61 protein-coding genes and 1 riboswitch (1 of these 62 only partly in view) are annotated in these 57,671 nt (G+C 31.9%); of the genes, 19 read left to right on the top strand and 42 right to left on the bottom strand.

Features of this window, described 5'->3' with window-relative positions; translation table 11 throughout:
- The 4 genes from CD111_RS11915 to CD111_RS11900 form a co-directional block, all read right to left on the bottom strand.
- Positions 1 to 17 carry the 5' end (the start) of an alpha/beta fold hydrolase gene (locus CD111_RS11915; protein WP_095089371.1) on the bottom strand. It extends 772 nt beyond the left edge of the window, so the window shows 17 of its 789 coding nt (coding positions 1-17); its start codon is at positions 15 to 17; its stop codon lies beyond the left edge, outside the window.
- A gap of 239 nt (positions 18 to 256) precedes the next feature.
- Positions 257 to 2,188 (bottom strand): PTS fructose transporter subunit IIABC, encoded by a 1,932-nt coding sequence (locus CD111_RS11910; RefSeq protein WP_095089375.1) that lies wholly within the window; start codon positions 2,186 to 2,188, stop codon positions 257 to 259.
- An 18-nt stretch (positions 2,189 to 2,206) separates the two neighbouring features.
- The gene (gene pfkB, locus CD111_RS11905; protein WP_095089379.1) at positions 2,207 to 3,118 is read right to left on the bottom strand and encodes a 1-phosphofructokinase; all 912 of its coding nucleotides are present in this window, start codon (positions 3,116 to 3,118) and stop codon (positions 2,207 to 2,209) included.
- Positions 3,115 to 3,876, bottom strand: coding sequence for a DeoR/GlpR family DNA-binding transcription regulator (locus CD111_RS11900; RefSeq protein ID WP_095089383.1), 762 nt, complete (start codon positions 3,874 to 3,876; stop codon positions 3,115 to 3,117). Before CD111_RS11900 ends, pfkB begins: the two co-directional genes overlap by 4 nt.
- 173 nt (positions 3,877 to 4,049) lie before the next feature.
- Here CD111_RS11900 and CD111_RS11895 point away from each other — a divergent pair, with 173 nt between their 5' ends.
- A complete protein-coding gene (locus CD111_RS11895; RefSeq protein WP_095089386.1) occupies positions 4,050 to 5,252 on the top strand; it encodes a M20 metallopeptidase family protein in 1,203 nt (400 codons plus the stop codon).
- A gap of 162 nt (positions 5,253 to 5,414) precedes the next feature.
- Here CD111_RS11895 and CD111_RS11890 read toward each other — a convergent pair whose 3' ends face one another.
- Both CD111_RS11890 and CD111_RS11885 read right to left on the bottom strand, forming a co-directional pair.
- Positions 5,415 to 6,323, bottom strand: coding sequence for an aldo/keto reductase (locus CD111_RS11890; RefSeq protein WP_095089387.1), 909 nt, complete (start codon positions 6,321 to 6,323; stop codon positions 5,415 to 5,417).
- A 12-nt stretch (positions 6,324 to 6,335) separates the two neighbouring features.
- Positions 6,336 to 7,259, bottom strand: a complete 924-nt coding sequence (locus tag CD111_RS11885; protein WP_095089389.1) for a CobW family GTP-binding protein — start codon at positions 7,257 to 7,259, stop codon at positions 6,336 to 6,338.
- A 203-nt stretch (positions 7,260 to 7,462) separates the two neighbouring features.
- Between CD111_RS11885 and CD111_RS11880 the strand changes: the two genes are divergently transcribed.
- Positions 7,463 to 7,909: a MarR family winged helix-turn-helix transcriptional regulator gene (locus tag CD111_RS11880; protein WP_095089391.1), complete on the top strand. Its 447-nt coding sequence runs from the start codon at positions 7,463 to 7,465 to the stop codon at positions 7,907 to 7,909.
- An 81-nt stretch (positions 7,910 to 7,990) separates the two neighbouring features.
- On the opposite strand, the gene cydC is transcribed toward CD111_RS11880, so the two are convergent.
- The gene (cydC, locus tag CD111_RS11875) at positions 7,991 to 9,667 is read right to left on the bottom strand and encodes a thiol reductant ABC exporter subunit CydC (RefSeq protein WP_095089393.1); all 1,677 of its coding nucleotides are present in this window, start codon (positions 9,665 to 9,667) and stop codon (positions 7,991 to 7,993) included.
- On the bottom strand, positions 9,664 to 11,277 hold the full coding sequence (locus CD111_RS11870; RefSeq protein ID WP_095089395.1) for an ABC transporter ATP-binding protein/permease: 1,614 nt from the start codon (positions 11,275 to 11,277) through the stop codon (positions 9,664 to 9,666). The genes cydC and CD111_RS11870 overlap by 4 nt, the downstream gene beginning before the upstream one ends.
- Before the next feature lie 161 nt (positions 11,278 to 11,438).
- Here CD111_RS11870 and CD111_RS11865 point away from each other — a divergent pair, with 161 nt between their 5' ends.
- The 3 genes from CD111_RS11865 to CD111_RS11855 all read left to right on the top strand — a co-directional run bounded on the left by CD111_RS11865 (position 11,439) and on the right by CD111_RS11855 (position 13,671).
- A complete protein-coding gene (locus tag CD111_RS11865; protein ID WP_095089398.1) occupies positions 11,439 to 12,284 on the top strand; it encodes an undecaprenyl-diphosphate phosphatase in 846 nt (281 codons plus the stop codon).
- Between the two features lie 77 nt (positions 12,285 to 12,361).
- Positions 12,362 to 13,219 (top strand): hypothetical protein, encoded by an 858-nt coding sequence (locus CD111_RS11860; RefSeq protein WP_229726465.1) that lies wholly within the window; start codon positions 12,362 to 12,364, stop codon positions 13,217 to 13,219.
- Entirely contained in the window at positions 13,219 to 13,671 is a 453-nt protein-coding gene (locus CD111_RS11855; protein WP_095090174.1) for a YaiI/YqxD family protein, read from the top strand. Before CD111_RS11860 ends, CD111_RS11855 begins: the two co-directional genes overlap by 1 nt.
- Before the next feature lie 7 nt (positions 13,672 to 13,678).
- On the opposite strand, the gene CD111_RS11850 is transcribed toward CD111_RS11855, so the two are convergent.
- The gene (locus tag CD111_RS11850; RefSeq protein ID WP_095089402.1) at positions 13,679 to 13,930 is read right to left on the bottom strand and encodes a hypothetical protein; all 252 of its coding nucleotides are present in this window, start codon (positions 13,928 to 13,930) and stop codon (positions 13,679 to 13,681) included.
- Positions 13,931 to 14,005: 75 nt separating this feature from the next.
- Here CD111_RS11850 and CD111_RS11845 point away from each other — a divergent pair, with 75 nt between their 5' ends.
- Positions 14,006 to 14,575 carry an LOG family protein gene (locus CD111_RS11845; RefSeq protein ID WP_095089406.1) on the top strand — a complete coding sequence of 190 codons (570 nt, stop codon included), beginning with the start codon at positions 14,006 to 14,008 and terminating at the stop codon, positions 14,573 to 14,575.
- Here CD111_RS11845 and CD111_RS11840 read toward each other — a convergent pair.
- From CD111_RS11840 to CD111_RS11795, 10 genes are all read right to left on the bottom strand, one after another.
- Entirely contained in the window at positions 14,550 to 15,020 is a 471-nt protein-coding gene (locus tag CD111_RS11840) for a 2-thiouracil desulfurase family protein (RefSeq protein ID WP_095089410.1), read from the bottom strand. The two genes, CD111_RS11845 and CD111_RS11840, sit on opposite strands and share 26 nt — an antisense overlap.
- Before the next feature lie 12 nt (positions 15,021 to 15,032).
- Positions 15,033 to 15,572, bottom strand: a complete 540-nt coding sequence (locus CD111_RS11835; RefSeq protein WP_095089413.1) for a GNAT family N-acetyltransferase — start codon at positions 15,570 to 15,572, stop codon at positions 15,033 to 15,035.
- A gap of 68 nt (positions 15,573 to 15,640) precedes the next feature.
- Positions 15,641 to 15,973, bottom strand: a complete 333-nt coding sequence (locus tag CD111_RS11830; RefSeq protein WP_095089416.1) for a DUF779 domain-containing protein — start codon at positions 15,971 to 15,973, stop codon at positions 15,641 to 15,643.
- Entirely contained in the window at positions 15,974 to 17,494 is a 1,521-nt protein-coding gene (exaC, locus tag CD111_RS11825; protein ID WP_095089418.1) for an acetaldehyde dehydrogenase ExaC, read from the bottom strand.
- Positions 17,495 to 17,637: 143 nt separating this feature from the next.
- Positions 17,638 to 19,212 (bottom strand): DNA-binding protein, encoded by a 1,575-nt coding sequence (locus tag CD111_RS11820; RefSeq protein WP_095089421.1) that lies wholly within the window; start codon positions 19,210 to 19,212, stop codon positions 17,638 to 17,640.
- Between the two features lie 84 nt (positions 19,213 to 19,296).
- The gene (locus CD111_RS11815; RefSeq protein ID WP_095089424.1) at positions 19,297 to 19,590 is read right to left on the bottom strand and encodes a hypothetical protein; all 294 of its coding nucleotides are present in this window, start codon (positions 19,588 to 19,590) and stop codon (positions 19,297 to 19,299) included.
- A 67-nt stretch (positions 19,591 to 19,657) separates the two neighbouring features.
- Positions 19,658 to 20,506, bottom strand: coding sequence for an SA0632 family lipoprotein (locus tag CD111_RS11810; RefSeq protein ID WP_095089426.1), 849 nt, complete (start codon positions 20,504 to 20,506; stop codon positions 19,658 to 19,660).
- A gap of 71 nt (positions 20,507 to 20,577) precedes the next feature.
- The gene (locus tag CD111_RS11805) at positions 20,578 to 22,620 is read right to left on the bottom strand and encodes a Na+/H+ antiporter (protein ID WP_095089428.1); all 2,043 of its coding nucleotides are present in this window, start codon (positions 22,618 to 22,620) and stop codon (positions 20,578 to 20,580) included.
- Positions 22,621 to 22,636: 16 nt separating this feature from the next.
- Complete coding sequence (locus tag CD111_RS11800) at positions 22,637 to 23,077, bottom strand: GNAT family N-acetyltransferase (protein WP_095089430.1); 441 nt, start codon at positions 23,075 to 23,077, stop codon at positions 22,637 to 22,639.
- Between the two features lie 12 nt (positions 23,078 to 23,089).
- On the bottom strand, positions 23,090 to 23,851 hold the full coding sequence (locus tag CD111_RS11795; RefSeq protein WP_158245708.1) for a sulfite exporter TauE/SafE family protein: 762 nt from the start codon (positions 23,849 to 23,851) through the stop codon (positions 23,090 to 23,092).
- A 134-nt stretch (positions 23,852 to 23,985) separates the two neighbouring features.
- Between CD111_RS11795 and CD111_RS11790 the strand changes: the two genes are divergently transcribed.
- Entirely contained in the window at positions 23,986 to 24,669 is a 684-nt protein-coding gene (locus CD111_RS11790) for a DUF1129 family protein (protein ID WP_095089434.1), read from the top strand.
- 70 nt (positions 24,670 to 24,739) lie between these two features.
- Here CD111_RS11790 and CD111_RS11785 read toward each other — a convergent pair whose 3' ends face one another.
- Positions 24,740 to 25,267 (bottom strand): GNAT family N-acetyltransferase, encoded by a 528-nt coding sequence (locus CD111_RS11785; protein ID WP_095089436.1) that lies wholly within the window; start codon positions 25,265 to 25,267, stop codon positions 24,740 to 24,742.
- 142 nt (positions 25,268 to 25,409) lie between these two features.
- On the opposite strand from CD111_RS11785, the gene nfsA reads away from it, so the two are divergent.
- Positions 25,410 to 26,165 carry an oxygen-insensitive NADPH nitroreductase gene (gene nfsA, locus CD111_RS11780; RefSeq protein WP_095089438.1) on the top strand — a complete coding sequence of 252 codons (756 nt, stop codon included), beginning with the start codon at positions 25,410 to 25,412 and terminating at the stop codon, positions 26,163 to 26,165.
- Positions 26,166 to 26,257: 92 nt separating this feature from the next.
- Here nfsA and CD111_RS11775 read toward each other — a convergent pair whose 3' ends face one another.
- Together CD111_RS11775 and CD111_RS11770 are read right to left on the bottom strand one after the other, a co-directional pair.
- The gene (locus CD111_RS11775) at positions 26,258 to 26,935 is read right to left on the bottom strand and encodes an ABC transporter ATP-binding protein (RefSeq protein WP_095089440.1); all 678 of its coding nucleotides are present in this window, start codon (positions 26,933 to 26,935) and stop codon (positions 26,258 to 26,260) included.
- A 2-nt stretch (positions 26,936 to 26,937) separates the two neighbouring features.
- Positions 26,938 to 27,990: an ABC transporter permease gene (locus tag CD111_RS11770; RefSeq protein WP_095089442.1), complete on the bottom strand. Its 1,053-nt coding sequence runs from the start codon at positions 27,988 to 27,990 to the stop codon at positions 26,938 to 26,940.
- A gap of 191 nt (positions 27,991 to 28,181) precedes the next feature.
- Between CD111_RS11770 and CD111_RS11765 the strand changes: the two genes are divergently transcribed.
- Positions 28,182 to 28,598, top strand: coding sequence for an OsmC family protein (locus tag CD111_RS11765; protein ID WP_095089444.1), 417 nt, complete (start codon positions 28,182 to 28,184; stop codon positions 28,596 to 28,598).
- 577 nt (positions 28,599 to 29,175) lie between these two features.
- The gene (locus CD111_RS11760; RefSeq protein WP_095089446.1) at positions 29,176 to 30,075 is read left to right on the top strand and encodes an ABC transporter substrate-binding protein; all 900 of its coding nucleotides are present in this window, start codon (positions 29,176 to 29,178) and stop codon (positions 30,073 to 30,075) included.
- 89 nt (positions 30,076 to 30,164) lie between these two features.
- Here the strand turns inward: CD111_RS11760 and CD111_RS11755 are convergent, their stop codons facing one another.
- Complete coding sequence (locus CD111_RS11755; protein WP_095089448.1) at positions 30,165 to 30,491, bottom strand: hypothetical protein; 327 nt, start codon at positions 30,489 to 30,491, stop codon at positions 30,165 to 30,167.
- Between the two features lie 68 nt (positions 30,492 to 30,559).
- Positions 30,560 to 31,177: a hypothetical protein gene (locus tag CD111_RS11750; protein ID WP_142380965.1), complete on the bottom strand. Its 618-nt coding sequence runs from the start codon at positions 31,175 to 31,177 to the stop codon at positions 30,560 to 30,562.
- A gap of 371 nt (positions 31,178 to 31,548) precedes the next feature.
- On the opposite strand from CD111_RS11750, the gene CD111_RS11745 reads away from it, so the two are divergent.
- Genes CD111_RS11745 through CD111_RS11735 form a run of 3 tightly spaced genes read left to right on the top strand, consistent with a single transcriptional unit; the run spans position 31,549 to position 34,233 of the window.
- Positions 31,549 to 32,490 carry an agmatinase family protein gene (locus CD111_RS11745; RefSeq protein WP_095089452.1) on the top strand — a complete coding sequence of 314 codons (942 nt, stop codon included), beginning with the start codon at positions 31,549 to 31,551 and terminating at the stop codon, positions 32,488 to 32,490.
- A gap of 28 nt (positions 32,491 to 32,518) precedes the next feature.
- On the top strand, positions 32,519 to 33,739 hold the full coding sequence (locus tag CD111_RS11740; protein ID WP_095089454.1) for an Nramp family divalent metal transporter: 1,221 nt from the start codon (positions 32,519 to 32,521) through the stop codon (positions 33,737 to 33,739).
- Between the two features lie 50 nt (positions 33,740 to 33,789).
- Complete coding sequence (locus CD111_RS11735; RefSeq protein WP_095089456.1) at positions 33,790 to 34,233, top strand: YtoQ family protein; 444 nt, start codon at positions 33,790 to 33,792, stop codon at positions 34,231 to 34,233.
- Between the two features lie 46 nt (positions 34,234 to 34,279).
- On the opposite strand, the gene CD111_RS11730 is transcribed toward CD111_RS11735, so the two are convergent.
- Both CD111_RS11730 and CD111_RS11725 read right to left on the bottom strand, forming a co-directional pair.
- Positions 34,280 to 34,738 (bottom strand): threonine/serine exporter family protein, encoded by a 459-nt coding sequence (locus tag CD111_RS11730; RefSeq protein ID WP_095089457.1) that lies wholly within the window; start codon positions 34,736 to 34,738, stop codon positions 34,280 to 34,282.
- A 13-nt stretch (positions 34,739 to 34,751) separates the two neighbouring features.
- Positions 34,752 to 35,507 (bottom strand): threonine/serine exporter family protein, encoded by a 756-nt coding sequence (locus tag CD111_RS11725; RefSeq protein WP_095089458.1) that lies wholly within the window; start codon positions 35,505 to 35,507, stop codon positions 34,752 to 34,754.
- 225 nt (positions 35,508 to 35,732) lie between these two features.
- On the opposite strand from CD111_RS11725, the gene CD111_RS11720 reads away from it, so the two are divergent.
- Entirely contained in the window at positions 35,733 to 36,167 is a 435-nt protein-coding gene (locus tag CD111_RS11720; RefSeq protein ID WP_095089460.1) for a MarR family winged helix-turn-helix transcriptional regulator, read from the top strand.
- A gap of 184 nt (positions 36,168 to 36,351) precedes the next feature.
- Here CD111_RS11720 and CD111_RS11715 read toward each other — a convergent pair whose 3' ends face one another.
- From CD111_RS11715 to CD111_RS11705, 3 genes are all read right to left on the bottom strand, one after another.
- A complete protein-coding gene (locus CD111_RS11715) occupies positions 36,352 to 36,909 on the bottom strand; it encodes a DNA-3-methyladenine glycosylase I (RefSeq protein ID WP_095089462.1) in 558 nt (185 codons plus the stop codon).
- A gap of 20 nt (positions 36,910 to 36,929) precedes the next feature.
- A complete protein-coding gene (locus CD111_RS11710; protein WP_095089464.1) occupies positions 36,930 to 37,409 on the bottom strand; it encodes a DUF1648 domain-containing protein in 480 nt (159 codons plus the stop codon).
- Positions 37,410 to 37,491: 82 nt separating this feature from the next.
- Positions 37,492 to 38,706, bottom strand: a complete 1,215-nt coding sequence (locus CD111_RS11705) for a NupC/NupG family nucleoside CNT transporter (RefSeq protein WP_095089466.1) — start codon at positions 38,704 to 38,706, stop codon at positions 37,492 to 37,494.
- 171 nt (positions 38,707 to 38,877) lie between these two features.
- Between CD111_RS11705 and CD111_RS11700 the strand changes: the two genes are divergently transcribed.
- Positions 38,878 to 39,924 carry an NAD(P)/FAD-dependent oxidoreductase gene (locus CD111_RS11700; RefSeq protein ID WP_095089468.1) on the top strand — a complete coding sequence of 349 codons (1,047 nt, stop codon included), beginning with the start codon at positions 38,878 to 38,880 and terminating at the stop codon, positions 39,922 to 39,924.
- Between the two features lie 76 nt (positions 39,925 to 40,000).
- Here the strand turns inward: CD111_RS11700 and CD111_RS11695 are convergent, their stop codons facing one another.
- Positions 40,001 to 40,903 (bottom strand): helix-turn-helix domain-containing protein, encoded by a 903-nt coding sequence (locus CD111_RS11695; RefSeq protein ID WP_095089470.1) that lies wholly within the window; start codon positions 40,901 to 40,903, stop codon positions 40,001 to 40,003.
- A 152-nt stretch (positions 40,904 to 41,055) separates the two neighbouring features.
- On the bottom strand, positions 41,056 to 42,414 hold the full coding sequence (gene glpT, locus CD111_RS11690) for a glycerol-3-phosphate transporter (protein ID WP_095089472.1): 1,359 nt from the start codon (positions 42,412 to 42,414) through the stop codon (positions 41,056 to 41,058).
- Positions 42,415 to 42,665: 251 nt separating this feature from the next.
- On the opposite strand from glpT, the gene CD111_RS11685 reads away from it, so the two are divergent.
- Entirely contained in the window at positions 42,666 to 43,313 is a 648-nt protein-coding gene (locus CD111_RS11685) for a FusB/FusC family EF-G-binding protein (RefSeq protein WP_095089474.1), read from the top strand.
- Positions 43,314 to 43,652: 339 nt separating this feature from the next.
- Here CD111_RS11685 and CD111_RS11680 read toward each other — a convergent pair whose 3' ends face one another.
- The 8 genes from CD111_RS11680 to CD111_RS11645 form a co-directional block, all read right to left on the bottom strand.
- On the bottom strand, positions 43,653 to 44,255 hold the full coding sequence (locus CD111_RS11680; RefSeq protein ID WP_095089476.1) for a response regulator transcription factor: 603 nt from the start codon (positions 44,253 to 44,255) through the stop codon (positions 43,653 to 43,655).
- Entirely contained in the window at positions 44,252 to 45,358 is a 1,107-nt protein-coding gene (locus CD111_RS11675; RefSeq protein ID WP_095089478.1) for a sensor histidine kinase, read from the bottom strand. The genes CD111_RS11680 and CD111_RS11675 overlap by 4 nt, the downstream gene beginning before the upstream one ends.
- The gene (locus CD111_RS11670) at positions 45,358 to 46,089 is read right to left on the bottom strand and encodes an ABC transporter permease (RefSeq protein WP_095089480.1); all 732 of its coding nucleotides are present in this window, start codon (positions 46,087 to 46,089) and stop codon (positions 45,358 to 45,360) included. The genes CD111_RS11675 and CD111_RS11670 overlap by 1 nt, the downstream gene beginning before the upstream one ends.
- Before the next feature lie 6 nt (positions 46,090 to 46,095).
- Positions 46,096 to 46,956, bottom strand: a complete 861-nt coding sequence (locus CD111_RS11665) for an ABC transporter ATP-binding protein (RefSeq protein WP_095089482.1) — start codon at positions 46,954 to 46,956, stop codon at positions 46,096 to 46,098.
- Between the two features lie 160 nt (positions 46,957 to 47,116).
- Positions 47,117 to 48,823 carry an FTR1 family iron permease gene (locus CD111_RS11660; RefSeq protein ID WP_095089484.1) on the bottom strand — a complete coding sequence of 569 codons (1,707 nt, stop codon included), beginning with the start codon at positions 48,821 to 48,823 and terminating at the stop codon, positions 47,117 to 47,119.
- Positions 48,798 to 50,036 (bottom strand): iron uptake transporter deferrochelatase/peroxidase subunit, encoded by a 1,239-nt coding sequence (efeB, locus tag CD111_RS11655; RefSeq protein ID WP_095089485.1) that lies wholly within the window; start codon positions 50,034 to 50,036, stop codon positions 48,798 to 48,800. The genes CD111_RS11660 and efeB overlap by 26 nt, the downstream gene beginning before the upstream one ends.
- Positions 50,037 to 50,042: 6 nt before the next feature.
- Positions 50,043 to 50,885 (bottom strand): iron uptake system protein EfeO, encoded by an 843-nt coding sequence (efeO, locus tag CD111_RS11650; protein WP_095089487.1) that lies wholly within the window; start codon positions 50,883 to 50,885, stop codon positions 50,043 to 50,045.
- Positions 50,886 to 51,121: 236 nt separating this feature from the next.
- Positions 51,122 to 51,709 (bottom strand): PepSY domain-containing protein, encoded by a 588-nt coding sequence (locus CD111_RS11645; protein ID WP_095089489.1) that lies wholly within the window; start codon positions 51,707 to 51,709, stop codon positions 51,122 to 51,124.
- A 127-nt stretch (positions 51,710 to 51,836) separates the two neighbouring features.
- Positions 51,837 to 51,936, top strand: a riboswitch (SAM riboswitch).
- A 71-nt stretch (positions 51,937 to 52,007) separates the two neighbouring features.
- On the opposite strand from CD111_RS11645, the gene CD111_RS11640 reads away from it, so the two are divergent.
- Positions 52,008 to 52,211 (top strand): hypothetical protein, encoded by a 204-nt coding sequence (locus tag CD111_RS11640; RefSeq protein ID WP_095089491.1) that lies wholly within the window; start codon positions 52,008 to 52,010, stop codon positions 52,209 to 52,211.
- A gap of 422 nt (positions 52,212 to 52,633) precedes the next feature.
- Here the strand turns inward: CD111_RS11640 and adcA are convergent, their stop codons facing one another.
- Positions 52,634 to 54,172, bottom strand: a complete 1,539-nt coding sequence (adcA, locus tag CD111_RS11635) for a zinc ABC transporter substrate-binding lipoprotein AdcA (RefSeq protein ID WP_095089493.1) — start codon at positions 54,170 to 54,172, stop codon at positions 52,634 to 52,636.
- Between the two features lie 176 nt (positions 54,173 to 54,348).
- On the opposite strand from adcA, the gene CD111_RS11630 reads away from it, so the two are divergent.
- Positions 54,349 to 55,290: a nucleoside hydrolase gene (locus tag CD111_RS11630; protein ID WP_095089495.1), complete on the top strand. Its 942-nt coding sequence runs from the start codon at positions 54,349 to 54,351 to the stop codon at positions 55,288 to 55,290.
- Positions 55,291 to 55,399: 109 nt separating this feature from the next.
- Here CD111_RS11630 and CD111_RS11625 read toward each other — a convergent pair whose 3' ends face one another.
- Together CD111_RS11625 and CD111_RS11620 are read right to left on the bottom strand one after the other, a co-directional pair.
- On the bottom strand, positions 55,400 to 55,969 hold the full coding sequence (locus tag CD111_RS11625) for a TetR/AcrR family transcriptional regulator (RefSeq protein WP_095089498.1): 570 nt from the start codon (positions 55,967 to 55,969) through the stop codon (positions 55,400 to 55,402).
- On the bottom strand, positions 55,970 to 56,536 hold the full coding sequence (locus tag CD111_RS11620) for a TetR/AcrR family transcriptional regulator (RefSeq protein ID WP_095089500.1): 567 nt from the start codon (positions 56,534 to 56,536) through the stop codon (positions 55,970 to 55,972).
- A gap of 167 nt (positions 56,537 to 56,703) precedes the next feature.
- Between CD111_RS11620 and pgaC the strand changes: the two genes are divergently transcribed.
- A partial coding sequence (gene pgaC, locus CD111_RS11615; protein ID WP_240610513.1) for a poly-beta-1,6-N-acetyl-D-glucosamine synthase occupies positions 56,704 to 57,671 on the top strand: 968 nt, incomplete at its 3' end.

Genomic DNA, 57,671 nt, shown 5'->3' with positions numbered 1-57,671 from the left:
GTTTTGTAATATAACATAATTTCCACATTCCTTATATTCACCATATTCTATCAAAACTGAATATTTTAAGTTAATAATATAAAATTATCATTATGATTTCAATTTTAAACATGCAAGTTTTAGTCATACTTTTGACTGAGGTTTAGTTTTTTTACGGTAGTACATCATTTTCTTCATAAGAAAAAACAGTCATTTCATAAGAAAAACTTACAAAATAACTGTTTTTTCGGATAACAAATAGTATGAATTGGGTATGTTAATTCAATTCTTCTGCTATTTCTAATTGTTCTTTAGTTAATTTAGGTTTCAGAACGCCATAAATTATTGCTGAAATCAGGGAACCAATAATAATGCCTAAGAAAGTTTGCAATACGTGTCCAGAGTCTGTAGCTAATATAACAATTACACCACCATGTGGCGCATGAATGCTCGAGCCTAAACCTAATGCAATTGCACCACCGATACCAGAACCAATCATCATAGACGGAATAACACGTAATGGGTCAGCTGCAGCAAATGGTATAGCGCCTTCAGTTATAAAGGAAAGACCCATGACATAGTTTGGCACGATTGACCCTTTCTGAGCTTTAGTAAATTTCTTTCTAAACAGTAGCATTGATGTTGCAATAGCAATTGGTGGAATCATACCACCTACCATTGCGGCTGTAATAGCTGCGGCATTTCCTTCTGTTAATGCTGCAGTAGCAAATACATATGCTGCTTTATTAAATGGGCCACCCATATCAATTGCCATCATAGCACCAATAACTAATCCTAATAATACAATGTTAGAACCTGATAAATTATTTAAGCCATCTAATAATAAATGATTTAACCACGCTGTTGGTGGATTCACAATATAAACCATTAACAGACCTGTTATCGTTACAGTTAATAACGGGTAAATTAATGTTGGTTTTAGTCCTTCAAACATTTGTGGCAAGTTTTTAAATACATATTTAATACCTTCAGTTAAGTAACCTGCTAGAAATCCTGCAATAATACCACCTAAAAATCCTGAATCTCCAGATACAGCTAACATACCACCTACTAAACCAGCAGCAAAACCTGGTTTATCAGCAATACTTCTAGCAATAAAACCTGCTAAAATCGGTACAATTAGCTTAAATGCACTTTCACTACCTATTTGCCAAAGATTTGCAGCAAATTTATTATATTGACTACTATCTGGTTTGAAAGAATTTTCTCCAAATAAGAATACAATTGCCATTAAAATACCACCTGCAATTACGAGTGGTAACATATTTGAAACACCATTCATAAGATGTTTATAAATAGTATTTGAAATACTTTGCTTTTCATTTGAAGATGAAGCTTGTTGCTTTCCGCCTTTAGCAACGAATGGTTGGCGATTTTGATCGAGTGCCATGTTTATTAATGATTCAGGTTTTTTGATGCCATCTGAAACTGGTACTTGAATCACATTCTTACCGTCAAATCTATTTGTATCAACATGTACATCTGCTGCAACAATGATACCCGCAGCTTTATTAATGTCTTCATCTGTTAAGTGATTTTTAATACCACCAGAGCCATTTGTTTCGACTTTAATCGGTATGCCCATTTTTTTAGCTTGGTTCTTCAAAGAATCTGCTGCCATGTAAGTATGTGCAATGCCAGTTGGACACGCTGTAACTGCAAGTACTAGATTTCCTTCATCATAATCGGTACTTATATTTGTTGTTTGTGCGTCTGCATTATTTTGACTTACTTCATCATCATTTTCATTTATAATATGAAGTACTTCTTCTTTTGTTGTTGCATGTATTAATGCGTCACGAACCGTTTCATCCATTAATATACCGGACAATTTAGCTAATGCATCTAAATGTGTTTGAGCGCCTCCAGAAGGTGCTGCTATCATAAAGAATAACTGTGCAGGTTGTGCATCTAATGATTGATAGTCGATTCCTTCTTTAGATTTACCGAAGGCAATAGCAGGGGAACTTACTGCATCTGTTTTGGCATGTGGAATCGCTATTCCTTCTCCAATTCCCGTAGTACTTTGTGATTCTCTCAGATGTATCGCTTCTTTAAATGCGACTTCATCATTCAATTTACCTGCCTTATTTAATTGTTCTGCTAGCTCTTCTATCACTTTATCTTTACTTGTAGCATTTAAATCCATAGCAATGGTTTCTTTCGTTAATAATTCTGTTATTCTCATTTATTTTCCCTCCCTGTTTTACAAAATTGCCACATTTACTTGTGGTAATATTTTGTCGATATCTTCTTTATTAGCTAAATCTGCATTAAACGCAGTTGCTGTTCCGCAACTCACCGCAAGTTTGAATGCATCTTCAATATTTAATTGTTTCTCTAGACCAGCCACCATACCTGCAACTGTACTATCACCTGAACCAACAGTGTTTATAACTTCCCCTTGTGGCACAGTTGCTTTTAATTTAATTTGTGAGTCTACATAAATTGCCCCATCACCACCTAAAGACACAATGACCGATTGTGCACCTTCATCTATTAGCTTCTGAGCACACTCTATTATCTGGTTATCTGACTTTATTTCAATTCCAAAAATTTCTTCTAATTCAGTCTTATTTGGTTTAACAAACTTTGGATTATAAGGCAAAATAGATTTCATTAAAGCTTTTTCAGCGTCTACAATGAGTGTTGCTTTTGTTTCTTTCAAGATTTCAGCTATTTCTTTATAAACTGACTTGTTCAATGTGTTTGGAACACTACCAGCAATAATGACAGTATCGAAAGCGTTAGTGTTTTTAAGTTTATTTAAAAACATTTCATAATGATTCGTTTCAATGTTTGGTCCAGGACCATTAATTTCTGTTTCTACATCTGACTTTAATTTCACATTTATTCTCGTATCTTCTTCTATTTCAACAAAATCTGTTAAGATATTCGCTTTAATGAGTTCATCTTTAATAAATTTCCCGGGAAATCCTCCTATGAATCCTGTAGCAGTGTTCTCAATATGTAGTGACGTTAATACTCTAGATACATTTATTCCTTTTCCGCCTGGAAATTTATTTGTCATATGTGCTCGATTTAATCCGCCTACTTGAAAACCTTCTGTAAACATTACGTAATCTATTGATGGATTAAATGTAACTGTATAAATCATGTTTGTCCTCCATTAATATCGTATTTTTCTCTATATTGATTTATGTTTTCGATTTCATTTAACGTTTTTTTAGAAGTTAAAATATTAATAGGTAAATCCACTTCGACTTCAGCAAAAGAAATTTCATTAAATTTTGAATGATCTACTAGAATAAAAGATTGATTCGCCAATTGAATGGCTGTTTCTTTCATTTTCGATTCATTAGGGTCGGGTGTCGTAAACCCATATCTTAAATCAATTCCGTTCATACCTATAAATGCCTTATCAAATCTATATTTACTTAAAGATTTTTCAGCGTTTACGCCGACATTAGCCAAAGTAGTTGCTTTCACTTCTCCACCCGTCATATAAACCGTGACACCTTTATCCAATAAAGGCTTCACATGTGTTAAACCATTTGTCACGACTACAATATTCTTATGTGTGATATGACGTATCATTTCTAAAGTAGTTGTACCTGCATCTAAATAAATAGTATCCCCTTCATCTATTAGTTGAGCGGCATACTTCGCTATTTCGCTTTTTTCATCAAGGTACCGTGATTCTTTATCACGCATGTCCCTCTCATCATGTCGTTTAGTAACTTGTTTCGCTCCACCGTGTACTCTAATTAAATAACCTTCTTCTTCTAGCTGAGATAAATCTCTTCTAATCGTTGATGAACTTGATTCAGTTAAATTAATCAAATCTTGCAAAGAGACCATTTCTCGCTCTTTAATTGTATGAATGATTAATTGATGCCTTTCATCTGTCAACATGTTATCACTCCTTATCATTGTCATAATAAAACGTTTTCATAATGAAGTCAATCATTTTCAACCAAAAACAGTCATAATCAGTCATATCACATTTGTATTTGTATAAGTCGAAATATTTTATACATAAAAAGATTAATGATATATTCTATTAGTATATTTAAGGAGGAAGACCTATGAACGAATTAAAATCTAGATTATTTAAATATCTCGAAGAAAATGAAGATGAAATGATAGAAATAAGACGTCATTTACACAAAAATCCAGAATTATCATTTAAAGAAACTGAAACAGCAAATTACATTGAATCGTTCTACAAAGATAAAGACGTGAAAATAACGCGACCAGTTAAAGATGAACATGCCATTATCGTAGAAATAAATGGTCATAAAGAAGGTAGAACTATAGGACTTAGAGCTGACTTCGATGCCTTACCAATTACAGAAGAAACGGATGTTCCATTTAAATCAACTAATGAAGGCGTTATGCATGCATGTGGTCATGATGTACACACTGCCTACTTAATGTTATTAGCTGATGCTTTAATCTCATTCAAAGAAGAACTTCCAGGAACTATCAAAATCATCCATCAACATGCCGAAGAAAAACCACCAGGTGGCGCTAAATCAATTGTAGAATCAGGTGCAATAGACGATTTAGACGAAGTATACGGCATACACATTGTGCCAGTAGCAGGTCCTGAATTCATTGGTTATAATAAAGGCCCTTCATTTTCAGGTAGCTCAACATTCAAGTTAACAATTAATGGACTTGGTGGACATGCTGCCAGCCCTCATAAAACACATGATGCTCTTGTCGCTGGAACAAACTTCGTTAATACAGTTCAAAATGTCGTTTCACGAAGAATAGACCCATTAGATATGGGCGTTGTAACTATCGGTGCATTTGAAGCACCAGGTGGATATAATGTTATACAAGATAAAGTAACGATTAAAGGAACTGCAAGATATTTAAACCCAGATCTCGAAGAAAAAATGTATCATGAAATCAAAAAAATATCCGATAGTATAGCATTAGGTTTTGATGTGGAATGCGACCTTGAATATAATTATGGTTATCCCGTTCTGTATAATCATCCAAAAGAAACTGAAAGAGTCGCAAACATACTAAACAATAGTGTAGGCGATTACTTCCAACAACTTGTTGAAATTCCACAAGTAACAGGTTCAGAAGACTTTGCTTACTACTTACAAAAAACACCTGGCGCTTTCTATATCGTCGGTAGTAAACCAGAGAATGTTGACCAACCATATATGAACCATCATCCGAAATTCGATGTAAATGAAGACTGTATGCTTGTCGCAGCAAAATCATTAGCAGAGATTACGTTAAATAGATTAGATTCAAATAATGAATAAATAAAATTTCATACTTAATAAAAAGAGAAAAATCATGATAAAAAAAGATTTTTCTCTTTTTTTATCATGATTTTAAATTTGTGAATATTTTTGATTATAGCCCGAGATGGCCTTTTTCTTGGATTAACTCTGTCTTTTGCATTCATTCATAAAACAGATGTCTTATAATATATCTTTACCTCTTGAAGCGACATATATATCAAACCACTCTTGGTCTGTTAGTTGTAATTTAGTAGCGTTGACCGCTTCGTCTACTCTTTCTATCTTGCTAGAACCAACGATAGGCATCACATTGGCTGGTAATTTTAATAGCCAACTATAAATAATTGTACTTGCTGGAACGTTATACTTACTTGCAAGTTGTTCTATAACTTCTAATATTCTAGTTGATTTCGGATTATTTTCATTAAATATTTCTCCACCTGCTAATGGACTCCATGCCATAACTTTCACATCATGTTGCTGCATTCTATTTAACGTGCAATCTTCAATATTTTCTAATTGATACGGTGACACTTCGACTTGATTCACTGAGATATGCGACTTTTCTCGTTTTAAACTTTCATTTAACAGCTCATATTGATTACATTTAAAATTCGATACACCAAATGCTTTAATTTTTCCTTCATCGACAAGATGCATAACTGCTCGTGTCACTTCATCAGGGTCCATTAATGGTGATGGTCTATGTAGTAATAGTGTATCAATATAATCTGTTTTCAAGTTTAATAAAGAGCGGTCTACCGATTCTATGATGTGTTGATAGCTAAGATCATATCGATGTCCATCAAATTTAGGGTTGTGATCACTAGGTAGAATAATACCGCATTTCGTGACGATTTCTATCTTTTCTCTTAAATTTGGTGTTAGTGCTAATGCTTCACCAAATAATGATTCACAAGTATATTTGCCATAAATATCTGCATGGTCCATCGTTGTAATGCCTCGATCTACAATTTCATGCATATAATCATTTAACTGTTTGTTATTATAGCCCCACTCATTCAATCTCCAAAATCCATGTACAATTCTCGAGTAACTCACATGTTTATTTATTTGAATACGTTCCATTCCAATCATCTCCTATGAAAAATTCACCATATCTAATTTATTACGTAAATATGCTTTATCTATTGATTCACCTATTATTACAATAGTTAATGGCATATTCATTATTTCTGGCTCATAATGAGGCACACCATAAGAATATTGAAATAAATACGTTTGATCAGGCTCTTCTTGAAATTTCAAAAATCCTTTTATTCTCAAAATTGAATCAGGCAATTGTCTTAAAAATTGAACGAGTAAAGCCATATCAATCGGACCGCTAAATGTATAACTCATCGATTGTATGCCGTGATGGTGCTTACGCTCACCTTCCAGATTAAGCTCAACTTTATTGACATCTTCTAAGTTTTCAATGTTTGAATAATTCGTAAAATGTAATTTAGGCTTATGTGCAATTGAAGATAGCGATTGCGTTAACGTTGTTTGATCTTGTTGTGTCAGTTCATCTAACTTATTAATTATAATAACATGCGCATATAACATCTGGTCTTCCATTAATTGCTTTGTTTGTTTCGTATAACGGTTTCTTGCTAAATATCTTGTACCATCCATAACACCCATTATAAAGGGCATATTCACTTTATCTATTAATGTTGGATTTTGACAAGCATCTACTATTTCAACAGGATGTGCGATACCTGTTGCCTCTATCAATACAATATCCGGTTTTTCTTTATGGTATAGACTGTGCAGCACGACTTCCATGTCGTCTTTTAAGGAACAACATATACATCCATTTAGTAAACTTTTACTAGATATATCTTCACCTAATAACTCACTATCGACATCAAACGATCCAAATTCATTCATTATAATCGCAACTTTTTTTCCTTTGTTTTTAGCTTCTAAAATGAGTCGTTGTAAAAGGGTCGTTTTTCCACTACCTAAAAATCCTGTTAATACTGTTACGTCCATTTTCTTATTTGCTATCGTACTCATATTTAAACCACCTTTCTGCAATTATATGATAATCCTTACAAAACTACAAAATCTTACATTATATATATTATAAGACCTATTATTAATCCCATTAATATCATTGATTATAATAATATTTACAAACTAAATTTAATCATTATATAATAGACAATGAGTTCATACCATGTCAATCATATAAACATTCATCGTTTGGAGGTAAGCCAATGCTTGAAAACTTAAATATCCAAAATCAATTGTGCTTTAATTTATATAATGCACAACGTCAAGTCAATCGTTATTATTCTAATAAAATCTTTAAAGAATATAACATTACATATCCCCAATATTTGGTACTCACTATTTTATGGGAAGAATCACCAGTCAATGTAAAAAAACTTGTTACAGATTTAGCACTTGATACTGGTACGGTATCACCATTATTAAAAAGAATGGAAAACAGTCAATTAATTACACGACAAAGATCAGAATTAGACCAAAGAGAAGTGTTTGTTCAACTAACTGACAAAAGTATCCAAATGAAAAAATATTTACATCATTCACCGCAATTGATACAAGATGTGTCCAATTTAGACGACATTGAAATGAAACAATTGAATCAACTTTTAGAAAAAATGATTCATAATGTAGATAAAGTAAACTTAGAGAAATAATATACTTATACATATCCAAAACATAAGCCTAGGACTTTTTTGATTAGTCCTAGGCTTATATATTGGCTGTAGTTGTCTGAACTACTTTTCAAATTCTATTTCTTCATTGAATTTCATAACTTCGAACAAATAGCCTTCATGATTTATCAATTGTTGATAATCACCTTGTTCTAGAATAATACCTTCATTTATTACTATGATATGGTCAAACTGTTCAAGGTATTTCAGATTATGTGTCACAACAATAATCGTATCTTCTTTAGACAACAAATGATTCATAATGATTTGTTCATTTGTCTCGTCAAGTGACGCTGTAGGCTCATCAAGTAGCCATATGTTCGCACGTCTTAATAATAATCTCGCAATTGCTAATCGCTGTCTTTCTCCTCCTGAGATGTTACTTGCATTCTCAGTTAACAAATCATCTAATCCTAAATGTTCCAAATTCACTTCTTTTAGAACTGCTTTCATTTCATCATCATGTGCTGTTGCTAATAAGTTATCTCTAATTGACCCTTCAAAGAAGTGATTATGTTGCAACATTGTATTTATTTCATCGTAATAGTCACGCTTGTCTACTTGTGACAGTAGTTCATTATTATAAGTTAATGACCCTTCTGATGAATCATAAAGACCCATTAATAAATTAAGCAATGTCGTTTTCCCTGAACCGGATGGTCCAATAATTGCTATATGATCACCTTGGTTAATTTTAAATTGAATATTTTCTAAAGTGTTTCTTTCTTGGAAATCATATTTAAAAGTTAGTTTGTCAGCACTATATAATGCATCATTATAAATAATTTGTTCATTTGATTCGTCAAAGCTTTGATTGATGACTTCTTCAATTGTTTGTACACTTCTATTTGTATCTGCACGATAAAATGCAACATTAGTCATTGGAATGGCTTGTTCAAACAGCGTTATCGCCATCATTAATATACTTGCAAAGAAAACAGCATTTAACTTCCCATCTTGAATCTGCCATATACAAAGTAAAGTTATACACCAAATACTGATCATCGCACATATATTTAACATATAATCATATGTGCTCAAAAATTTCTGTTCTTTATATTTATTATTTTCGTAAATACGTTGTTTATGAAATACTTTGTCTTTGAAATGGTCATGCTGTTGAAATCTTATAAGCTCTGAACGTCCATTCTCAAAGTCAAAATACTCTGCTACATAATCTTCCTCGCTACGTTGTACTTGTTCAGCAAGTAAATTGGCACGCTTTGTAGAAAAGTAAGGAATGATAAGAATAGACATCAACATTGAAAGGGCAATTACTAAACCTATCATGACACTCCACATTGACATAACTATTATGGTCACAACAGTTGTAATCATAATGACAATCGGTGGATAATACACTCTTAGCAACATGTTTTGCAATCGTTCTATGTTGTTGACCATTTGAGTTAATAAGTCACTCGATCTATATTTCCGAAAAACATTAGGTACTATCGGTATTAAATGTTTAAACAACTCAATTCGCATATTTCGTAACATTGTGAATGTCGAACGATGAGAATATAGTCTTTCGAAATACCTTGTTATAGCTCTTACAAACCCAAATAATTTTATAGATACAATTAATATCATTAAAGCATAAAGTGGTGTTCCGAGTGCACTTTTAGAAATCATGTAACCACTTAATGCAAACATCCCTAATGCCGTTAACATGCCTAACACACCAATAATAATAGACAAATAAAAATCTTTATCAAACTTAATCGTTAATTTCTTCATTTATACGCACCACCTTGTAGTGGATTATCTATATGATTTATTCTTCCATCTCGTAATTCTATAAAGTGGTCAGCATATTTCAGTACTTCTTTACGATGTGCTATCGTGATAATTGTTTTATTATGAGCAAATTCGTTTATTGTATCTACGATTAATTGCTCTGTCTTTATATCTAAACCCGTTGTCGGTTCATCAAATACAACAACATCTGGATCCATTAACAGTAATCTTGCCAATTCTATCCTTCTCATTTCCCCACCTGAAATCATTTCGTAACCGTCACCAATCATCGTATGAATTCCTTGTGATAATTGTTCTACTTTCTCTTTCAATCCTACTTTATCTAGAATTTGATGAATAAAGTGTTCATCGTAATGTTGGAACATCGTTACATTTTCTTTCACAGAAGCACTAAAAATATAAGGTCTTTGGGATAAATAACCTATTTTTAATTCTTTTTTGTAAGAAACTGTTCCTTTATTGGGATTTAGTTCATTTAACATTATTTTTACTAACGTTGATTTACCAGCCCCACTAGGACCGATAATCGCTGTATGCTTATTTTCTTTAATGTTTAAATTGATTTGATCAAATGAAAAATCTTCTCTATTTGTATATTGAAACGACACATTGTCTAATTGAATGATATCTTCATTTGCCATTTTATGATTAATCTTAATTATTTTATTATGACTAGCGTCTTCTTTATGAATGTCTTCTATTATTTCTATATAACCTTCACTTTGCTTTCCAGTATGAAAAGCCTGCCCTAAGTCTTTAATTGCATTATAAAATTCAGGTGCTAATAATAATGAAATAACTGCAACTAAAAATGAAATATCATTAAAAACGATTAATCTTAAACCTACTTCTAAAGCGACAATACCTATGCCAAGCATAGAAATAAATTCAAGCATTAAACCTGATAAGAAAGCACTTCGCAAAATTTCCATCGTTAAATCTCTAAATGATGTACTCGATTGATAAATTTTCTCTTCTGTTTCTTCAGTTTTGTTAAATAACTTTAAAGATACAAGACCTTTTGTTAAATCGACAAATTCACTAGCAAATTGATTTAACGATTGCATTTGATCCTTCGCTTTATCGCGCGTTCTTAAACCAAATACAATATAGAACAGCGGAATAAAAGGTGCAGTAATCATCATAATCAGTGCAGATGGCCAATGTATGAAAAATAACGTTACAATGATAGCTATTGGTATGATGGTAGACTTAAATAATTGTGGTAAATAAGATTCATAGAATGAATGTATACCTTCAACCGCTTCAGTCAATATTGTAACTTTAGATTGTTTCGTATCTTTATTAATCAATTGTTCTCTGACATCTTGCTTTACCTTAAATGAAAGCTTCTGCCCAAATAACTGATTTAAATAGTTAAAACTTGCTCTTAATAAGAGTACAATTAATAATATCATTAACCATATTGTTAATTGCTGATACCCAGATTTAACAACGAGCATTTGGTTGATGATTTTACCTAAATAAATATTTTGAAATACGACAGTTAAACTGAGTAATAGTGAAGCTAGAAACATGCATATTTGTATCGATTTATAGCGATTACTATACTTTGTTAATTCTTTCACAATGTCACCACCTTTATCCATTATAACGTCTATAAATAAAAAATAAACTAAAATGTATTATAGTTTAATTACATATTATGATGTTAAATTTGGTACAATAATCTTAAAGTGATACGTATTTAAGTTCACAAACTTTTTTTCACAAACAGAGGAGCTAAAACATGTTTATAATCGAATTAATAAAAGCAATTATTTTAGGAATTGTAGAAGGATTAACCGAGTTTGCACCGGTATCTTCAACTGGTCACCAAATTTTAGTTGATGATATGTGGCTAAAATCAAAAGCATTCCTTGGTAGTGAATCTGCATTTACATTTAAAGTCGTTATCCAATTAGGTTCTATATTAGCTGCTGCTTGGATATTTAGAAGTAGATATATAGAGATGTTACACATTAAACAAAATGAACAGAAGCAACATCATTTGAAGTTATCTCATATTATTGTCGGTTTAGTACCAGCTGGTATTCTTGGATTATTATTTGATGATTTCATCGAAAAACACCTATTTAGTGTACCTACTGTCTTAATCGGTTTATTATTAGGTGCTATTTATATGATTGCAGCAGACAAATTCTCTAAAAATGTAACAAACCCTCATACTGTTGATGGTATGAATTATCCTAAAGCATTTGTAATCGGACTATCCCAAGCCATTGCATTATGGCCAGGATTTAGTAGATCAGGTTCAACCATTTCAACAGGTGTATTTCTTAAGTTAGATCATAAAGCAGCATCAGACTTCACTTTCATTATGGCTGTTCCAATCATGTTTGCTGCAAGTGCAAAAGCATTACTCGGTAACTTACAGTATATTACATTGAGTCAGATTCCATTTTATATCGTTGGATTTGTTGCTTCATTTATCTTTGGATTAATCTCAATTAAGATATTCCTGAAATTGATTAACCGTGTCAAATTAGTACCATTTGCTATTTATAGAATTATTCTTGTCATTATAATAGGAGTTTTGTATTTCGGATTTGGTATTGGACAAAACATAGGTTAAGACTGAATCATCTCGTTTGAATCAAACGTTAAAGGGTATTTAAATAACTATCGATCAAAACTACGGAGGAATTATATATGAATGATAAAATTAAACTAGTCGTAAACACATTACCTTTAGTTCTCGTACCACTTATTACAGAACGCAAGAAAATCAAAGATCACCCAGATGTTAAAAACGTTACAGAAACAACAGTTGATTTATCCCATAAAGTTAAAGATAAATCGATCAAAACAAAAGACAAACTCGTTGAAACTAAAGATAAAGTTGTTGAGAAATCTCAACCTGCAAAATCATTTATTATTCAGAAAAAACGTTTATATGAATACAATAAACAAATGAAACAACCATTTAAAGAAGAACGCAAAGAAAAAAAAGAACAACAAAAAGAAATTGAAAAGTTAGACAAAAAATTACAAAAAAGCATCGATAGTCGACATAAGGAAGAAGAAAAACTTCGTCAAGAAAACAAGAAAGACCGTTTAAATGAACTAGATTATCATTTAAAACAAGAAGAAAAACAGGCAAAACAAGAAGAAAAACTTGAGAAAAAAGGCGAAAAACTTCAAAAAGAAAACGAAAAAGATGTAAAAAAACTAGATAAAAAACTTCAAAAAAATATTGATGAACGTCAACAAGAGGAACATAAATTAGAAGAATTAAATAAAGCAGAGCGTATTGAAGAAATTAAAGAATATAATCATAATCAGCGTCATTCAAGTTCAAATCACGCACAACCATCATCACAATCTGGTTACATTAACATTCAAGAATTAGTAAACGAACGTGTAAGAAGTGACAAAAAACCAGAACCTGAGAATAAATTATTCAAACAACATCGAGAGTCTATGTCTGAAATAATAGCTCATTTTCCGTATGAAAAACACCGTAAAGAACATATGAAAAACAAGAAAAGTTATAGACGAACTAAATGATTAGGCGCATTATAATTGACGGAGATGCTTGCCCAGTGACGGATGATATTATTCGAATCACTGAAGGTACAGGCATCTTTGTTCTTATCATTAGAAGTGTGAATCATTTTTCCTTAAAAGAATACCCTGATCATGTTTCTACTACTTATGTTGATCACGGTGTAGATAGCGTGGACTTTAGAATTGTAAAACTTACAACGGCTGATGATATTGTCGTAACCCAAGACTATGGACTTGCTAGTCTAATTATTAATAAAGCTAAACACGTTGTCCATCATTTAGCATATGAATATACAAGTCAAAATATAGAACAATTACTAACACAAAGGCATATTTCAGCTCAAGTAAGGCAACAAGGTGGCAGAACAAAAGGTCCTAAAAAATTAACCTCAGAAGATCACGAAGCGTTCTCTATATTTTTCAAAAATTTAATTAATGAACAGTCGTCATAAAGACTGTTCATTCAAGAAGTTGTTCTTTAGCTTTATTTAAATTGACCCTGTCTTGTTCTTTCATTTGTTCAAGGTCTAATCTCATTTTTTCAGTTTCAATTAAGTAATTTTCATGTTTTAATTTTTCAAGTTCAAGTTCGTTTTGAACACGTTGTAATTTTACTTTTTCTAATTTCACTTTATTTCTTTGGTGATTTTTAATAAGACCAGCCATTACATTTATAAATACAATGAGCACGACCATAAGAAATATATTCATATAGATTCCCCCTTATAAATTTTATAACTTAAAATTTATATCTATTATACTACATATTTGAAAGGAGAAATATCTATGAAAAGAATCGCAGTATTTTGCGGTGCAAGCAATGGGAATGACCCAATATATACAGAACGTGCATATGAATTTGGTAAATATTTAGCAGAAAATCAATACGAATTAATTTATGGTGCTGGATCAACTGGTATGATGGGTGCAGTAGCAAACGGAGTTCTAGAACATAATGGTATTGCGATTGGTATCATGCCTAAATTTTTAGCAGAGCGTGAAATTGCACATGACAGTTTATCAGAATATCATGTTGTAGAAACGATGCATGAACGTAAACAAATGATGTCTGATATGGCAGATGCATTTATTATGTTGCCTGGCGGTGCAGGATCATTAGAAGAATTCTTCGAAATTTATACGTGGTCACAAATTGGTTTACATCACAAACCCATTGGTGCATTTAATATTCATCATTTCTTTGAACCGATGGAATCCATGATTAAACATCTCATTCACACTGGGTTTGTCAATGAGGATTATCGTCATCTTGCTGTAATTGAAGAAGATATTCCTAAATTATTTGCATCACTTAAAAAATCACAACCTGTTAAAATTCGTGATTATCAAAAGTAGTAGGAATCGACGTTTCATCATATACATCAATATTGTTTAATTTTAAGAGGGCTGTCGTTATACCGACACCTTCTTTTTTATTTCCTGTAAATGTTCCATCATAAATATCAGATAATCCACATGACGGACTGCCACTTTTCAATATTACTTTAGATGCATTTAAATGTTTCATTATAGATAACGTACGCTTGGCACCTTCTTTGAATTGGTCTGTTACATCATGACCTGAAATCGTCTTAACGTAAGCTTTATTCTGCCATACATCAAATCCATCCCCACCTTCTATTTCAGCTGGTTCTCTAGGTACTTGTAGACCTCCGAGAATTTCAGGACAAACGCTTACTGCTTTCTTATCATCAATTAATGATTTTAAATATAAATTCAATTTATGATCCCCATCATATCTGACTCTTTCTCCAACTAAACATGCGCTGATTACAATCATTTATTCATCTCCTCATAAATATTTATGATATAACACATGATCTGCAAGTTTCTCATCTTGAACGACGTTAGGATGTATGAAATTCCTAATATGATTCATTTCTAGCTTTTCCATGACTCTTCTTGAAGGCTTATTGATTTCAGCAGTAAAACTATATACCTCTTGTATACCTTGCGCTTTAGCATACTCTAACACTGCTTCAGCCGCTTCAGTCGCTAAACCATTTCCCCATACAGTCTTATCAATTCTCCAACCAATTTCATAAACAGATTTATCAGAAATATTTATTTCACTTGATTCAGGTATATAATTAAGACCAACCATACCTATAAAGCTTTTTGTAGCTTTTAATTCCACAGCAAATAAACCAATGCCATATTGGTCGATAATTTGTTGCATTTTTTTTATGGTATTTTCAGTAGCTTTGTAACTCAATAAATCTGGAAAGTATCTTCTAACTTCAGGATTTGCATTCATATTCTGATATAAAGCAATATCCTCGTCTTTCCAGTCTCTTAATATAAGTCTTTTTGTTTCAATATATGTACGCATTTATTTCACCCAACCTTATTGTGAATTAAAAAAGGATGTACTAATATTTTAGCACATCCTTCAATAAATTATGATCTTATAGAACTTCTAATATGAAATCTCTTTCCGGTCGGTCCTTCTATGCTGAACATTCCACCTCTACCATCAACAACATCTATCTCTAGATTTGTATGCTTCCAGTATTCATATTGCTTTTTGTTCATATAGAATGGTACACCTTCAATTTCACCAAGTTTTACATCTACATCTCCAATGATTAATGTACCTTCTACAAAAAGCATCGGCGAGCTACCATCACAACATCCACCTGATTGATGAAATATTAAATGTTCACCATGAATTTTTTTCATATCTTTTATGAGTGTTTTGGCTTTTTCAGTAGCAGTAACTTGTTCTTCCAATTAAAACAGTCCTGCTGGTTTATCATCATAACTTACGAGTAAGTTTTTAGTTTGTTGATAATGATCTAACATCATCTTGTGATTTTCGCGGCCAATACCACTCATTTTGTAACCACCAAACGCTGCATGTGCTGGGTAAGAATGATAGTTGTTTACCCATACTCGTCCAGCTTGTATACCTCTACCAAATCGATATGCTTTGTTTTGATTTCTAGTCCAAATACCTGCACCTAATCCATAAAGTGTATCATTTGCCATTGCTAACGCTTCTTCATCGTCTTTAAATGTTGTTAATGATAACACAGGTCCAAAGATTTCCTCTTGGAATATTCTCATGTCTTGAGTACCTTTGAAAATAGTTGGCTCAATGTAGAATCCATTTTCAAGTTCTCCAGATTCTTTACGTACATTACCACCTACTAATACTTCAGCACCCTCTTGTTTACCAATATCTAAGTAACTTTGAATTTTCTCAGATTGTTCTTGAGAAGTTTGTGCACCTAGCATCGTTTCTGGATCTAGTGGATTTCCTGTTTTAATCGCTTTTACGCGTGCTATACATTTCTCCATAAATTTCTCGTAAATATCTTCGTGTACTAACGCTCTTGAAGGACATGTACAAACTTCACCTTGGTTGAGTGCGAACATGACTAAACCTTCTACTGCTTTATCTAAGAAGTCATCATCTTCATCCATAATATCCTTGAAGAATATGTTAGGTGATTTACCACCTAATTCTAACGTAACTGGTATTAAGTTTTGACTTGCATTCTGCATAATAATTCGACCAGTAGTCGTTTCACCGGTAAATGCAACTTTATTTATATCTTCGTGCGTCGCAAGTGCTTGTCCAGCTTCTGCACCAAATCCATTTACTACATTTATTAATCCTTCAGGAAGTAAGTCTTCAATTAAAGACATTAAGTGTAAGATAGAAACTGGTGTTTGTTCTGCTGGTTTAAGCACAACTGCATTTCCCGTAACAATAGCAGGTGCTAACTTCCAAGTTGCCATTAATAATGGGAAATTCCAAGGAATAATTTGACCTACAACACCAATTGGCTCTTTGAAGTGGTACGCAACAGTATCATGATCAATTTGTGATATAGAACCTTCTTCAGCTCTTACAACACCTGCAAAATATCTAAAATGATCTACAACTAACGGTAAGTCTGCAGCTAAACATTCTCTAATCGGTTTACCATTATCAAACGTTTCGATTACAGCTAATTCTTCTAAATTTTCTTCAATTCTATCTGCAATATCTAATAATAATTTAGAATGTTCGGATGGGGATTTTTGTGCCCATTCAACTTGTGCTTTATGCGCTGCTTTTACCGCTTCATCTACATCTTCTTTAGTTGAACGAGGAATTTTAGTATAAACTTCTCCTGTCACAGGTGATCCATTATCGAAATATTCGCCATTTTTAGGATCAACCCATTTGCCCCCTATAAAGTTTTGGTATTTACCTTTAACTTTGTATTTCGCATTCTCTGCTGTTGGATATTCAAAAGCCATTTAAATCGCCCCCTATAAATTAATTACAGTTTCAGTTTAATCTATGAAAACGCTTTCTACAACTAAAATGCATGTTCCAATAAGTGAAATTGTTAATTAAAATTGATGAGCTAACGCTTATAAATATTTATACTCCATTTCAATTATTTTAATTTTAAAGTAGTAGAATCTATGACTTTGCCACCTGATAGTACTTCAACATTCACTTCATCGTCAGCCTCGTTTGCAATTTTTGTTTTGAAATACCAGTCAGTCATTCCGTTTTTAATTTTAGGGTTAACTGACTCTGAAACTCCTGGTCTTTGTCCGTTAAACATACCTACTTCTCTTCCATCTTTATTTTTGATGGATAATTGGAATTTTTGATTTACTAATTTACTTTCTTCTACATGAACAGTAATATCAAATTTTTCTTGTCGCTGTACTTCATCAGGCAATTCAAATGCTTTAGAAGTATCATCTGTTTGATGTTTTGTTGTCATGTTATTTGAATGTTGTTTTTCCGAATTAGTCTCTGAACTGATTTGACGCGCGTGTTGTGATTGACCGTAACTTCCTTTGGCATATGTTGATGCGTCATACCATTTATAGCCATGCTTTGGCGTTCCCCAAGGTTCAGCTTGCACTTCTGTGCTGTTTTCTGGCTCTTCAAAGCTCAATAATGGTGTTTTTTCGTCTAATTGAATGCCCATATTTGTTAAGTCTTGTTTCTTATCTTTTGTGTTTAACCACTCAACAATTTGCATTGTCATTTGTTTATTATCTTCTTCTTTAAATCCATCGTAAGTTTTCTTAGTTTCGCCATTGTCTTCACGTTTATATTTAGGTGACTTATCTTCGATCATCGATGAATCTCCTATAAAAGCTCCTTTACCATTTCCTGATTTGCTGATTGCAATATATGCGCCTTCATCTTTACCTCCGCCATTATATATACCTTGGTCTACAGCGTGACTCCATTTATCATCGCTTGATAATTTTGGTAAAAATGCAATGCCTTTTGCTTTATTAGGATCTGTAATCGCTATTGTTGAGCCTGCATGCATTGAAACGCCTTTGATACCTTTCGTTATACCAAAGCTGTTTTCCTCTGAAGCAAAATCATCAACTTTAATATTGCCTAGCGCATTATATCTAAAGCGCAATCCAAATACATCATTTAAGAAGTCACGCCCTTCGACATTTTTCATTTTGTCTGAAGAACTTTCTTCTGGAGTCATACCTTTTGTAGGGTTTTGATATGCGCCTCTTCTATATCCATTCATGACTTCTGAAGCATCGTAACGGTTAAAGTTTCTATCGGCATTATAATGATCACTAATCATTAAGACACTTCCACCTGACTTTACATATTGTTCTATAGCATCTTGTTCATTTGTTTTTAGTGGATTGTTTGCTTCAGGTATGACAACAAGGTCATATTTTTTCATTTTGTTATATTCAAGCGCTTGGTTATAACCTAGATCAGACACTTCATAATCTTCTTTCAACAATGCATCTGCAAAGTCAGAAAAACCACCATCGATTACCCAATCAGCACTACCTGCAGTTTGCCCATGTGCACTATCAAACAACACTTTACCTTTAATGTCTTTATCTTTAGGTGTAAGCACTAGCTTTCCGTCTTCACCTTTCTTTTCATCTGCACCATTAGAACACGCTACGAGTGTCAATGCCATTACTGCTAAGAATATATATTTAATAAATTTTGTATTCATGCTTTTCTCCTTATGTATAAAAATAGACAAACCTGAAAAAATCAAAAGATTTTACACAGGTTTGCCTTTATTTAAATTAAAAATTTAAGATCTTCTAACATATGTTAGTAACTTTACATTCACTGGTTCAGTATCATAATGACTAAACCCTCTAGGTACTTCTATTGTAGCATCTACAATATCGTTAACATCATTAAATCGATATACGACCTGGTTTATATTTGATTTACGATCAAAAATAACAGCTTCTGAAGGCCAACTTCTTACTTCACCGACTGTTGATTTTAATGTTCTGCCAGTTATATTTTCAATTTCTTTTCCTAATTCTAATAATGTTATGTTCTTTCCTTCAACTAAGACGAATTCTTTTTCGTGCACGGTAACATCCCTCATTTCAAATAATCATTAGTGATTTATTCCCTAATCTTCTTAAATATAAACGCGCTTAAATATCCAGTTTAAATGACTGCTCTTTTGTAGATGCATTATCAAAAGTAGGTGTCTTACTTACCCCACCATGAATATTAAACGTTGCTGTATTATCTTTAATCGCTTGATATACTTCTGTTGAAATTGGAATTGATTTTAAACTTTTCGTTTTTTCACCAGCTTGATATTCATCTGTATTTTCTTTAGATTTCTTCATATGTTGTTCATTATGAGAATCCGGAATAAATGATGCATAATCAGAACGTTGATATTTATCGCCATCTTTAATTGAAGCTGTATTATCATAATACAATTTACCATGCGTTGTATTTTCAGTAACCACTTCGTACATAACGACATATCCATCTTTCGCACCGTTAAATAACAGTACTTGACCTTCAGGCATGTTGCTTACTCGAAAAATTTGAAGATGATTAATATTCACTTTCATCCCACTATCTTCAAATTGAAAATGTTTGTTTTTCAAATCATTTACAAGCTTTACATCACCATTTGTTGACGCTCTGATTGTATTAGGAAAAAAATGTTTATCCTCTTCATCCTTTGAAGTATTTGAAACTTCCTTGTCTTTCGTTTTAGAATTTGTTTCATTATCATCCATCGTGGACTCTGAATCTGATTCTTTCATTTCTTGTTCTAATTTCTTTAACTTATCTTCTTTCTCTTTAATACTGTCTTTCAATTTTTCATTTTCTTTCTCTAATGACTTTTTGTCATTTTTGTATGTTTTAGAAGACTGTTCTAACGATTTTATTTCTTGTTCTAAATTTTTTTGTTCATTATCATTTCCACATGCAGATAACATGATTGATGAGCTCACCATTAGTATTAGTGCTTTTTTCATAGGTGCCGCCTCCTATATATATTCTTCAACATTTTACCACACTCGCGGTAAGCTATCTAATGATATTAACATTATAAACTATTACCGAGCACAATCATTTCGTCATAATTAACAGATTCTCTTAATTTTGTAGCAAGTGGTCTACTTATCTTGCCATCTTCAAGCAATTCATTTATCATTTCACGTTCAATTCTTAATGCATATATTTCCATTTCAGTATAAATTGCAGTATGATTTCCTTTAAAGTTATCCGGTGTTAACCTCTCTACTTTATTTAAATATGAATCACATACTAAACTGATTTCAAATTCGTTGTCTTTATTCATTTCTTTGGACAATCTTTTGACTACTTGATAATGCACTTCTCTCGTAATGTATCTCATCTCTTTCAAGTTGGACTCGATTGATAAAGAACTCGTTGCATTGATGTATGTTTTAATTTTTCTTCTACGTAAAAATAACTTCAATATTAGTATACTTTTAGCATATAAAGAAGCGTTCTTAAATGTCGTCGATCTTTCTGTAATTTGTCTGTAATTGTCAAAAGTACTTTGACTAATTTCACCTTTACTTATGAGTTTATCTATCGTTTCAAATTCAGTATTAATCGCGATTTTTCGAATGCGTTCTAACTCTTTAATATCTTCATCTTTTTCATTATTTTCTTTTAAAAATGATAATTGCATATGATAGCTTCTCGTTATTTTTCCGTGAACATAACTCGTTTCTTTACTATAGTACTCTTGTAGTTTTTCTAACGCACGCTCAATTAATAATATTTTAGCTTCTTTAAAAGTATAATGACTTTTATCTTTGAGTTTAGCTTTCGGTGTGATTAAAGGTAACGTAATTTGAGCTACTACTAAACTAATTAATATGACGCCAGTAGCAATAAATAACAAGTTATCTCGGTAAATAAAATCTTGATGTTGCGATAATTTGTAAGGCAACATTAACGCAATGGCCAGTGAAATCGTTCCATTCACACCACAAATCGTCATAATAAATGCATATTTAAAACGATTCGGTTTATCGACCTCTGTTTGCGGTTTTATATCTTGACCAGTAGTCAACATTCTTGAAAAACGACTTTCTGGTAAATAGAAATAACGATACGAAATAAGTACCCAAATATATCTGAATAAATAAACTAATAAAGACACGATAATCGTAATGAATATAACATGACCAATTTCTTGTTTTGACTCTTCTAATATATTATTAAGCACTTCTGGTATTAAAAATCCTAATAAAATAAATACAAAACCATTTAACAAATAGCTTAATAAGTCCCATGTATGGTTATATGTTACTTGTTCTTTAGTTGTTGCTTGCGCTATTCTATCTTTTTCTACACCATGAATTAACCCAGCAATGACTGCAGCAATAATCCCTGAAGAATGAAATGTCTCTGCAACTATATAAACTAAAAATGGTGTAATAACCTGTATAAACGTCAACATGTTTCCATTGTTAATACCGTTTCGAGTTAAATATACACGTAACTGAACAAGTCCATAACCTATAATAAGCCCAACAATTGCACCACCAACTGCAGTAATCATAAATTGACCGACAGAACCAGATAATGAGAATGAGCCACCAACTAACGCTGCTAAAGCTATTTTAAATGATAAGATACCAGCAGCATCGTTGAGTAACGATTCTCCTTGTAATATTGTCATTGCACCTTTTGGTAGAACTTTCCCTTTTGCTATAGCTTGCACCGCTACTGCATCAGTAGGAGAAACAATTGCACCAATTGCAAAACATGCTGCAAGTGGTAATTCAGGCCAGATCCAATGTAATATAAATCCAATTCCTAATACCGTTGTAAATACGAGTACGAGTGCCATTGACATCACTGGCTTTAAATATCTAGCCAAATGCACACGTGAAACGGTAATCCCTTCTAGGAATAGCAATGGTGCTATAATACCTACCATAAACACCTCAGATTCAAAATTTAATTCAACTGGAATAGGAGATAAGAATGTAACAAATCCTATCGCAATTTGAATAAAACTCAAAGGTACTTTTGGTATATAATGATAAATTATAGAACTCAATATAATCCCCATGATAAACCATAAAAACCCTTCAAATATGGCCATAAAACTCCTCTTTTCTTTATTTATTCAAACTTTTACGCATTATAATTTTTTCTATTTCATAGTCTCTTGATTCATTAATATGCATCATGTTTTTATTATGAACATCAACAGTTGTAACGATAGAACGTGCGCCTAATTGTTCAGCCCACTTCTCTAATGAATCCTTTAGACTTGTAGCAATACGTTGTCTTCTATATTTTTCTTCAACATATAAATTATAAATCTTAACTTCTTTATCTTTTATGTCGAATTTTCCCCAAATAAATGCTACACATTCATCTTGATCGAAAGCACCAATTAAGATACTTGTCTCGTATGCTAAGGAGCGTTTAATTGCTTCATACTCAAGTGAAATGATTAGTTTTTTGTTTTGGTTTTCGCTTTTGATTGATTTAGCTGCCATTTGGCTCACAGCATAAATTGTAGAATCATCTTGTATAAATCTTAAATCGTACATTTTTCACCTAACCTAATTATTGTCTATTAAAAGTTTAATTGCTAAAAAGAATATAATCACAAACATAATGATTTTTAATTGTTTTTCTGGTAGTGATACTGTTAATCTACCACCTATAAACCCGCCGATTCCAGATCCTAATGCTAAACTAATAGCAAATGGCCAATTAACATAACCTTGAAATATAAAAATAAAAGTTGATAATGATAAATAGATCGTAATAACTAAAGTTTTCATACATTGAACTTCCGCATAATTTAATTTAGGAAGTAATATATTTAATGCAAGAATAAATAGAAAGCCAACAGCCGCTTGAACGATGCCACCATAGATTCCTAAAGCGAGAAATACAATTACGAGAAGAATTTTCCTGAATGTTGTGATTTTTTCAGATTTATTATGTCCATCTTTCCATCTTGTTGGAATAATCATCACGATTAATACTAAAAGCATAATAACACCTAGCATGCGATTAAAAACTGCATCTGGTAAATTAATAGCATAATGCACGCCGATAAATGATCCAATAATTGCTGGAATACTTAAAATGATACTTAATTTAACATTACGCATACCTTTTATGTAAAATACATATAAACCTAATAAGTTTTGTACTAATATAGCAACTCTGTTCGATGCATTTGCTACAGTGGTAGGTAAGCCAAAGAAAATGAGTATAGGTAAAACAATTAACGAACCACCTGCTGATACAATATTAATTGTACCTGCAAAGATACCAACTAAAAATACAATAAATAATGTCAAAAATTCCAAGTCTACACCACCTGTCATTATTTATCATATCGAAAAATTATGCATCTGTAAAAAAGATGAACCTCAAATTAATAATGTTTTATAACAAATTTGTTGGTAAAATGAAATTAAAGAAAATAGAGAGGATAAGGCTAATGAAAAAATCAACACGCGACCTTATTATTGAGAATAATGTTAAACGGCTACGCTTAAACAGTCATGATAGAGAATTATACGAAAATTATTCGACGTATGTAAGAGCAAACTTAAGTATAAATGAATATGATTCTGAAAAAATGCTACTCGATATTCTCAATAATTTACTCGAAGCTGATAAAGAAGGTATGCATGCGATGGAATTTTTTAATCATAATCCGAAGCAGCATGCTGACAAGATGATTAATAATATGCCAAATCGTACATTTCAAAATATTTTTAAATTTATTAGTCTTCACATACTCATATTGTTAGGTGTATTCTCATTTATAAAAGGATTTGTCGGTTTCTTCACCCAAGTTGAATATACTTATTTATATACAATTTTAATTACGATTTTGACTGGGTTTTCAATGATTTTCTTCTTTATTTGGATATTGTTTAAAGTAGTACAAATTAGAATATACAGCGAATCCAATTGGGTTACGCTTATCACGAATATCCTTATATCAGGATCATTTATTTTAACTATTATTGCATTTTATTTACCTGCATATTACTTACAAATTGGTCCGAAAATTTATACATCCAATTGGCTTTTCATTATCATTTCATTTATCCTCACACCACTTGGTCTTTATATAGATCATAAGCGAAAAATAAATCAACCAGAAACAAGATAACGATAAAGCACACCATCACTTAGCATAATTCAACTAAGTAATAGTGTGCTTTATTATGTTTAATGCTCGTTTAATATCGATCATTTACAATAGCGTACAAATAGTGGTCTTTCCATACACCATTAACACGAACATTGGAACGGTTTAATCCTTCTCTCGTCATACCGGCTTTCTCTAATACACGTATTGAAGCTTTATTTACAGGTTGAACGCCCGCTTCTACTCTATGGAAACCGAGTTCTTCGAATGCAATATTTATGAGTTTTTGGGCTGCTTGTGTCGCATATCCTTTTCCACCATAAGCTTCATCGAGTGCATACCCCATCATACAACTTTGCATGTTATGTCTAACAACTGCAAATAAATTTATAGTACCAATAATTTTATGTGATTTCCCCTCAATAATCACATAATGATAGCCATCATCATTCTTCATTTCTTCTAAATATTTTTCTATATTTTTTCTGTAATTATACAATTGATAATCTGAATCTTTCTTATTTGCGCCTGAATACATTTCAAAACGAGTTCGATTTCTAATATCCATATCTAATATCTCTTCAGCATCTTCAAACTTAACTTGTCTAATTTCAATCATGACTTTCCCCCTATAGTTACATGTTATTGATTAGTATACACAATATTTATTTTATAATCTGTTTTAATGCAACATGAATGTACTTGAGTTATTTTTTTGTTACTATATTAAATATCATTTAATCAAAAAGGAGCTTCCATAAATGAAACAATCAGTATATGATTTAACGCAACAACATCGATCTATTCGAAATTTTAAAGATGAGCCACTTTCAGATGAGGTAGTTAAACAACTAGTTGAAGCAGGTCAAATGGCTTCTACTTCTAGTTATATTCAAGCATATTCTATCATTGGTGTACGTGATCCGGAAATTAAGAAAGCACTTAAAGAAGTTTCTGGCCAACAGTACGTTGTAGACAATGGTTACTTATTTGTTTATGTTATCGATTATTATCGTCATAGTCTAATTAACGAAAAAGAAAACGGAAATATGAATACAAGCTTTGAATCTGCAGAAGGCCTTCTTGTAGGTGCGATTGATGTCGCTTTAGCTGCAGAGAACGTTGCTTTAACTGCTGAAGATATGGGATATGGCGTTGTATTTTTAGGATCATTGAGAAATGATGTCGCAAAAGTTAGCGAAATACTGGACTTACCTGAACACGTCTTTCCATTGTTCGGAATGGCTGTTGGTATTCCAAGTGATAATGATCAAGGATCACCTAAACAAAGATTACCATTTGAACATGTCTTCCATGAAAATAAATACAACGCTGATAAAGTTGCTCAATTAGAACAAATCGAACGTTATGATAAAGATATTCAAAATTATTATGAACAAAGAACGAATGGTCAACGTTCAGAAACATGGTCTGAGCAAATTGTTAACATGATGAGCCAAAAGACAAGACCTGATATATTAGAAAGACTTAACCAAAAAGGCTTCATTAAGAAATAATTTTAAAAACAAAAAATGGGAGCAGACATGAAATCGAATTTTGTTAATAAGATTTCATAGTCTTGCTCCCATTTTTTGAGTTATTCATTTAATTAAGAAACTTTTTCTTCAATTTTACCGTCACTTAATTTGATTACTTTATCCGCATATTCAAACACTCTCTCATCATGTGTAATCATGATACCAATTGAGTTATTTTCTTTAACATTATCTTTAATCATTTTAACTACATCTATAGCACGTTTTGAATCTAAACTTGCTGTTGGTTCGTCTGCCAAAATTAATTTAGGCTCGTTCATCCAAGCTCTCATAATAGCAACACGTTGTTTTTCCCCACCAGACAATGAGTTCGGAAATGATTTTAATCTATGTGATAATCCGATTTCCGTTAATAATTTTGTTGCACGTTCTTTTGCATCTTTCTTATCCATACCAGCCATTTGACCAACATATGTTAATTGATCTGTGACGTTTAAATAAGGTATCAAATGTGATGATTGGAATATGAATCCAATTTGGTTTAAACGCATTTCAGTTAAATCTTTATCTGATAACTGATCATAATCTAAACCATCTAATGATATATCACCAGAACTTTTGCCTAGAAGTCCACCTATAATGGATAATAATGTTGATTTACCTGAACCTGATGCACCATTTAATACAATCAACTCACCTTTTTGTGCTGTGAATGTAATATCATTCAACACTTGTGTTTTTGCTTCTTTTTCTCCGAATGATTTTGTTACATGTTCAATGACTAATCCCATAATTATTCTCCTCCTATAGCTTCTAGTGGTTCAATTTTCATAACTTTTATAAGTGATAATACTGCTCCGACTAATGATACGACTATAAATACTGCTACCATTAGCATCATCAAGTTAACATTTAAATAAAATGGCATTGTTACTGGCATAAATCCGTTTAATATTAATACAACACCAATTGCAATTGCTACACCGATTAATGTAATGATTAAAATTTGGAACATCAGTGATGATACTAAGCTTTTATTTTTAGTACCAATTGCTTTTAAAATACCGAATTGACTTGTTTTTTGTATTGTCATGACATAGAAGAATGCCGTGATTACAATTGCTGATATTACGAATAGAAAGACAATCATTAAGTTTAATGGTTGTTGTTCTGCATTATAACTTGGAATCGCTTCTAACATATCTGATTGTGAAACAATTTTGACACCGTCTAAGTCATTAATTTTTGATTTGTCACTTTTACTTAAACTATCATAACCAATTACTGAAATGTGATTACCTTTTAAATCTTTCATTCCATCTTTATTGACATATGCCATTGAAGTATGTGAAAACATAATGTCATCTGCAAATCCTACTACTTTAAATTTTTGATCTTCGTCTGCAATTTTTATCTTGTCACCAATTGAAATGCCTTCAGCTTGTAATTTATTGTTTAGTAAAACTTCGTCACCGTTTTTAGGTAAGTGACCTTTTGAAGGTTTTGGTTGAATATTGTTTGTAAGTTGTGTAAACATCATATCTGCTTTACCACTATCAGTTTCAACTTTTTGGTTCGCTGTTTTGATCGTATCGCCTTTAACGATATCTTGTACTGCTTTTTCTTGTTTATTCGTAATGTCAGATTGACTTAAACTATTATCTGCATCACTCGCTATCACATATTCACTTTTGTTCCAATCTTCTATACCTGAAACATTTTCCTTTGCTAATCCTTGTGCTAAACCAGAAATAAATAATACTAAAAATGCTAGTAAAAATAATATCAACGTTACGAGTAGATATTTAAATTTGTAATAAGTAAGTTCTTTTAATGCTAATTTCATTTTTATCCGTCCCTTTCTCTTAATGTATACTCATATAATAACCACCCTATGTGAACTGAATATGAACAAATGAAATATTATTAAAAATATTTCAAACAACTTCTACAGTGAGGACTATGACTAATCATTATATTAGTTTCATGAACATGAACTTGGTACAATTAAGAAAATTAATATGAGGAGGTAATGCCATGATTAAATCCGTTTGGCAAGGTAAGAAGACTTTTAAAGCACAATCAAAATTCGGTCACGATATCATTTCAGATGCACCAACTGAATCAGGTGGTGACGATAATGGAGCATCTCCAGTCGAATTGATGCTTAGTGGATTAGCTGGTTGTACCGGAATAGATGTTACAAACATCATGAAAGAAAGATTAAACGATACTACTAAATTCGAAATTACTGTAGATGACGAAAGAGAAGATAATACATCCCGTTCAGTAAAATACGTTAATTTGATTTTTGATATTGAAGGAGAGGTAGATTTAAAAAAATTAAAACGAGCTATCAAGCTTAGTGTCGACAAATATTGTACAGTCGCACATTCTCTCAAAGCTACTATAGAACCGAAACTCATATATAACGGTAACGAGGAAGAATTATAAAGTCATTAGGCAATAAAGATCAAAGATGAATCAGATTTACGAAATGCGGTCCACATAAATCATTATGTGGTCCGAAAACTCGAAATGCGGTCCAGATAAATCGTTATGTGGTCCGAAAATCTGAAATGCGGTCCACATAAATCGTTATATGGTCTGAAAACTTGAAATGCGGTCCACATAAATCATTATGTGGTCCTAAAACTTGAAATGCGGTCCAGATAAATTGTTATGTGGTCCGAAAATACGAAATGCGGGCCAGATAAATCGTTATGTGGTCCGAAAACTTGAAATGCGGTCGACATAAATCGTTATGTGGTCCGAAAACTCGATATGCGGTCCACATAACTGCTGACGCTCCAAAATATTAAAAGATGAAATTCACTTTTTATTGTGAGTTTCATCTTTTTCTTTGAGTTTCTGATTCTTTAAGACTCGGGCTGTTATCTCATTCATTTTTAGACACACCATTTATTCAAACACTACCGCTACACATAATAAACAAATGTAACTAATTAATGTTAATATTTATAAAATTCATGGTATAATTGAAACCAATTATCAATTAGGAGAGATAAAAATGACTAAAAAATTATTATTATTTATAGCTACTTTATTATTAATATTAGCTGGATGTAACAACAGTAATGAATCCTCTTCAAAGCATACACATAAATATAAAACGGATGAAGGTAAAACGATAGACGTACCAGATAAACCTAAACGTGTTGTTGTCTTAACAACAAATCAAGGTAACTTCCAAAAGCTTGGCGTTAATCCTGTAGGTGTCGATGCAGATTTTGAAAAATCAAAATTTGTTGATGATAAAGGTGCAAAACGCGTTGGATCAGAAGATGTAGAGGCCGTAACAAAATTAAAGCCGGATTTAATCATTACATATAATGCAAATCCAAAAATTAAAAAGTACGAAAAAATAGCACCTACTGTTCCATTTAATCATAGTAAACGAAATTTTAAAGATGTCCATATAGAAATTGGGAAACTTTTAAATAAAGAAGATAAAGCAAAAGAACAAATTAAGTCATTAGAAAGTTACATGACTAAAGAAAGTAAAAAAGTAAAAGAAAAAATTGGTGAAAATAGTACAATTTCTATAATGGAGGTTGGCCCGAAAGAACTAACATTAATTGGTGATAACTTTGGCCGTGGATCAGAAGTTATTTATCAAGGGTTCGGATTCAAACACCCAGAAACTGCTAAGAAAGACATCCCTAAAGAAGGTTGGTTACCAACATCATTTGAGAACTTTAACAAGTATGCTGGGGATTATTTATTAATACCAACAGAAGATGGTAAGAAACCTAAATCATCTTTAATTGATGGTAGCATTTGGAAGAATACAACTGCTGTCAAAGAAGGTCATGTTTATTACTATCCTAAAAACTTATTTATGTATTCAGATCCAAATTCTATTGAAAAACAAACGAAATATTTCACAAAAATGCTTACTAAATCATAACCATTTGTAAACTAAAATAGCCCTTAAATTTAGTCATGAAATCATAACTAAATTTAAGGGCTGTTTATTATTAAACTTATTTAATTAATCTATTGTACACGTTCGTTAACATATTCTTTGAAAGATTCGATATCTCCATCTTCAATATCTACCATCGCAACTTTACCTTGAGGAAATTCTATGAATAGTATTCCTTTGTCTTCAATGGTTACTTGTTTAATATCTTCATAACTGAATACTCTTTTATAAGGTTCGCCATTCATATCTACACTCATAATTACACGTTCATTCGTTGTAATATAAGCACCTTTGAATTGTGATTGTTCGCCTACTTTATAAATAATTGTACCTAATACACTCGGACCAACTTTTTCTGTAGGATATAGTTCGTTTTCATCAATTTCATTTAATTTCATAACTCTAACCTCCATTTACTGTTATTTCTATTGTACCGAATATCAGAAGCATTAAACAAATATTTTGTTTAATGTAGGTCTATATAAGCTGCTCTAATTTTCTTGCCTTCTTCATCGAAAGATTCTACATAACCATCTTCCCTTACATTATATGAACCAAGCAACTTTCCATCTTTATTCTCGTAAGAAAATCCATACGTGTCACCCGTTTTCTTAGGTTCTTTCCATGTTGTATTATCGGTATCGACTTTATCAACACCTTCGAATGCTTCGACTGCATCAAATACATTATGTCTCGTTATAAATGTGTTTTGATGCTCACTTGAATTTACAAATTCAAAATCATCTGGATATTGCATAATATATTGAATCTCATCATCATCTTTATTACCACTCGTATACACAGCAATTTGATATCCATTATTCGGTGTATTGTTATAGGTTACAAACGAATGGCCTTGCCCTGTTCGTAAATCCTGAGCTGGTTCACCGTGAAAGTTGATAAATTCACGATATGTCACTTTATCACTTGGCACAATACTATACTGTTCGATTGGATTATCACTACCTAAATAGTACATAACCATAAAATTACCATATACATGCCCTTCTCTACCTAAGAAATTTCTCACATCTTCTTCTTTTCCAAACTTAGCTTCAACTTCTTTTCTATTCATAGTTTTCATCAAATTCTTATATCCCGATACATGATTTGCATTCATATATTGTTCTGAAAAATCTTGGGACAATATATCTATTCTAGGATTATTTCTTTTGGTTTCATTGCTTTTATTACTTTTTTTCTTTATGATTAGCATGCTTCTTTTCAGGAGGATCTCCTATTGATATAGTGCAGCCTGCTAGCGTTATACTAGCTATGACTATTGCGATGAGTTTCAACTTCATGTTTAAAATTCCCCCTAAACATTTCATTTCGATTTATGTAAATTTATTCTTTTATTATTCCCTATAAAAATAATAATATTCAGAAATATTTGATAACGTCTGTTTACTTTTATATAATGAGCATTAACTATTGGAGAGGAGTATTTTTACTATGACTGAACGAATCTATGGCAATACGCCTTGCTTTTTAGGTGCTAAAAATTTATCAAAAACAAACGAGTATGATACCGATGTCCTTGTTTATGGTGTCCCATTTGAAGGCCCTTGTACTTGGGGAGACTATACAGGATGTGAGTTAGGACCAAAACAAATTAGATTATCCTCAGCACGTTATAGTGGATACCTTCCAGAATTAGATCATATTGATGTATTTGAACACTTAACATTAGGAGATGTTGGGGATGTTTCTACAGTACCACATAATGTAGATGAAACTGTTCAAAATATCGAAAATTTTGCTCAATCTTTATGGCATACAAATAAATTCTTAGTTGGACTAGGTGGAGATCACGGTATTACATATCCAATTTTGAAAGGATTAACGAATACAGGTAAACGTGTTGGCATCATTCATTTAGATGCCCACTATGATAATATGCCTCACTACGAAAATGAACAATTCGCGCGAAACACACCTTTTATGAGGCTATACGAAACAGAAGGTATTCGAAATGAAAGTTTAATCCATACCGGTATTCATGGCCCAAGAAACCAGCCTGAAACGGGCAAATATGCACAAGAAAATGGCGCCGTTACGATAACGATTAATGACATAAGAGAATGTAACGATTTGAAAGCATTCGCAAAAGATATTTATCAACAGGCGAGTAAAGAAGTTGACGTTGTATATTTAACAATTTGTAGTGACGTCTTGGACTTTGCATTTAATCCAGGTGGCCCGGTTGACGGTAATGGTTTAACAAGTTACGAATTACTCACAATGATTCATGAATTTGGTAAATTAGGCCTTATTGGAATGGACTTTGTAGAAGTTTATCCGATGCAAGATGCTAATCAAAACTCATCTCACTTTGTATCAACAGCCGTGTTATACGTATTAGCAGGTCATATTCAATACTTAAATAAAGGGTAATGTGTGACATACAAAGGGGATGTTTCAAATGGAAGACAATAAAAAACGCACGTTTAGTATATTTGGTCCAGGTATGATTATCACCGCTTCATTTATAGGTCCGGGTACTGTTACAACGATGACACAAGGGGGAGCCGGATTCGGCTATAGTTTACTATGGGCGGTGATTTTCTCAATTATAGCAACAATGGCTTTACAAGAAATGGTGGCACGCCTTGCACTTGTCACAAATGAAGGTTTAGGGGAGGCTATTCGAGATATATTTAATCATCATCTATTAAAAATTATAACTGTATGGTTTAGTATGATAGCTGTTGCCGTTGGGTGTGCCGCATATATTTCAGGCGATTTACTTGGTACATCATTAGGTGCAGCCTATTTAATTGGTGTACCTGAACATGCTATTGCACCCATCATTGGTATCATCATCTTATGTATCGGATTAATTGGGAGTTATGCACTTATCGAAAAAGTGATGACTGTTCTCGTACTTGTTATGGGTGTTATCTTTATTACTACGGTGATCATCATTCAGCCAGATTTCACAGCCGTTTTAAAGGGTGCATTTATTCCTAGTATTCCAGATGGCTCTATCTTAACAATTATTGCACTAATCGGTACGACAGTTGTGCCGTATAACTTCTTCATTCATGCAAATTCTATTCATGAACGCTTTAATGGACCTGAAGATTTAAGAGCTGTCAGGTTTGATACAATATTAGCCATCGCATTAGGTGGTATCATATCTGCTGCAATTTTAATTACTGCAGGTACTTTGATTGAGGGGAAAGAAGTTTCCAGTCTTGTTGAACTTTCAGAACCGCTTAAACCTATTTTAGGTGATTTTGCACCATTATTTATGAGTATTGGACTATTTTCTGCTGGCTTATCTTCAGCTATCGCTTCGCCTATGGGAGCTGCGGCGACAATCAGTAGTTGTTTACGCTGGAAAGGTGGCGTGAAAAGCAAGAAGTACAGACTCGTATTTGCGATTGTTATATTTATAGGTATCATTACTTCTTCTTTAGGTTTTGAACCACTTGAAGTATTACTACTCGCACAAGCATTAAATGGTATTATCTTACCTATCATCGCAATTTTAATATTTGTTATTTTGAACAAGAAAAATATGATGGGCAAGTTTGCTAACAGTTTTGTACTTAATATTATAGCTATATTCGTTGTACTTGTCGTTTCTTTCCTTGGTATATATAGTTTAGTAGATGCTATTCAAGGTTTTATAAGTTAAAGATCATAAGTAAGATATGTTAAAATAATAAATAAAGGAGGTCATATTCCATGACTCAATTAACCGTTTATTTAGCTGGCCAAATTCATGATAATTGGCGAGATGATATTTCACACAAAGTAGCTCAACTTAACTTACCAATCACATTCGTTGGACCCCAAACAAATCATGATCGTTCTGATGACATTGGTGAAGCTATTTTAGGTGAACAACCCAATTCATACTATAGAGACAACGCTGCTTCAAATATTAATAATTTGCGTACGCAAGTGTTAATGAATAAAGCAGATGTGGTCATTGCATTATTTGGAGAAAAATATAAACAATGGAACACTGCAATGGATGCTTCAGCTGCAGTTACAATGAATAAGCCTTTAATTATTGTACGACCTAAAGACTTAATCCATCCACTTAAAGAGCTTTCTAACAAAGCTAACGTTACAGTAGAAACTGTAGACCAAGCGGTTGAAATATTGAAATATATTTACGAATAAAATCAAAAAGACAAACTCGCATTTATATAATAAACGGGTTTGTCTTTTAATTTTTCTTTAGTTTTAAATGCTTTTGATATTTAAAGTATATTTTTGATAATAAATCTGAAATAAGTAATCCTAATGCTATCGAACTTGATATTAATGCAACTTTTATCATAGTAATCAACGCTTCATGATAATCATTGAGAACTAAATTTTTAATTGCTTCATATGCTGTTCCTCCTGGCACAAGTGGGATAATACCCGGAACAATAAATAAGATAACTGGTGACAAATATCTCCTACTCATCATATGGCTCATAATACCAACGAAAAATCCACCTATAAATGACGACTGTATGTCTGATGTATCTAAACCGAGTCCTAATTTAAACATAATCCAACCTATCCCCCCTACTAAACCAGCAGGCAAGAGCAAGTGCTTTGGTGAGCTAAATAATAACGCGAATAATAATGACGCGCCAAAACTAAATATAAAATTCAAGAATAAAGTTAAAATCATTGCTCACCTCTCATTAAAATATAATTAATACTATCGCCACACCCGTTCCAATTGCAAGAGCTGTACATGTCGCTTCTAGTCCTTTTGAAATACCTACTAATAGTTGTCCTAAGAACAAATCCTGTATCGCATTTGTAATTAATACACCTGGAACAATTGGCATGACTGCGGATATAACTACAATATTAAGTGTGTCACCACCTGTTACCATTTGACCAAATATCGCAATCAAGGCAATTAAACATGCCCCTACTATTTCTGCGATAAACTTTACTTTCGTCCAAATATGAAGTAATTCCACAACACCATATCCAACAGCTCCCGCAATCAAAGTCGCTAATATATCTTCCTTAACACCGTTAAATAAATATAAGAAAAACACAGATATAAAACCAGCTGCAACTGTCTTTAAAGCAAGTGAGTATGGCATTTTAGAATCATTTATATAATTAAGCTGTTTCAATGCTTCATTAGGCGTTATTTCATCTTTAACTAACATTCTAGAAACCGTATTAGCATTATGTATGTTTCCAAGATTAGTATCTCTCTTACTCACTCTATAGACTCTAATGTTATCATCTATATCTAAAGCGAAGTTTATGATTGTAGAACTAACATAACATTGATTATTTGGATAACCAAGATGCTTAGCTATTCTATACATTGTATCTTCAACTCTAAATGCATCTGATCCTGCTTCTAATAGAACACGTCCTGCTTTCATAACAATTTCTTGAACGAGTTCTTTCGTCAACTCTTGTTGTTCCATACAACCACACCTCACTTTTTTTATGTTTCTTTAAGAATATCAAAAAAACGACTAAGATATAACTTCTTTTCAATAATAATTTAAATTGTATCTTATTAAAATTGAAAGTTATGACAATCTGAGTTGAACACTATAATCTTTTCAATTTTATGAACATTTCTGTTTCGTCTTGACTTTGACGTCAATTCAATATAGGCTTAATTTTGACGTGAGGAGGATGATAAAATGGGTTTACCACCTATTGATAAACAACTTGGATTTTTATTATATGTAGCGTCAAAAGAGTTAATCAAAAAATATACGCCATTATTAAAAAAATACAAAATCACTTATACTGGTTATATCGTTCTTGTAGCTATAGATAAAAATGAAGTTATCAATATTAAAACTTTAGGAGATAGATTATATCTAGATTCCGGTACATTAACGCCACTTCTAAAAAAACTAGAAGAAAAAGGCTATATAAACCGCGAAAGAGCTATTAATGATGAACGAAATTTACGCGTATCTTTAACAAAAGAAGGCATCGAAGTACAAGAACAATTAACAGAAGAAGTCGCAAATGGATTACAAAAACTAGATATAGATACTGAAGTATACAGTCATTTAAGAGATAACTTAGATTTATTTATTAATGACACATTAAGTAAAGATATCTAACAATAAAAGAACAGGACTTGAGACATGATTCGTATCAGTCCTAACTAAATCAAAAACGAGAAAATCACGCTGAAACGTGATTTTCTCGTTTTTTGGGTTGTAAACTTCTTATACTTGTAGAGTTAAAGATTTTACAATAATTAAGTTACGATATTAATGTTAAGCGACTACTTGTCACAAATTTTTACCTATTTCTTGTGTGATAAGGACACGTTATAATATGATCGTCTATTATGCCGATACTTTGTAAGAATGAATAAATAATTTTGGGACCTACAAACTTTAGACCTAACTTCTTAAAGTCTTTACTTACTTTTATAGATAAGTCTGTTTCTGCTGGCATCTCATTTTCACTTTTCCATTCATTAATAATCGGTTCGTCCTCTACATACGCCCATATAAAATTAGAAAAACTACCATATTCATCTTGTATTTGCTTTACAATTAACGCATTATTTCTAACTGACTTTAACTTTCCAATATGTTTAATGACTTTATAATTTTCTTTAATTGATTCAATCTCTTCGTCTGTCAATGTGGCACATTTTTCAATATCAAACCCATGAAAAGCTTCCTGGTATGCTGCTCTCTTCTGAATAACAGTTTCCCATGACAATCCTGCTTGTGCACCTTCTAATGAAAGCATCTCAAATATGTAACGATCATCTTTACTTATTCTACACCATTCATTTTGATGATATAACTTCATCAAATCACTACTTGGCCAACTACATTCTTTCATTATGGTTCACTCTTTTCAATTTATATTTTTTCTTGATCAAGCTTATAATTATTAAACAAATAAATCACGACTGTGATACAAATGATACCTAAAATGATAAACGGTTCCCAGAAGCCTAATACGAAAGGCATCCCCTTTGCAGTATATAAATCTTTAACAATTAAGAACGTAAAAATTGCCATCATCTCAAATTTCATGACATCTAACAAAATTTTGGCTAAATCTATTTGCGCCCTATTCGGTTTACCATTCATACTCGGTACATGTATAAATCGTTCTAGCTTTTTACTACGATTTATAATATGTAATACAATCCAAACAACTATTGCCATTGCGGGTAAAGCAAAAACAAATACTTTCGTCCCCCAAGAATCAGGTTCTCCAGACAAATTATAATGACTTGGAATTTTGTTTGGTAAACTATCGTAGTTCACGATAATCAATATGATCGAAATGAGCCATAGTATAATACCTAATATATCGAGTATTCGCCTCATCATGATGATACCCCCCTTATAGAAAAAAGAGACTAGGACATAATGAATGAGTCCCACTCCCTTTTTTCATTTTACTAAATTCATATTACCAAGCAAATAATCCAACAAATGCTGCAGTTAGTAATGAAACTAAGATACCCGATAATAACATCATCGGAACATATTTAGATACAAAATTAGACACATCATCTTTGACTATACCTTTTAATGTACCAATAATCATACCGACAGTAGAGAAGTTAGCAAACGATACTAAGAATGTACTGATTACCGCTGCTCTATGCGTAGAATATCCACTTATTTCTTTACTAATTGTACTCATTACAACGAATTCGTTCGTTACAATTTTAAGTGCCATTTGTTGTGCAACTACCCATGCTTCTCCAACAGGCAATCCGAGTAGTAGCGCAAATGGGAACATAAAGATACCCAGTATATACTCTAATCGAATTTCAGGTAAATATGGAATTGGATCCATAATACCTAATAACTTGTTGATTAAATCTGCTAATGCAACGAATGCAATAACAAATGCGATGATGATTAATACAAGTTTTCCTGCATTAATAACAGAATCGCCTAAGAATGAGAAGAAAGGTTGTCTTTCTCCAGTTTCGATTTCTGCAACTTCATCATCTGCAGGATCTAAATCAAATGGGTTTAAGATTGTTGTTACAATAATCGCGTTAATAATGTTTAATGGAATAGCCATTAATACATACTCTCCCGGAATCATCGTGACATATGCACCAACAATTGCCCCTGAAACTGAACTCATAGACATCATAGCTACAGTTAAAACTCTCACTTTATTCATTGAAGTTAACTGTTTAGATGATACTGCTAAAGCTTCAGTATTTCCTAAAAACATCATTTCAATTGAGAAGAATGATTCGAATTTAGGTTGTCTTGTTACTTTTGAAATAACCCATCCCAATGCTGATATGAATTTCGGCAAGATACCTACATACATTAAGATATCAAATACAGGTACTACTAGTAATATAGGAAGTAACGCTGAAACTGCCATATCCATTTTTCCCGGTCCTGGTGCTGTAAAGCTACCAAATGCAAATCCAATACCAGAGAATGCAGATTCGATTAACCAACTAACACCATCTGCTGCTCCTTTAATGAACTTAGCTCCAATAGGAAACTGTGTAAAGAACCATGCTAACACTAAGTTAATAGCAATTAGAATGATTACAGATTTCCAGTCGATATTCTTTTTATCCCTACTAAAAAGAAAAGCGACCCCAATGAATATCAACAGACCAATAATATTGATGATTAAAAACATTGTCTATTATCCACCTTTGTTTATTATTAAAATCAACATCATTATACCATGTGGATGGGAAGTATGTTACTAAATTTTTTAAAATAAATCCCACAAAATCATTGATATTGATTCTCATTCGCATATGTAGGATAATATATTTATATATAGAAATAGGAGGCATCTTGATCAATGAATAAAACCGACGTTACAATTATTGGTGGAGGTCCAGCAGGTTTATTCGCAAGTTTCTATTCCGGGTTACGCGGTATGAGCGTTAGAATCTTAGATTTCCAGAATAAACTTGGCGGCAAAATGCAAATTTACCCTGAAAAAGTAATTTGGGACATTGGTGCTATTGCGCCAAAACCATGTTATGAAGTCATTCAAGATTTAATTCAACAAGGATTGCATTTTAATCCAGAAGTATGTTTAGAAGAAAAAGTAATCGATATTAAAAAGGTTCAAGAAAAACACTTTATAATATATACAGAACAAGGCAGTGAGTATCATACTAAATCAATCATTATCGCTATCGGAAGTGGCATTATCAAACCACTTACTTTGGATATTGAAGGTGCTGAAAGATATGAACTAACTAATCTAAACTACGTTGTACAATCCATCAAGAAATTTGAAAATAAACATGTATTGATTTCAGGTGCAGGTAATTCAGCATTGGATTGGGCATGCGATCTATCTGATTATGCAAAAAGCATTACGATTTGCTACCGTAAAGAAGACATCTCTGGTCATGAACATATGAAGCAGCGATTAAACGATTTAAATATAACGAAGAAGCCAAGCATGGCTATTAAACAATTGAATAGTCATATAGATAAACCTGTTATTTCCGAAGTAGTTCTTGAGCATGTGGACACTAAAGAACAAGAAACATTGCAAGTTGATGAAGTCATCATAAGTCACGGATTCGATCAAGACTCAGAGCTTCTACACAATGCTCAAACTAAAGTGAATTTAGTAAGTGACTATTATATTGAAGGACTTGGTAACACACAAACTTCTGTACCTGGTATATTCGGTGCTGGAGATATTCTAAAACATGAAGCCAAAGCCCATCTCATAGCGTCTTGCTTCAATGATGCAGCAAATGCAGCAAACTTAGCTAAACGTTATATCGATCCTAATGCTCAAGATGGTGGTCTAGTTTCTAGTCATAATGAGCTGTTTAAAGAAAGAAATAAAGAAGTCATCAAGAACTATGTTTCTAAAGGATAACAATTGGCTTCAAATTGCTTAACGATTATGTCTAGCAATTTGGGCCATTAATTTGTATTTAATCCTTTATTTCGTCTTATACACATTCTGCTTTTAAATATTTTTCTTCAAAACTTCTCAACTGTGTTCTCATCTCATCCCTACTTAAATTTCTTTCATAATCCACTTCATTGTAAAAATTTTGCTTAGCAAATCGTTTACTTTCTATTTGAAACATATCTCTATATTTTTTAGGTGTCACGCCATAATATAACTTAAAGCATGTTATGTATGATGAATCGTTATTAAAACCATGTTTTTCTGAGATGTCGATAATTTTTTCATGTGTATGAATTAAATCATAAATGCTGTTTAATAACCTAATACCTGTTAAATAATCTTTAAAATTCATGCCCATTTGCTCTTTAAACATTTTTGAGAAGTATGAATCGGAGAGGTGATATTTCTTGGTGAAAGTATTCATCGTAATGCGTTCGTTGTAGTGATAATAAATGTAGTTTCTAATTTCTTCTATCATTGGATGTATTTGCTGGTGTTGATAAATATTTTGGTTCGGATCAATTTCGATAAATTCATCAAAACTTTCTAATATATAAATCATTTTCTTCATTATATTTATGTTTTTATCTACTTTTTTATTCAAGTAGATAAAACACATTTGTGCTAATGCGTCTCTTAATGGCATGACATCTGACTGACCTTTCAGTCTAAATTCACTTGATAATAATCCTGGCATCATATTATCAATTAACGATTCATAAAAATGAATTTGTACGACTACATTCCCTTCTGATACATCTAATTTGTAGCATTCATTATGTTTAAGTATAAATAGTTCGCCTTCATTATAATCATAACTATTTTCCCTTATAGTTACCATGGCATGCCCCTTTAATACAATAAAAAATGATATCCCGTTATGAATTCGGTATTTTGTTGCCGAATATCTTAAGTATTTAATCTCATATATATTTCTCATAATTAAAAACTCCCAATACATTTAATTAAATATTTTGAATAAACTGTAAACTATAGAACATATTATAATTGCATTTTCAAATTAGGTAAATATTCAAAATAAAAAAAGTCTAGATAAATTCTAGACTTTTTTGTTTAATTTTAACAAATATTTTATTTTAACACTTCTTGTCCACGCTTATTCCAAGTGAATATAAAGCTTAACATAGCTAAAACACTAACAATTGTAAGTAATAAAAATCCTGAATCCCATCCAAGAGAATCAACGACCATACCCATAATAATATTTGCCATAACAGCTCCACCTAAATAACCGAATAATCCTGTTAGTCCAGCAGCTGTACCTGCTGCTTTTTTAGGTACATAATCTAATGCTTGTAAACCAATTAACATAACTGGTCCATAAATTAAGAACCCAATCGCTATCAATGCCATATTATCAATTAAAGGATTACCTGGTGGGTTTAACCAGTAGATGATAACTGCAATGGTTACACCGAGCATGAAGATAAATCCTGCTGGCCCCCTTCTACCTTTGAATACTTTGTCAGAAATATAACCACAAAGTAACGTTCCTGGTATACCTGCCCATTCGTATAAGAAGTATGCCCATCCAGATTCATTAAGGTTAAATCCCTTTTCTTCATTTAAATACGTTGGCGCCCAATCTAACACACCATATCTTACGAAATATACAAAGATATTCGCTATCGCAATCATCCAAACCCACTTATTATTTAAAACATATTTAAACAATATTTCTTTAGTTGTTAATTCAACTTCTAACGTCTCTTTATTTTTTGAAGGATAATCTTGTCTATAATCTTCAATCGGTGGTAACCCCATAGATTGAGGTGTATCTCTAACAAGCATATAAGAGATGAGCGCAATAATCAGTGCAATAATTGCTGGATAAATAAATGCCCCTTCAAATCCTTTTAAATATCCAAACGATAACGTACCTGTAATCGAAATACCGACCAATGCTATTGGTGCCATAAGCCCACCACCAACATTATGTGCAACATTCCAAATCGCAGTCTTTCCACCACGTTCACTCACACTATACCAATGCACAAGTACACGTCCTGAAGGTGGCCATCCCATCCCTTGGAACCAACCATTTAAGAATAACATCACAAACATAATGGCTACACTAGACGTAAGCACGGGAATAAAGCCCATTAATAAGTTAACTATAGCTGTTAACACAAGTCCTAATGTAATAAACACCCTAGCATTACTTCTATCACTAACTGTTCCCATAATAAATTTACTAAATCCATAGGCTATAGAAATCGCAGAAAGTGCAAACCCCAATTCAGTCTTACTGAACCCCTCATCAATAAGCGCTGGCATAGCAAGTGAAAAGTTCTTTCTTAATAAATAATAACCCGCATACCCTAAAAATATACCAATGAACACTTGAAGTCGTAGCTTCTTATATGTATCGTCAACTTGTTCTTTAGGTAATGGCTCAATATGTTTTGCCGGCTTCAAGAAATTTGCCATAATGAAAACCTCCTTTAGTTATTAATATTTTGTAAAGAATGTTAATTTTTTGTAAATCTATACATAACATCATCTTAAATTTTCAGAATAATAAAGTCAATGTGTATTACAAACAATTTACATTGAAAAAATCGATATAAAGGTCTATACTATTCACTACTAAGGAGGGATCTCAAGATGCAAACTAATGTATCGCGTTCTCTACAATTATTCATACCCACAGATCAAATTAATTAAAGAAGGGATTTTTTATGAATAATTTTATTCAACCATATCAATTTGTAAGTATTAAAGAACAAGCAGAGAAATTAGTAAACGTATATAAATCAGTTAATGATCCAAAGACCATCGAAACATTTCAAGCTATGACGGATGACCATATAGCACAACTATTTAATGAAAAACATTCAGAAGTAACTGACTTTGTTAATATCATCATGAACAAGAAAATTTCAAGAGCGCAAGTAGATAAGCTATTAATCGGCTTAAAAGCGTATGTCATACCTTTTGAACAACCATCAAGTAAGCAACTTGAAAAAGTCTTTAAAAAAACAAAAAAATTAAAACAACCAGATTGGGAAAATATAGACCTAAAAGAATCTTCATATATAGGATGGAATGATTCTGGGAAACAGAAGAAATATATTGTATTGTATGATGAAAACGAAAAATTAACGGGCGTGGTTGGCGATTTGTCACCTGCTATCAAACCAGGCATTTGCAGTATATGTCAGAAAGAATCTAATGTATCTATGTTCTTATCAACAACTAAATCTAAAGGCGATGGCACTTATACTAAAAACGGTAATTATATATGCCACGACAGTATTCGTTGTAACCAACAACTTGTTCAATTAGATGCATTGTATGACTTTATACACACAGTTAAAATGACGTGATTTATATTATACGAGTTTTGGACAAATAGGTACTGAACCTCTTACAATAAAAACTTAATAAGCTATTATGTTCTAGGCTACTCATTTCCTGAATTTCATAGGAAATAAGTAGCCTAGTTTTTGTTGAATTCTAATTTTATTATAGGTTTGAATTTAATTTCTGCCAAAATCATGTATTAACTACTCAGTTATTCCATGACTTTGCCCATTTCGTGGATTAACTGCCGAGTTATTCCATAACTTTGCCTATTTCGTGGATTAACTTCCGAGTTATTCCATGACTTCGCCTATTTCGTGGATTAACTCGATAGTTATTCCATGATTTTGTCCATATGGATATTATATCCATCCTTTTTCTTTCGCAATTCTCCATGCTTCAAATCTATTGTCCGCTTCTAATTTTTCTATAATGGTCGACGTATAATTTCGTATAGTACCATCAGATAAAAAAAGTTCCTTCGATATATCTTTACTCGATAATCCTTTACCTATTTCTTTTAATACTAACTGTTCTTTAATGCTTAGTGGATTTTTATCTTTAAACATGGAGGTCATCAACGATTCACTATATTCCTTTTCGCCATTCATTACGTTCTTAATCGTCCTAACAAGTTCTTCTATTGATCTTTCTTTAAGCACATACGCATCTACATCATTCGCTACAGCATTTTCAAAGTAACCGGGTCTTTTGAAGGTTGTCACAATAACTACTTTTGTATTGTATTTTTGCTGTTTAATTTCTTTCAGCACTTCTAAACCAGTTTTACGAGGCATTTCTACATCTAATACAGCAACATTTGGTTGTAGTTTATGAACTAAATCAATTGCTTCATCTCCATTAGATACATCACCTATTATTTCTATTTCACCATTTAATTCCATAAGTTGGACCATTGCATTTCTTAACATTTCTTGGTCTTCTGCTATAACAACTGATATCATAATGAGTCGTCTCCTTTTGGTAAACTGATAGTTATTTTCAAGCCTTGTTCTCTATTACACACATCAAAGTTGCCATTTAGGATTTTTGTACGCTCTTTTATACTTTTAAAATCAGTATCTCTAATCTTATTAATACCGATACCGTCATCTTGGATTATCATGTTCAAACTATTTTGTTCTTCAACAATTTCACAGAAAACTTTTGTAGCATATGCATGTTTAATCACATTATTAACAGCTTCACGTAAAATCATAGATAAAGTGGATTGTTTAGTTGTACTTAATTCACTTGCACGACCTTCATATTTAAACTCAAAGGAAAGATTAGCATTCTTAAGTAATTCATCTATTGTTTTCACTTCCTCATCAAAGGACTGTACGCCTAAATCATCCACAATTGTACGAACTTTAGCCAGTGCTTCTTTAGATAATGCATTTACTGACATTATTTCAGATCGAGCTTTATCAATATCTTTGTCTATTAATTTAGATGCTAGTTCAGATTTAATACTTAAACTTGCAAATACTTGGCCTAACGTATCATGCAAATCTCTTCCAATACGATGTCTTTCTTGTTCAGCAATGAGTATATTAATATGGGCATTTTTATTTCTAATTTCTTCTTGCAATGCTTCAGATTCGATAGCCTTAAAATTCCCGAACATAACCAGTAATATAACAATCCCTAATGGAATGAGTACTATTAAATACTCTTGATTCATAAAGCTTATTATGATTGCATTCATGGTGAACGCTATAATATACATGTAGACTTCAAATGAATTTAACTTCACGCGAAATACGTATGGCAATATATATGCACCATAAAAGAAAAATAATAAGTGTGAAGGATTAAAATGACTAACAAAGTATAATATTCCAACTAAATGAATGAAGAACAATACACGTCTAAGCAGCAATTTATCGTCCATTCTCGTATAAATCATCATCAAATAGCTAATAGCAAATAGAGTGGTAACCAAAATACCACTCCATAAAGACCCTTTATAACCTAATATTGTCAAACTAAGTATTGGGAAAATTAAATATATTAAATTTGATGACCCAATCGGATTTGCTTTTACTTTGTCTAATATATTCATTAAACCACTTCCGTCTTCTTTCGAATGAATAAAGCTAAACTTATAAATAGTATACAATAAATAAATAAAATCAGTAGTGATTCAAAGTGTATACCGCCATTCGTTGTAAATGATAAAGATAACTCTCTTAAATTATACGTCGGAGTAAAATATGAAACTTGCTTCAACCAATTAGGAAATTGATCTGTTGGAAACCATAGACCTCCAATAACTGCGAGTCCTAAATATAATATATTTGCAATTGCACTTGCTTTTTGGATATCTTTCAACTGTGAAATAAGTACGCCCAATGACAAAAACATACTTGATCCTAGCCATAATAAGAAACCTGAGCCAATCCATTCACCAATTGACATTTCAACGCCTTTGTACAATCCACCAGTTAAAAATAATGCTATTATCGCTAAACAAAACATACACATTAATTTCATTATTTTACCCATATAATAATAAACGGGTGATAACGGTGTTTTAAATAAATTTTTTGCCCATCCACTTTTTTTGTCTTCTATCATTTCAAGAGGAAAAGTCATGATACAAAAACTACTCAAACTAAAAGTCGCCATGCTAAACATATATTCTTTATAAAATTTTGTTTCATATTCTTTAGGTAAGTCGAGCATTGCCGTAAAAATCAAATAAAACACAAGTGGTAACAGGATTGAAAGTATTAAATATGATTTCTTTCGTGAAACTAATAACAATTCTGATTTAAAGTATGACCATAGCATATATCATCAAATCCTTTCCTCATCATTTGAAAATATTGTATCCATTAAAGATTCTTTTGTTATTTCAACTTCATTAAAATCAATTTGCAGCGCTAGAAACTTCTGAATTACTGGATTCACATCACTTGTTATGATTTTTATTACATCTTTCATTTCTTCGATTTCTACATTTTCAATTTGGTTGAGAATGTTTTTATATGTTACAGGTATTTGTATATTTGTTTTATTTTCATTATGTCGAATTGCTCTTGGTGTACTATCTATCATAAGTTTTCCTTTGTTTAATACGACAACACGATCTGCCATTCGCTCCACTTCTTCAATATAATGAGAAGTGTAAAATATCGTCTTACCCTCACTTTTCATCTTTTCTATTACTTTCCAAAAATGTTTTCTCATTTCCGTATCCATCGCACTGGTAGGTTCATCTAAAATTACAAAATCAGGATTACCAACAATCGCTAAAGCAAAATCAAGTATTCTACGTTCACCACCAGATAATTTAGTAGCAAATTGTTCCATCTTCCGATCATTAAATCGTGTGATTTCTTTGAAATACTCTATCGATATTGTATTTGTATAAAAAGATTTATAGAGCATAAATAATTCTTTCACTTTCATTACATCAGGGAAGGCAGACAATTGAAATAATATTCCCATTCGCTTCTTATCTAATTGATTCATGTTGCTTTCAATCGTTCCACTATTAGGATGTCTATCCCCGATAATCATGTCGATCAAAGTAGATTTCCCTGCACCATTAGGTCCAATCAACGCTGTACATTCGCCTTCCTTAATTTGAAAAGAAACATCATCTACAACCTTGTCATTATTATAGGTTTTCGTTACATGTTGAATATTTATCAATACATTCACCTTCCTTAATAAGTTACTTTAATTGTATGTTGCATCTTCACTAGATATAAGTACAAACTGTCATATTTTCTATATGACATATGTCATAAAAAAAGGACAGAAATCTATCTATACAATAGTTTTCTGTCCTACTCCTATTCGGAAAGTAGCATTATTTATTTTTACTTATCTTATTTACACCATAGTATACGATTACTATCAGAACCAAAACCATTTGAGGTATGAATGTTTCATAAGTCGGATAAAATCCTATTAAATCTATAAATGGTAAATGATTAATCGCGTGTTGTGGTACAACATTTAATATTTGTAATGTATGGATACTTACACCGAGTATTTTGAATGCTAATATAAATATTAAAATAGACATCAGCAAGAACAATCGATTTATCGGTATCCATTTAGTTATTTGATTAAAGAAAGCTGCAATGACTATTAAGATTGCAAGTGCTATACCTATCCCTAGTATTAAAGAGAATGTTGAAATCTTCCCTACTATTCCTAAGTAGAAAATAATGGTCTCTGCACCTTCTCTAAATACGGATAGGAATGCAACCAAACCAAAAGTCACAATGCTCCCAGTAGACATTGCTTTTTCCATATTTTTATTTATGAATTTTTGCCAAGATTGTAAACTTGATTTAGAGTGCAACCACATACCTACTATAATCATAAGCATAACTGATGCAATACCTACAATTCCTTCTGTTAATTCTCTCGTGGAACCTAAATTTTCAAAAATTGCTTTAAATACAAATGCTAATGTAATGCTAAGTACGATACCAAAACTACTTCCTGCTAATATCCAGTTTGTTGCTTTTTTCTGAGATGATTTCTTAGTCACAGTAATAAGCGCCATAATGATAAGTAATGCTTCTACACCTTCGCGTAACAATATCAGTGCAGCATCCCAATATGTATAGCTCGTCTTATTTGTTGTTTCTTTAATTTCGTGGTTAATTGTGATTAAGTTCGACTTAATGTCATTTTTATTTTTATCGTTTAATTGGCCCGCATATTGAGGGATTTTTTGTTCTATTTTAGTGTAAAGTTGTGCGTTTTTAGTGCTAATATCACTTTCAACATTTGGCCAAGCTATAATAAATTGTTGTAGTTCTTGCTTTACTTCAGCTAATTCTTGATTATCAATATTGTTAATTGCTCGATCTAGATGCTCATTTAATACGCTCACATCATGGCTTGTTGTTTTGGCATCTGACTTTTTGCCTGCATGATAGTCGTCTAATTCTGATTTAAGTTGATTAACTTGCATTTGAACACTTGATGCATCTACTTTGTCTTTTGTAAGTTCTATTCTTGTAAACATTAATGCTGTTTCAATTTGGCCATATCGACCTATATCTTCTTCTCTTACTATTTTTTCATTGCTTGTCCATGTCGCGTTTAATTTGTTATTTATTTCTCTTGCTTTTTCAAAATTTTCACTAGATATTGCTTTGGTTATATCTTTAATAAGCGGTGACATTTGATTTTGTAATTTATCTCTTTTTTCTTGTTTATTTACAGGGTTAAGCACTTTTTCATATGCAATTAAATCTGTTGTTAATTGATTTAAAGATTTAGTTTTAGCAGTTGATGATTGATGTTGTTCAACTGATTTAATGTCTTTATCTATTTTGTTAACAAGTTTATGGTCTTTTTTATTTACTTTTTTCCAGTTATCTTTGATGTGATTAAGGTGCTTTTCGAAGCTTTTGTTATCCTTATCTTGTATTGCTGATTTAGCATCTGTCACACTAATATAAATATCACTTAAACTTGTCTCTGCTTTTATTGTAAGTGGTGCTACCATGCTGAATAACATTACAATACTAAATACGATTAAATAGCGTTTCACCTAAATATTCTCCTTCTTGGACACCTGGTAAACATAAGAAAATACCTGAACCACGATGTGTTATATATTCATTTAATTTATCAGCTGCACCCATTTTATTTTGAATCTTAATGAATTGTTCTGGAGACTTTTGAAATGATAAGAATAATAATCCTGCATCAAAAGCGCCGGTATTTGGATTAATACCATCTGAATATGAAAATGAACGTCTCAAAATATTCGTTTTTGATTGTTTTGCTAAACTGACATGCGATTCTTTTTCAATTAATCGCTCTCCATTTTTATCTTTAATGTCTGGGTCAAATTCATCGTATTCCTTCTCTTTACCTATTGGTGCTCCAGAGTGACGATATCTACCAAAAGTAGCCTCTTGTTCTTCAAGCGCCGTACGGTCCCATGTTTCTAACAGCATTTGTATTCTTCTAGCTACAATATATGTACCATTTTTAGCCCATCCATCTTGAATGAACACGAATTTATCTAGTTCAGATTGCTTATTAATAGATGGGTTTCCTGTACCATCTTTAAATGAAAATAAATTTCTTGGTGTTTCAATATTTCCTTCAGTGTCTTTGAACGAGTTGAATCCAGACTGACTCCACTTCATAGAAACTTCGCCTTTAGCTACTCTAATTAAGTTCCTTATAGCATGAAAATTAACTTGTGGATCGTCTGAACATGCTTGAATACATATATCTCCGCCTGTATAAGCTTTATCTAACTGGTCTTTTGGAAAATGAGGTAAGTCTTCTAATAATTCTGGTTTATGTTTAGTTAAACCAACTTTTTCAAAAAATGATGGACTAATACCGAAAGTCAATGTTAATCGGTTGGCATCTAACCCTATCGTTTCTCCTGTATCAGGACTTGGAAGCAATTTATTCTTCCCTAATTCTTGAACAGGCTCACCATTCATTAAATGAACACTATAATTAGTCCATGTCTTAAACATTTCTTTTACTTCTGAAACAGACATTTTATTAATGGATAACACAACAAAATAAATATGTTTTTGGACTTGAGTCGTAATTCCCGATTGATATTTACCATAAAAATTAACTTTATTTTTTACATTTTTCTTATCTTTAGCGAAATACTGCGACGCCAAGAAGGTTCCACCGACACCGGTAGAACCTAATATCAGTCCCGCACCTCCAACACCTGCAAGTTTAAGAAAATCTCTTCTTGCGATGTGATTACTTTCGTTCGACATGCTATATCACTCCGTAATTATTGCCATTTGGCTTAATGATTCCCCTAATTTATCAACTGCTTCTGATAATACTTTAGTTTCTTTCTTAGATAGTTCTGTATAATCTACGTATCCGCCATCTTTTGTTTCATACTTTGCTAATAATTTATTAACGTTATCAAATCTTTCTTGTGTTGTTTCAGCAAGTTTTTTATCTTTGCTTGCTACTTTTTCTTTTAATATTTCAAAAATTTTCTCTGCACCTTCAATATTTGCTTTGAAGTCGTATAAGTCTGTATGAGAATAGATTTCTTCTTCACCAGTAATTTTCGAACTAGAAACTTCATTTAATAAATCAATCGATCCTTGTAACATCAATTTAGGTGTTACTTCTACAGTATCAACTTTTGCTCTTAATTCTTTTGTGTCTTTTAGTAGTTGATCTGCTACAGGTCCCATATCAGTTGTTGAATTATCTTCCCATAAAGACTTTTCAATTTTATGGTAACCTGACCACTCATCTTCTTTATTTTCTTCCTTCATATCGGCTAAACGTGCATCAATTTTAGGATCTAATTCACCAAAACTTTCAGCTACTGGTTCTGACCTTTCGTAGTACATACGTACTTTAGGATAAATTTCTTTTGCTTTTTCTACATCTCCAGATTTAACTGCACTTACGAACGATTCAGTTCCTGTTAAAAATTGATCTAGTTGTTCAGTTGTATATTTTTTATATGCATTAGTTTCTTTAGTTAAATCAACTTTAGCTGTTTCTTTCTTATTGTTTGTTTCTTGTTTATCTTCATTCTTCCCACATGCTGTTAATATTAAAGTACTTGCTAATATTGCAGTTGCTACCTTATTCAAATTCTGCACTTCCCGTCTAATTGATTATCATTATCATCTATTAATTTATGCTTTTTTCCACAAATAGTCAATATTAATTTTGAAAATTTAAATAAAAACTCCTCTGTGTAAGTCTTATTTCAAATTTTTTATATTAAAATATTTAAATAGTGCAAATGATAATGATAATCAAACGTGTTATAACATAAAAAAACCTAGGACCAATAATTTATGTCCTAGGTACTTTTCAATAATATTTAGTCTTGTTCTTGTTCTAAAATGTTTTTATTTTTCGCATCAATCTTAAATTCAGTTGATGGTTTATTACCATCTTTAAGTTCTACTGAATAAACAAGTGATCCATTTTCTTCACTTAATGACCATTCTTTCAAGTCACCTTTAGCTTCTTTTTGTGCTGATTTTAATACTTCTTCAAATTTTGCAACATCACTTAATTTAAATGATTTATCATTGTCATCTGAATCTTGTGTTTCATTTTCTACATTAATCACTTTTTTAGTATTCGCGTCAATTAAGACTTTATTTTCTTTCTTACCATCTAATAATTCTACTTTATAACTCCATTTACCTGTTTCTTTTTCAAATGATAAATCTTTCAAGTCACCTTTTGAATCTTTTTGTGCAGCTTTCACTGCGTCTTCAGGAGATACTTTCACGTCATCCCACTTAATCGTATTTTGAGTTGCTTTATTTGAAGATGTCTCTTTTGTTTGTTCAGTTTTATTTTTAGCATCTTTCGTGTCTTTATCTTCAGCATCGTCATTTCCACATGCTGCTAATACAATTCCTGATGCTAATAATAATGAAGTCCATTTTAATTTCATTGTTATTTTCCTCCTCTTAATATTTACTTCATATATTACCAATTTTGATAATTTTAAACATTTAGTTTTAATTTTCGACGAATCTCAAAAAGTTTGTTATGATAAACAGACAATAAAATAGCTCGTAATCTTATTAAGAGTAGGTGGAGGGAATTGGCCCAAAGAAACCTCAGCAACAGGCAACCGTACTGTGCTAAATCCAACAAGCATGACTTGGAAGATAAGAAGTTCTCTAAACAGCTCTTCTTACTATAAGATGAGCTGTTTTATTGTAACTACAAAATCAGGAGGCAATATTATGAGAACACGAGAAGATATTTTAGCTGAACTAGCAGAATTAAAGGCGAATCCACCACGAAGTTATTCAGGATCTATGTACAAAACAGCAAAGAAACATGCCCTACTCAATGAATTAGCAAATATTGAATCGGACTACAACACACTATCTGATTCCAATCAATTTGAACATCTCAAAATCAATATAACCATCACAACCAAATAACATATGACAATGGTGGCCTGCATTTTCAATTTGCGGGCCACTTATTCATTTATCTAGACCGTATTTCCCATTTGCGGACCACATAATTCGTTATCTGGACCGTATTTCCAATTTGCGGACCACATATTCATTTATCTGGACCGTATATCCAATTTGCGGATCACATATTCATTTATCTGGACCGAATAATCCGTTTGCGGACCACATAATTCGTTATCTGGACCGTATTTCCCATTTGCGGACCACATATTCATTTATCTGGACCGAATAATCCGTTTGCGGGCCACATATTCATTTATCTGGTCCGCAAATCAATTTACCTACTTCTTATTTATTTAAAAGAACCAAATTCAGTCGGCCGCTTCGCTCACTACACCCAAAATATCTTTATACACAAAAAAATCCTGCAAAGCAGGATTTTTTTAATGTGCTAACATTTCTTCTTTCACTTCTTCTTTAGATAATTTTGATGGATAATATGTTGGCCAATTATCTAATTCTTTTAATACTTTATCTTTGTCTTCGCCCGTAAATATGTGGAAGTGTGCTGATTTTTTAGGATAGATATTATGGTCGCTAAACTGTACATATTTAGGTAGATTTTTATTAGATTCACCGACTAACTTGAAACTATATCTTACACCTCGGTTACCTTTTTCGTATTTCAGAATATCATGTCCATCATACTTATACGTTCCTGTTGTTGTCTTGCCGTTTTTAATGAATGAAATTTGGTCATCTTTGATATTAATCTTCTCTATATCTGTTTTATAGCCTTTTTCGTAGTAAGATTTGGTTTCTTTAGCTGACATATCTCCATCTTCTGCTTTATGTTCAAATACTTCATCTAAAGTTCCATCTTTTAACAGTGGATATACAAATTGCCAATCTCCTTCATAGTCTGATAGTGTTCTATCTTTAACTTGGCTATTTTTAAAATACCCACTCTCGATAGCTTTGTCATGTACTTCTTTCTTGTCATCATCTGTTTTGATCTTATCGTCCAAAGCTTTTGTTATATTATTGATGTTCTTATGCATCAATGACTGATATGTTAAATTTTCCTCATTCATTTGATCTTTTGTAAGTGATTCCATATTGTAAAATGTTAATGGCTTTGCATCTGTTTCTTTACGTATCGTATCAGTCACTTTACTAGAAATATTGTTTTCGTATAATACATATTTTGCGTTAGTGTTTTTTATTTCTTTCACAATATTCGTTAATTCTTTTTGAGATGGATCTTCAGCATTTAAACTTTGAACGCCCTTTTGTACAAAGCCATATCTATTGGCTAAATATCCTAATGATTCATGCGATATAAAGACTGTATCATTTTTATGTCCTTTTGTTGCTTCTTTCATTTCATTGTCTAAATCTTTAAGTGATTGATTTAATTTTTTAAAATTACTTTCATAATATGATTTGTTTTTAGGATCTTTTTGAATTAATTCATCTTTAATACCTTTAATCATTTCTTGATTGATTTGTGGGTCTAACCAAATATGTGGGTCATACCCACCGTGATGATGATGTTCATGCTCTTCACCATGATCGTGGTCGTGTTCTTCCCCATGTTCATGCTGATCAGTTAATAATTCTGATTGATCGATGCTGTTTTGTAATGATAATTTCTTATCATCTTTCTTAATAGTAGTCGCAATCTTCTTCGCAACTGGGTCTAAATCATCCCCTGTATAAACAAATAAATCTGCCTTACTTGCATTTAAGATATCCTTTTGAGTTGGTTCATAACTATGTAAGTCTGTACCAGGAGGATATATTGATTCCACTTCAACATGCTTACCCCCAATTTGCTCAATAAAAGATTTCACCGGATAAACTGTTGTTTTGATTTTAATTTTATCAGAATCACTGTTACGACTATTATCTTGATTACAAGCTGCAAGTACAATCGTACAGATAAATACAATAGAAATTAACGATGCCCATTTTTTCATATAAAAACTCCTTATCAAATAGTAATGATTACGATTTAAAATTATATATGTATTTGCCTAAAATTTCAATATAAATTTTAGAAAGTATTAATTTATTTATATGTGGCGTTTATTTTGTTGAGATGAAACCGCTTTAGTATAATGGAGAACATATACTTTAATAAGGAGTGTTATAAATGGATACATACAAAAATATCATCATGGACTGCGATCCTGGACATGATGACGCAGTCGCATTAATTTTAGCAGGTGCCAAGATAAGTCCGTTAAATATCTTGGCTGTTACAACGGTTGCGGGAAACCAATCTGTAGATAAAAATACAATCAATGCTTTAAATGTTTTGGATATTATGAATCGTGGAGATATTCCAGTTTCAACTGGTGCGACTAGGCCATTAATCAAGGAGGCTTCTTTTGCTGAAAGTATACATGGAGAAAGTGGTCTAGATGGTCCCACATTACCTAAAGTTCCCACATTAAAAGCCAGTTCTAAACATGGTGTCTCAGTAATCATTGATGAAGTCCAACAAAGTACACAACCTGTAACATTAGTTGCTACTGGTCCATTAACAAATATTGCAATGGCACTGATTCAAGAACCCAGTATTGTAAATAATATTAAGGAAATCGTTATTATGGGGGGCGGTACATTCGGCAATTGGACACCAACAGCTGAATTTAATATTTGGGTGGATGCAGAAGCAGCAAGAAGAGTCTTTGAAAGTGGTATTCCTATAATCGTCTTTGGACTTGATGTCACACATCAATTGCTCGCAGATGATCAAGTGATTCATCGTTTCAGTCAAATTAATAACAAAGTATCCAATCTAGTCGTCGATTTATTAAAATTTTTCAAATCTACATACAAAGAACAATTTGATATGGACGGTGGCCCTATTCATGATGCTTGTACAATTCTATATTTATTAAAACCAGAAATATTCAATCTTCAACATACACATATTCAAATAGAAGATAGTAGCCCATTAACTTACGGGACGATGTCTGTTGATTTACTCAATACGTATCATAAAGAACCAAACGCACACTTCGCAACAAGTGTGAATACTGAATTAGCCTGGAACCTTATAGAAGACACTTTGAAAAGTTATAACTAAATAAATACAAAAAAACAAACCTAAGGATCATCATGATTTTCTTAGGTTTGTTTCATAAAATATAAAAACATAACGCTTAATATAATATTAAACTATCTACAAAAACGAACTATTTAAATATTCTTCGACATAATTTATCAACAGATTTGTTAATAGAACTATCCATCTCCCCAAATGATAAACTTTCAATATAGCATCTTTTAGTTATCCAACCACAAATAAATAACTTGATTGTTTCAAATAGTTCATCCCATTCTTCACGACAATCAGGTATCTCATTTTCAAAAATTTTATAAAATGATTCATCTATTATTTTTTCGAATTGAAAAAAATATAATTTAACATGTTCAGCAATTTTTTCAGTTGCTGGAAAAAAACAAGCCTGGTAATTAAATTTTATGTATTTAATGTTATCTAACAGTATATGTTTTAAAAAAATTTTCAAATCTTCTTGGGTGTGGTCACTATTATTTAACGCTTCTGCATAACTTAATCGCCTTTGAAATGCTATATCAATACATTTAATAAACAAAATTTCCTTACTAATAAAATGATTATATAGAGATGGCTTCTTAATACCAACAGTATTAGCAATACTTGACAATGAAGCTCCTAAATAACCCTTCTTAGAAAACTCACATATGCTTATTTCTATAATTTCACTTTTAGTATCCTTCACTTAAATCTCCATAACCTGGTTCAACAACATTTCAGCATGATGATTGAACTCATTTTTTACTATATTTTGTGTTGATTTAGATTGTATGAATGCCCTTCTATAAAGCCAACCATTGATAAACATTCTTATTGTTAAAATGAAACTTTCTTGTTCCATTTCAAGTTTAATAATTTCATGTACTTCAATTAATTTATGTTTAAAACTATTGCTCAACTCATTGTTGTAAAATTCTATATCTTGTGTAAATTTTGATGGCGCAAAAGATAATTGAACATAAAACTTAACGAGCGTATCGGATTCAAATAAATATTCATGAAAAAACCTCAAAAATTCTTCTCTCATATTTGAAGAATATGGATTAATATTTTCAATGATATCCATTCCTTCTTTTATACATTGCTTTAAACATAGTTCATAAAGTTCATCTTTACTATTAATGTAATTATATAAACTCGCTTTTTTTATACTCAAACTTTCAGCAATATTATTTAAAGAAGTTCCATGGTAGCCTTTTTCTGAGAAAGCCTGCATACTTATTTGGATTAGTCTTTCAGACGTGTCTTTCACCTAATTTCCTCCTTTATCTCATAAGCCTAACTATACAGTAAAAATATCCAAAAATCACGCTAAAAACAAGCGTTTAGATGTAACAAAATACAATATACCATTGTCTTTTTTTGAAGAAGTGTTATAATATAAACACTAACTACCGGTCGGTAGTCAAAGGAGGACATATGCAATATTTATTATATTTTTTAATTATCTATCCAATTATGATGTCCATATTTTGGATTATTGGTACTCTGATTTATTATATTTTGATAGAAAGAAAGTTGAAATTTCAACAAATTAATTACCATCCCACAGAAGGAATTTCCTTTATTATTGCTTGCTACAATGAAGCTGAAACAATAGCGGACACAATTAGAAATTTGAATGGACTATCATTTCCAATTAAAGAAATCATCGCTGTAAATGATGGTAGTTCAGATAACACTAAAGAAGAGTTGATGAGATTGCAAGATGAATTTGATTTTAAATTTATTAATCTTGATGTCAACAGAGGTAAAGCCAATGCTTTAAACATCGCAGCTCAGACAGCTCAATATCCTTATCTCATGTGCGTCGATGCAGATACAATCATTGACGACAAAGCGCCCTATTACATGATAGAAAGCTTACTTCAAGATCCTCAACTAGGTGCAGTCACTGGAAATCCACGTATAAGAAACAAATCAACTCTTTTAGGAAAAATTCAAACAATTGAGTACGCAAGCTTAATCGGAAGTATTAAGCGAGCACAAACTATTAATGGTTATATCAATACTATTTCAGGTGTGTTCACGTTATTTAATAAAAAAGCTCTAGAGGCAAATAATTATTGGGATACCGACATGATAACTGAAGACATTGCTGTATCTTGGAAGTTCCACTTATCTGGCTACAAAATCAAATACGAGCCAAGAGCATTATGTTGGATGCTAGTACCAGAAACATTTAAAGGGCTTTGGCAACAACGTATTCGATGGTCTCAAGGTGGACATGAAGTTATTTTGAGAGATCTCAACAAGATGTTCAAAGTACGAAATGTCTCATTATGGTTTTTATTTGTTGAACAAGTATTATCGATTATTTGGGTTTACTGCATTATTATTTTACTCGCTTATACTTTATTGAATCTTAATATTTTAGATTTTTATTT

This window comes from Mammaliicoccus stepanovicii (genome assembly GCF_002902525.1).
GTDB lineage: Bacteria > Bacillota > Bacilli > Staphylococcales > Staphylococcaceae > Mammaliicoccus > Mammaliicoccus stepanovicii.
Note: the sequence above shows the minus strand (reverse complement) of the source record. Positions and strands in the feature narration are given on the sequence as shown.

Coding starts and splice junctions, on each gene's coding strand:
- CD111_RS11910 (WP_095089375.1), bottom strand. CDS start 2,188: ATGAGAATAACAGAATTATTAACGAAAGAAACCATTGCTATGGATTTA.
- pfkB (WP_095089379.1), bottom strand. CDS start 3,118: ATGATTTATACAGTTACATTTAATCCATCAATAGATTACGTAATGTTT.
- CD111_RS11900 (WP_095089383.1), bottom strand. CDS start 3,876: ATGTTGACAGATGAAAGGCATCAATTAATCATTCATACAATTAAAGAG.
- CD111_RS11895 (WP_095089386.1), top strand. CDS start 4,050: ATGAACGAATTAAAATCTAGATTATTTAAATATCTCGAAGAAAATGAA.
- CD111_RS11890 (WP_095089387.1), bottom strand. CDS start 6,323: ATGGAACGTATTCAAATAAATAAACATGTGAGTTACTCGAGAATTGTA.
- CD111_RS11885 (WP_095089389.1), bottom strand. CDS start 7,259: ATGAGTACGATAGCAAATAAGAAAATGGACGTAACAGTATTAACAGGA.
- CD111_RS11880 (WP_095089391.1), top strand. CDS start 7,463: ATGCTTGAAAACTTAAATATCCAAAATCAATTGTGCTTTAATTTATAT.
- cydC (WP_095089393.1), bottom strand. CDS start 9,667: ATGAAGAAATTAACGATTAAGTTTGATAAAGATTTTTATTTGTCTATT.
- CD111_RS11865 (WP_095089398.1), top strand. CDS start 11,439: ATGTTTATAATCGAATTAATAAAAGCAATTATTTTAGGAATTGTAGAA.
- CD111_RS11860 (WP_229726465.1), top strand. CDS start 12,362: ATGAATGATAAAATTAAACTAGTCGTAAACACATTACCTTTAGTTCTC.
- CD111_RS11850 (WP_095089402.1), bottom strand. CDS start 13,930: ATGAATATATTTCTTATGGTCGTGCTCATTGTATTTATAAATGTAATG.
- CD111_RS11845 (WP_095089406.1), top strand. CDS start 14,006: ATGAAAAGAATCGCAGTATTTTGCGGTGCAAGCAATGGGAATGACCCA.
- CD111_RS11840 (WP_095089410.1), bottom strand. CDS start 15,020: ATGATTGTAATCAGCGCATGTTTAGTTGGAGAAAGAGTCAGATATGAT.
- CD111_RS11835 (WP_095089413.1), bottom strand. CDS start 15,572: ATGCGTACATATATTGAAACAAAAAGACTTATATTAAGAGACTGGAAA.
- exaC (WP_095089418.1), bottom strand. CDS start 17,494: ATGGCTTTTGAATATCCAACAGCAGAGAATGCGAAATACAAAGTTAAA.
- CD111_RS11820 (WP_095089421.1), bottom strand. CDS start 19,212: ATGAATACAAAATTTATTAAATATATATTCTTAGCAGTAATGGCATTG.
- CD111_RS11810 (WP_095089426.1), bottom strand. CDS start 20,506: ATGAAAAAAGCACTAATACTAATGGTGAGCTCATCAATCATGTTATCT.
- CD111_RS11805 (WP_095089428.1), bottom strand. CDS start 22,620: ATGGCCATATTTGAAGGGTTTTTATGGTTTATCATGGGGATTATATTG.
- CD111_RS11800 (WP_095089430.1), bottom strand. CDS start 23,077: ATGTACGATTTAAGATTTATACAAGATGATTCTACAATTTATGCTGTG.
- CD111_RS11790 (WP_095089434.1), top strand. CDS start 23,986: ATGAAAAAATCAACACGCGACCTTATTATTGAGAATAATGTTAAACGG.
- CD111_RS11785 (WP_095089436.1), bottom strand. CDS start 25,267: ATGATTGAAATTAGACAAGTTAAGTTTGAAGATGCTGAAGAGATATTA.
- nfsA (WP_095089438.1), top strand. CDS start 25,410: ATGAAACAATCAGTATATGATTTAACGCAACAACATCGATCTATTCGA.
- CD111_RS11775 (WP_095089440.1), bottom strand. CDS start 26,935: ATGGGATTAGTCATTGAACATGTAACAAAATCATTCGGAGAAAAAGAA.
- CD111_RS11770 (WP_095089442.1), bottom strand. CDS start 27,990: ATGAAATTAGCATTAAAAGAACTTACTTATTACAAATTTAAATATCTA.
- CD111_RS11765 (WP_095089444.1), top strand. CDS start 28,182: ATGATTAAATCCGTTTGGCAAGGTAAGAAGACTTTTAAAGCACAATCA.
- CD111_RS11760 (WP_095089446.1), top strand. CDS start 29,176: ATGACTAAAAAATTATTATTATTTATAGCTACTTTATTATTAATATTA.
- CD111_RS11755 (WP_095089448.1), bottom strand. CDS start 30,491: ATGAAATTAAATGAAATTGATGAAAACGAACTATATCCTACAGAAAAA.
- CD111_RS11750 (WP_142380965.1), bottom strand. CDS start 31,177: ATGAAAACTATGAATAGAAAAGAAGTTGAAGCTAAGTTTGGAAAAGAA.
- CD111_RS11745 (WP_095089452.1), top strand. CDS start 31,549: ATGACTGAACGAATCTATGGCAATACGCCTTGCTTTTTAGGTGCTAAA.
- CD111_RS11740 (WP_095089454.1), top strand. CDS start 32,519: ATGGAAGACAATAAAAAACGCACGTTTAGTATATTTGGTCCAGGTATG.
- CD111_RS11735 (WP_095089456.1), top strand. CDS start 33,790: ATGACTCAATTAACCGTTTATTTAGCTGGCCAAATTCATGATAATTGG.
- CD111_RS11730 (WP_095089457.1), bottom strand. CDS start 34,738: ATGATTTTAACTTTATTCTTGAATTTTATATTTAGTTTTGGCGCGTCA.
- CD111_RS11725 (WP_095089458.1), bottom strand. CDS start 35,507: ATGGAACAACAAGAGTTGACGAAAGAACTCGTTCAAGAAATTGTTATG.
- CD111_RS11720 (WP_095089460.1), top strand. CDS start 35,733: ATGGGTTTACCACCTATTGATAAACAACTTGGATTTTTATTATATGTA.
- CD111_RS11715 (WP_095089462.1), bottom strand. CDS start 36,909: ATGAAAGAATGTAGTTGGCCAAGTAGTGATTTGATGAAGTTATATCAT.
- CD111_RS11710 (WP_095089464.1), bottom strand. CDS start 37,409: ATGATGAGGCGAATACTCGATATATTAGGTATTATACTATGGCTCATT.
- CD111_RS11705 (WP_095089466.1), bottom strand. CDS start 38,706: ATGTTTTTAATCATCAATATTATTGGTCTGTTGATATTCATTGGGGTC.
- CD111_RS11700 (WP_095089468.1), top strand. CDS start 38,878: ATGAATAAAACCGACGTTACAATTATTGGTGGAGGTCCAGCAGGTTTA.
- CD111_RS11695 (WP_095089470.1), bottom strand. CDS start 40,903: ATGAGAAATATATATGAGATTAAATACTTAAGATATTCGGCAACAAAA.
- glpT (WP_095089472.1), bottom strand. CDS start 42,414: ATGGCAAATTTCTTGAAGCCGGCAAAACATATTGAGCCATTACCTAAA.
- CD111_RS11685 (WP_095089474.1), top strand. CDS start 42,666: ATGAATAATTTTATTCAACCATATCAATTTGTAAGTATTAAAGAACAA.
- CD111_RS11680 (WP_095089476.1), bottom strand. CDS start 44,255: ATGATATCAGTTGTTATAGCAGAAGACCAAGAAATGTTAAGAAATGCA.
- CD111_RS11675 (WP_095089478.1), bottom strand. CDS start 45,358: ATGAATATATTAGACAAAGTAAAAGCAAATCCGATTGGGTCATCAAAT.
- CD111_RS11670 (WP_095089480.1), bottom strand. CDS start 46,089: ATGCTATGGTCATACTTTAAATCAGAATTGTTATTAGTTTCACGAAAG.
- efeB (WP_095089485.1), bottom strand. CDS start 50,036: ATGTCGAACGAAAGTAATCACATCGCAAGAAGAGATTTTCTTAAACTT.
- CD111_RS11645 (WP_095089489.1), bottom strand. CDS start 51,709: ATGAAATTAAAATGGACTTCATTATTATTAGCATCAGGAATTGTATTA.
- CD111_RS11640 (WP_095089491.1), top strand. CDS start 52,008: ATGAGAACACGAGAAGATATTTTAGCTGAACTAGCAGAATTAAAGGCG.
- adcA (WP_095089493.1), bottom strand. CDS start 54,172: ATGAAAAAATGGGCATCGTTAATTTCTATTGTATTTATCTGTACGATT.
- CD111_RS11630 (WP_095089495.1), top strand. CDS start 54,349: ATGGATACATACAAAAATATCATCATGGACTGCGATCCTGGACATGAT.